Annotated in this window: 59 protein-coding genes and 8 pseudogenes (1 of these 67 running past the window's edge); 26 read left to right on the plus strand and 41 right to left on the minus strand. The window is 61.0% G+C overall.

All coding sequences use genetic code 11. The features are described 5' to 3' along the window. Positions 1-243: 243 nt before the first annotated feature. On the minus strand, positions 244-1,122 hold the full coding sequence (locus tag EN859_RS23140; RefSeq protein WP_127855059.1) for an MBL fold metallo-hydrolase: 879 nt from the start codon (positions 1,120-1,122) through the stop codon (positions 244-246). Continuing rightward, a complete protein-coding gene (locus EN859_RS23145) occupies positions 1,109-2,614 on the minus strand; it encodes an aminotransferase class V-fold PLP-dependent enzyme (protein ID WP_127855058.1) in 1,506 nt (501 codons plus the stop codon). Before EN859_RS23145 ends, EN859_RS23140 begins: the two co-directional genes overlap by 14 nt. A gap of 93 nt (positions 2,615-2,707) precedes the next feature. On the opposite strand from EN859_RS23145, the gene EN859_RS23150 reads away from it, so the two are divergent. Further along, complete coding sequence (locus EN859_RS23150; RefSeq protein WP_127855057.1) at positions 2,708-3,190, plus strand: Lrp/AsnC family transcriptional regulator; 483 nt, start codon at positions 2,708-2,710, stop codon at positions 3,188-3,190. A gap of 183 nt (positions 3,191-3,373) precedes the next feature. Then, positions 3,374-3,955, plus strand: a complete 582-nt coding sequence (locus tag EN859_RS23155) for a dienelactone hydrolase family protein (protein WP_127855056.1) — start codon at positions 3,374-3,376, stop codon at positions 3,953-3,955. Between the two features lie 144 nt (positions 3,956-4,099). On the opposite strand, the gene EN859_RS23160 is transcribed toward EN859_RS23155, so the two are convergent. The 11 genes and pseudogenes from EN859_RS23160 to EN859_RS23210 all read right to left on the minus strand — a co-directional run bounded on the left by EN859_RS23160 (position 4,100) and on the right by EN859_RS23210 (position 13,694). Then, positions 4,100-4,792, minus strand: a complete 693-nt coding sequence (locus EN859_RS23160; RefSeq protein ID WP_127855055.1) for an amino acid ABC transporter permease — start codon at positions 4,790-4,792, stop codon at positions 4,100-4,102. 22 nt (positions 4,793-4,814) lie between these two features. Continuing rightward, positions 4,815-5,525: an amino acid ABC transporter permease gene (locus EN859_RS23165; protein ID WP_127855054.1), complete on the minus strand. Its 711-nt coding sequence runs from the start codon at positions 5,523-5,525 to the stop codon at positions 4,815-4,817. Positions 5,526-5,597: 72 nt separating this feature from the next. Continuing rightward, positions 5,598-6,431, minus strand: a complete 834-nt coding sequence (locus EN859_RS23170; RefSeq protein ID WP_127855053.1) for an amino acid ABC transporter substrate-binding protein — start codon at positions 6,429-6,431, stop codon at positions 5,598-5,600. Between the two features lie 16 nt (positions 6,432-6,447). Then, complete coding sequence (locus tag EN859_RS23175; RefSeq protein WP_127855052.1) at positions 6,448-7,188, minus strand: amino acid ABC transporter ATP-binding protein; 741 nt, start codon at positions 7,186-7,188, stop codon at positions 6,448-6,450. A gap of 54 nt (positions 7,189-7,242) precedes the next feature. Beyond that, on the minus strand, positions 7,243-7,806 hold the full coding sequence (locus tag EN859_RS23180) for a peroxidase-related enzyme (protein WP_127855051.1): 564 nt from the start codon (positions 7,804-7,806) through the stop codon (positions 7,243-7,245). Further along, positions 7,803-8,285: a hypothetical protein gene (locus EN859_RS23185; RefSeq protein WP_127855050.1), complete on the minus strand. Its 483-nt coding sequence runs from the start codon at positions 8,283-8,285 to the stop codon at positions 7,803-7,805. Before EN859_RS23185 ends, EN859_RS23180 begins: the two co-directional genes overlap by 4 nt. Then, positions 8,282-9,751: an NAD(P)/FAD-dependent oxidoreductase gene (locus tag EN859_RS23190; RefSeq protein ID WP_127855049.1), complete on the minus strand. Its 1,470-nt coding sequence runs from the start codon at positions 9,749-9,751 to the stop codon at positions 8,282-8,284. Before EN859_RS23190 ends, EN859_RS23185 begins: the two co-directional genes overlap by 4 nt. Beyond that, on the minus strand, positions 9,748-10,719 hold the full coding sequence (locus EN859_RS23195; protein WP_127855048.1) for a LysR family transcriptional regulator: 972 nt from the start codon (positions 10,717-10,719) through the stop codon (positions 9,748-9,750). Before EN859_RS23195 ends, EN859_RS23190 begins: the two co-directional genes overlap by 4 nt. Positions 10,720-10,916: 197 nt before the next feature. Beyond that, positions 10,917-11,138: pseudogene (locus EN859_RS23200) on the minus strand (zincin-like metallopeptidase domain-containing protein); the annotation flags it as partial. A gap of 325 nt (positions 11,139-11,463) precedes the next feature. Continuing rightward, complete coding sequence (locus tag EN859_RS23205) at positions 11,464-11,901, minus strand: VOC family protein (protein ID WP_127855047.1); 438 nt, start codon at positions 11,899-11,901, stop codon at positions 11,464-11,466. An 824-nt stretch (positions 11,902-12,725) separates the two neighbouring features. After that, positions 12,726-13,694, minus strand: coding sequence for an MBL fold metallo-hydrolase (locus EN859_RS23210; protein ID WP_127855046.1), 969 nt, complete (start codon positions 13,692-13,694; stop codon positions 12,726-12,728). 139 nt (positions 13,695-13,833) lie between these two features. On the opposite strand from EN859_RS23210, the gene EN859_RS23215 reads away from it, so the two are divergent. Further along, positions 13,834-14,811 carry a LysR family transcriptional regulator gene (locus EN859_RS23215; RefSeq protein WP_245525667.1) on the plus strand — a complete coding sequence of 326 codons (978 nt, stop codon included), beginning with the start codon at positions 13,834-13,836 and terminating at the stop codon, positions 14,809-14,811. Positions 14,812-14,902: 91 nt separating this feature from the next. Here EN859_RS23215 and EN859_RS39530 read toward each other — a convergent pair. Both EN859_RS39530 and EN859_RS23225 read right to left on the minus strand, forming a co-directional pair. Further along, positions 14,903-15,323 (minus strand): annotated as a pseudogene (locus tag EN859_RS39530) (plasmid maintenance toxin (PemK-like)); the annotation flags it as partial. Beyond that, complete coding sequence (locus EN859_RS23225) at positions 15,310-15,618, minus strand: type II toxin-antitoxin system Phd/YefM family antitoxin (RefSeq protein WP_127855045.1); 309 nt, start codon at positions 15,616-15,618, stop codon at positions 15,310-15,312. The pseudogene EN859_RS39530 and the gene EN859_RS23225, both read right to left, overlap by 14 nt. 90 nt (positions 15,619-15,708) lie before the next feature. On the opposite strand from EN859_RS23225, the pseudogene EN859_RS39535 reads away from it, so the two are divergent. Beyond that, a pseudogene (locus EN859_RS39535) lies at positions 15,709-15,878 on the plus strand (integrase); the annotation flags it as partial. 183 nt (positions 15,879-16,061) lie between these two features. Here EN859_RS39535 and EN859_RS23235 read toward each other — a convergent pair. Next, positions 16,062-16,580 (minus strand): RES family NAD+ phosphorylase, encoded by a 519-nt coding sequence (locus tag EN859_RS23235; protein WP_127855044.1) that lies wholly within the window; start codon positions 16,578-16,580, stop codon positions 16,062-16,064. After that, the gene (locus EN859_RS23240; protein WP_127855043.1) at positions 16,577-16,966 is read right to left on the minus strand and encodes an MbcA/ParS/Xre antitoxin family protein; all 390 of its coding nucleotides are present in this window, start codon (positions 16,964-16,966) and stop codon (positions 16,577-16,579) included. Before EN859_RS23240 ends, EN859_RS23235 begins: the two co-directional genes overlap by 4 nt. Before the next feature lie 761 nt (positions 16,967-17,727). Between EN859_RS23240 and EN859_RS23245 the strand changes: the two are divergent. Together EN859_RS23245 and EN859_RS23250 are read left to right on the plus strand one after the other, a co-directional pair. Then, positions 17,728-17,988, plus strand: a pseudogene (locus EN859_RS23245) (IS21 family transposase); the annotation flags it as partial. 80 nt (positions 17,989-18,068) lie between these two features. After that, positions 18,069-18,272, plus strand: a complete 204-nt coding sequence (locus EN859_RS23250) for a hypothetical protein (RefSeq protein WP_127855042.1) — start codon at positions 18,069-18,071, stop codon at positions 18,270-18,272. Here the strand turns inward: EN859_RS23250 and EN859_RS23255 are convergent. Beyond that, complete coding sequence (locus tag EN859_RS23255) at positions 18,251-18,703, minus strand: cupredoxin domain-containing protein (RefSeq protein WP_127855041.1); 453 nt, start codon at positions 18,701-18,703, stop codon at positions 18,251-18,253. The genes EN859_RS23250 and EN859_RS23255 overlap by 22 nt on opposite strands. Positions 18,704-18,994: 291 nt before the next feature. Here EN859_RS23255 and EN859_RS39540 point away from each other — a divergent pair. The 3 genes and pseudogenes from EN859_RS39540 to EN859_RS38275 form a co-directional block, all read left to right on the plus strand. Beyond that, a pseudogene (locus EN859_RS39540) lies at positions 18,995-19,167 on the plus strand (transcriptional regulator); the annotation flags it as partial. 527 nt (positions 19,168-19,694) lie between these two features. Further along, positions 19,695-19,904 carry a cold-shock protein gene (locus tag EN859_RS23270; protein ID WP_127855112.1) on the plus strand — a complete coding sequence of 70 codons (210 nt, stop codon included), beginning with the start codon at positions 19,695-19,697 and terminating at the stop codon, positions 19,902-19,904. 209 nt (positions 19,905-20,113) lie between these two features. Next, positions 20,114-20,350, plus strand: coding sequence for a hypothetical protein (locus EN859_RS38275; RefSeq protein WP_189502181.1), 237 nt, complete (start codon positions 20,114-20,116; stop codon positions 20,348-20,350). A gap of 207 nt (positions 20,351-20,557) precedes the next feature. On the opposite strand, the gene EN859_RS23280 is transcribed toward EN859_RS38275, so the two are convergent. The 8 genes from EN859_RS23280 to EN859_RS23315 form a co-directional block, all read right to left on the minus strand. Next, a complete protein-coding gene (locus tag EN859_RS23280) occupies positions 20,558-21,172 on the minus strand; it encodes an isoprenylcysteine carboxylmethyltransferase family protein (RefSeq protein WP_127855040.1) in 615 nt (204 codons plus the stop codon). A gap of 128 nt (positions 21,173-21,300) precedes the next feature. Next, on the minus strand, positions 21,301-23,328 hold the full coding sequence (locus EN859_RS23285) for a bifunctional DedA family/phosphatase PAP2 family protein (RefSeq protein WP_127855039.1): 2,028 nt from the start codon (positions 23,326-23,328) through the stop codon (positions 21,301-21,303). Between the two features lie 10 nt (positions 23,329-23,338). Further along, positions 23,339-23,890, minus strand: a complete 552-nt coding sequence (locus EN859_RS23290; RefSeq protein WP_127855038.1) for a phosphatase PAP2 family protein — start codon at positions 23,888-23,890, stop codon at positions 23,339-23,341. Positions 23,891-23,970: 80 nt separating this feature from the next. Further along, positions 23,971-25,185, minus strand: a complete 1,215-nt coding sequence (locus EN859_RS23295) for an MFS transporter (protein WP_127855037.1) — start codon at positions 25,183-25,185, stop codon at positions 23,971-23,973. A 28-nt stretch (positions 25,186-25,213) separates the two neighbouring features. Continuing rightward, positions 25,214-25,756, minus strand: a complete 543-nt coding sequence (locus EN859_RS23300) for a Chromate resistance protein ChrB (protein WP_127855036.1) — start codon at positions 25,754-25,756, stop codon at positions 25,214-25,216. Between the two features lie 242 nt (positions 25,757-25,998). Further along, a complete protein-coding gene (locus EN859_RS23305; protein ID WP_127855035.1) occupies positions 25,999-26,412 on the minus strand; it encodes a curlin in 414 nt (137 codons plus the stop codon). Between the two features lie 171 nt (positions 26,413-26,583). Continuing rightward, positions 26,584-26,985 carry a curli-like amyloid fiber formation chaperone CsgH gene (csgH, locus tag EN859_RS23310; protein ID WP_127855034.1) on the minus strand — a complete coding sequence of 134 codons (402 nt, stop codon included), beginning with the start codon at positions 26,983-26,985 and terminating at the stop codon, positions 26,584-26,586. 71 nt (positions 26,986-27,056) lie between these two features. Continuing rightward, a complete protein-coding gene (locus tag EN859_RS23315; protein ID WP_127855033.1) occupies positions 27,057-27,494 on the minus strand; it encodes a curlin in 438 nt (145 codons plus the stop codon). A 704-nt stretch (positions 27,495-28,198) separates the two neighbouring features. Between EN859_RS23315 and EN859_RS23320 the strand changes: the two genes are divergently transcribed. Then, positions 28,199-28,498: an SHOCT domain-containing protein gene (locus EN859_RS23320; protein WP_127855032.1), complete on the plus strand. Its 300-nt coding sequence runs from the start codon at positions 28,199-28,201 to the stop codon at positions 28,496-28,498. 345 nt (positions 28,499-28,843) lie between these two features. Here the strand turns inward: EN859_RS23320 and EN859_RS23330 are convergent, their stop codons facing one another. Then, entirely contained in the window at positions 28,844-29,275 is a 432-nt protein-coding gene (locus EN859_RS23330; RefSeq protein ID WP_127855031.1) for a helix-turn-helix domain-containing protein, read from the minus strand. Between the two features lie 115 nt (positions 29,276-29,390). On the opposite strand from EN859_RS23330, the gene EN859_RS23335 reads away from it, so the two are divergent. From EN859_RS23335 to EN859_RS23370, 8 genes are all read left to right on the plus strand, one after another. Next, positions 29,391-29,783 carry a mercuric transporter MerT family protein gene (locus EN859_RS23335; protein ID WP_127855111.1) on the plus strand — a complete coding sequence of 131 codons (393 nt, stop codon included), beginning with the start codon at positions 29,391-29,393 and terminating at the stop codon, positions 29,781-29,783. Positions 29,784-29,803: 20 nt separating this feature from the next. After that, positions 29,804-30,097 (plus strand): cation transporter, encoded by a 294-nt coding sequence (locus tag EN859_RS23340; RefSeq protein WP_127855030.1) that lies wholly within the window; start codon positions 29,804-29,806, stop codon positions 30,095-30,097. Between the two features lies 1 nt (position 30,098). Next, positions 30,099-30,347 (plus strand): mercury resistance system transport protein MerF, encoded by a 249-nt coding sequence (merF, locus tag EN859_RS23345; protein WP_127855029.1) that lies wholly within the window; start codon positions 30,099-30,101, stop codon positions 30,345-30,347. Further along, positions 30,344-32,641: a bifunctional organomercurial lyase/mercury(II) reductase MerBA gene (merBA, locus tag EN859_RS23350; RefSeq protein WP_127855028.1), complete on the plus strand. Its 2,298-nt coding sequence runs from the start codon at positions 30,344-30,346 to the stop codon at positions 32,639-32,641. The genes merF and merBA overlap by 4 nt, the downstream gene beginning before the upstream one ends. Positions 32,642-32,919: 278 nt before the next feature. Further along, positions 32,920-33,126: a hypothetical protein gene (locus tag EN859_RS23355; protein WP_127855027.1), complete on the plus strand. Its 207-nt coding sequence runs from the start codon at positions 32,920-32,922 to the stop codon at positions 33,124-33,126. Continuing rightward, the gene (locus EN859_RS23360; protein ID WP_127855026.1) at positions 33,123-33,842 is read left to right on the plus strand and encodes a cytochrome c biogenesis protein CcdA; all 720 of its coding nucleotides are present in this window, start codon (positions 33,123-33,125) and stop codon (positions 33,840-33,842) included. The genes EN859_RS23355 and EN859_RS23360 overlap by 4 nt, the downstream gene beginning before the upstream one ends. Before the next feature lie 128 nt (positions 33,843-33,970). Further along, entirely contained in the window at positions 33,971-34,480 is a 510-nt protein-coding gene (locus tag EN859_RS23365) for an RNA polymerase sigma factor (protein ID WP_127855025.1), read from the plus strand. A gap of 192 nt (positions 34,481-34,672) precedes the next feature. After that, positions 34,673-35,671 carry a DUF3179 domain-containing protein gene (locus tag EN859_RS23370; RefSeq protein WP_127855024.1) on the plus strand — a complete coding sequence of 333 codons (999 nt, stop codon included), beginning with the start codon at positions 34,673-34,675 and terminating at the stop codon, positions 35,669-35,671. A 327-nt stretch (positions 35,672-35,998) separates the two neighbouring features. Here the strand turns inward: EN859_RS23370 and EN859_RS23375 are convergent, their stop codons facing one another. From EN859_RS23375 to EN859_RS23390, 4 genes and pseudogenes are all read right to left on the minus strand, one after another. Then, entirely contained in the window at positions 35,999-36,448 is a 450-nt protein-coding gene (locus EN859_RS23375) for an adenylate/guanylate cyclase domain-containing protein (RefSeq protein ID WP_127855023.1), read from the minus strand. A gap of 80 nt (positions 36,449-36,528) precedes the next feature. Next, positions 36,529-36,897 (minus strand): annotated as a pseudogene (locus tag EN859_RS23380) (HEPN domain-containing protein); the annotation flags it as partial. 56 nt (positions 36,898-36,953) lie between these two features. Continuing rightward, complete coding sequence (locus EN859_RS23385) at positions 36,954-37,850, minus strand: SDR family oxidoreductase (RefSeq protein WP_127855021.1); 897 nt, start codon at positions 37,848-37,850, stop codon at positions 36,954-36,956. A 22-nt stretch (positions 37,851-37,872) separates the two neighbouring features. Continuing rightward, complete coding sequence (locus EN859_RS23390; protein WP_127855020.1) at positions 37,873-38,598, minus strand: SDR family oxidoreductase; 726 nt, start codon at positions 38,596-38,598, stop codon at positions 37,873-37,875. A gap of 145 nt (positions 38,599-38,743) precedes the next feature. Here EN859_RS23390 and EN859_RS23395 point away from each other — a divergent pair, with 145 nt between their 5' ends. After that, a complete protein-coding gene (locus EN859_RS23395) occupies positions 38,744-39,643 on the plus strand; it encodes an AraC family transcriptional regulator (RefSeq protein ID WP_127855019.1) in 900 nt (299 codons plus the stop codon). 37 nt (positions 39,644-39,680) lie between these two features. Here EN859_RS23395 and EN859_RS23400 read toward each other — a convergent pair whose 3' ends face one another. From EN859_RS23400 to EN859_RS23425, 5 genes are all read right to left on the minus strand, one after another. Next, the gene (locus tag EN859_RS23400; protein WP_127855018.1) at positions 39,681-40,847 is read right to left on the minus strand and encodes an epoxide hydrolase family protein; all 1,167 of its coding nucleotides are present in this window, start codon (positions 40,845-40,847) and stop codon (positions 39,681-39,683) included. A 97-nt stretch (positions 40,848-40,944) separates the two neighbouring features. Beyond that, on the minus strand, positions 40,945-41,154 hold the full coding sequence (locus EN859_RS38740) for a hypothetical protein (RefSeq protein WP_210237714.1): 210 nt from the start codon (positions 41,152-41,154) through the stop codon (positions 40,945-40,947). Positions 41,155-41,442: 288 nt separating this feature from the next. Next, positions 41,443-41,907, minus strand: coding sequence for an NUDIX domain-containing protein (locus EN859_RS23410; protein WP_127855017.1), 465 nt, complete (start codon positions 41,905-41,907; stop codon positions 41,443-41,445). A gap of 455 nt (positions 41,908-42,362) precedes the next feature. Next, positions 42,363-42,773, minus strand: a complete 411-nt coding sequence (locus EN859_RS39545) for a hypothetical protein (protein WP_245525668.1) — start codon at positions 42,771-42,773, stop codon at positions 42,363-42,365. A 281-nt stretch (positions 42,774-43,054) separates the two neighbouring features. Beyond that, positions 43,055-43,453 (minus strand): hypothetical protein, encoded by a 399-nt coding sequence (locus tag EN859_RS23425; protein WP_127855016.1) that lies wholly within the window; start codon positions 43,451-43,453, stop codon positions 43,055-43,057. Between the two features lie 183 nt (positions 43,454-43,636). Between EN859_RS23425 and EN859_RS23430 the strand changes: the two are divergent. After that, positions 43,637-44,590: pseudogene (locus tag EN859_RS23430) on the plus strand (hypothetical protein); the annotation flags it as partial. Between the two features lie 23 nt (positions 44,591-44,613). Here EN859_RS23430 and EN859_RS38280 read toward each other — a convergent pair. Further along, positions 44,614-44,901 carry a hypothetical protein gene (locus EN859_RS38280; protein ID WP_189502187.1) on the minus strand — a complete coding sequence of 96 codons (288 nt, stop codon included), beginning with the start codon at positions 44,899-44,901 and terminating at the stop codon, positions 44,614-44,616. A gap of 211 nt (positions 44,902-45,112) precedes the next feature. Between EN859_RS38280 and EN859_RS23440 the strand changes: the two genes are divergently transcribed. The 3 genes from EN859_RS23440 to EN859_RS23450 all read left to right on the plus strand — a co-directional run bounded on the left by EN859_RS23440 (position 45,113) and on the right by EN859_RS23450 (position 47,065). Then, complete coding sequence (locus EN859_RS23440) at positions 45,113-45,757, plus strand: hypothetical protein (RefSeq protein WP_127855014.1); 645 nt, start codon at positions 45,113-45,115, stop codon at positions 45,755-45,757. Between the two features lie 241 nt (positions 45,758-45,998). After that, a complete protein-coding gene (locus EN859_RS23445; RefSeq protein WP_127855013.1) occupies positions 45,999-46,637 on the plus strand; it encodes a DUF433 domain-containing protein in 639 nt (212 codons plus the stop codon). Next, entirely contained in the window at positions 46,634-47,065 is a 432-nt protein-coding gene (locus EN859_RS23450) for a type II toxin-antitoxin system VapC family toxin (protein ID WP_127855012.1), read from the plus strand. The genes EN859_RS23445 and EN859_RS23450 overlap by 4 nt, the downstream gene beginning before the upstream one ends. 520 nt (positions 47,066-47,585) lie before the next feature. Here EN859_RS23450 and EN859_RS23460 read toward each other — a convergent pair. Beyond that, the gene (locus EN859_RS23460; protein WP_127855010.1) at positions 47,586-47,981 is read right to left on the minus strand and encodes an MAPEG family protein; all 396 of its coding nucleotides are present in this window, start codon (positions 47,979-47,981) and stop codon (positions 47,586-47,588) included. Positions 47,982-48,605: 624 nt separating this feature from the next. Between EN859_RS23460 and EN859_RS38285 the strand changes: the two genes are divergently transcribed. Together EN859_RS38285 and EN859_RS23470 are read left to right on the plus strand one after the other, a co-directional pair. Continuing rightward, positions 48,606-48,998, plus strand: coding sequence for a hypothetical protein (locus EN859_RS38285; RefSeq protein ID WP_189502189.1), 393 nt, complete (start codon positions 48,606-48,608; stop codon positions 48,996-48,998). Continuing rightward, on the plus strand, positions 48,998-49,444 hold the full coding sequence (locus EN859_RS23470; protein WP_127855009.1) for a GFA family protein: 447 nt from the start codon (positions 48,998-49,000) through the stop codon (positions 49,442-49,444). Before EN859_RS38285 ends, EN859_RS23470 begins: the two co-directional genes overlap by 1 nt. A 117-nt stretch (positions 49,445-49,561) precedes the next feature. On the opposite strand, the gene ligD is transcribed toward EN859_RS23470, so the two are convergent. The 3 genes and pseudogenes from ligD to EN859_RS23485 form a co-directional block, all read right to left on the minus strand. Beyond that, positions 49,562-52,207, minus strand: a complete 2,646-nt coding sequence (ligD, locus tag EN859_RS23475) for a DNA ligase D (RefSeq protein ID WP_127855008.1) — start codon at positions 52,205-52,207, stop codon at positions 49,562-49,564. Between the two features lie 96 nt (positions 52,208-52,303). Next, positions 52,304-53,458, minus strand: a pseudogene (locus EN859_RS23480) (zinc-dependent alcohol dehydrogenase). A 170-nt stretch (positions 53,459-53,628) separates the two neighbouring features. After that, positions 53,629-53,817, minus strand: a complete 189-nt coding sequence (locus tag EN859_RS23485; RefSeq protein ID WP_127855007.1) for a hypothetical protein — start codon at positions 53,815-53,817, stop codon at positions 53,629-53,631. A gap of 169 nt (positions 53,818-53,986) precedes the next feature. Here EN859_RS23485 and EN859_RS23490 point away from each other — a divergent pair, with 169 nt between their 5' ends. After that, positions 53,987-54,290 carry the beginning of a DUF4142 domain-containing protein gene (locus EN859_RS23490; RefSeq protein ID WP_127855109.1) on the plus strand. The gene runs 440 nt beyond the window's last position, so only the first 304 of its 744 coding nucleotides appear in the window; its start codon is at positions 53,987-53,989; its stop codon lies beyond the right edge, outside the window.

The following is a 54,290-nucleotide window of genomic DNA, read 5'->3' on the forward strand; positions in this document are numbered from 1 at the left end:
GGCCCAACCTTGCGTCCGCCGATTCGGGCCGACGGCCGGGAACGCTGAAACCGGTCTGCAGCTGCGGACAGATCGAGTCGAGACGCCCGTCCGCTTGGCCCCGCATCAAGGCGGGACGGATGACGGTCCTGGCTGAGTCATTGTAGCGGATGGGGCGATGCGAGCGCTTCGGCCCCTAATGTCCAGACAGTGATCCTGAACCGATCGCGAGCAGGAACTGCTGGGAGAGAACCATCCACTTCGTTACGAACCCCAGACCGATCCTGGCAGCGCGTCGAGCGGGATCTTCAGATAACGGCGGCCATTTTCCTCGACCTGAGGCAGTTCCCCTCCGCGGATATTGACTTGCAGGGCATGCAAAATGAGCTTTGGCATCGGCAATGTCCTGTCGCGGGCCTCTCGAAGTCTGATGAAGTCGCTCTGTGATTGGCCGGCGACATGCGGGTTATTTTCTTTCTGCTCCGCCACCGAACTTTCCCACAGAGCCTGGCGCCCTCCCGGCATATAGTCATGCCCGGTGAAGAGGCGGGTCTGGTCGGGCAGGCTCAAAATGTCCTGAATCGACTGCCACAGGTTGGCTGCACTTCCGCCTGGAAAATCTGCGCGGGCGGAGCCGCTGTCGGGCATGAAAAGTGTGTCGTGAATGAACGCTGCATCGCCGATGACATAGCTGATCGACGCCAATGTGTGTCCTGGCGAGTGCATGACGCGGGCTTCTAACTCGCCAATGTTGAACGTCTCGCCGTCGCAAAACAGCCGATCCCATTGTGAGCCGTTGCACGCGAGATCCGGGCAGTTATAGATCTGTTGCCAGATCTGCTGCACTTCCTTCACATGCTCGCCGATCGCTGTCGGCACGCCGGTGTGTGACTTGAGGTAACGTGCGGCCGAAAAGTGATCTGCATGCGGATGGGTATCCAGAATCCACTCGAGCTTCAGATCGTGGCTGTTGACATAGTGGAGGATGACGTCCGCATTTGTCGTTGTTGTCGAGCCAGACTTCTCGTCAAAATCGAGCACCGGGTCGATGATGGCGCATTTACGCGTATTTGGGCATGCAACGACATACTGGATGCTGCCCGTGCGAGCATCGTAGAACCCAGCGACTTCAGGCTTTTGCATAGGCTGTGGCATCTTTGGCTGCGGCTCGCGGAAAGAATATCGCCCGGCTCGGATCGACGTCGTAGTCGGGTTCGAAGGTCGTTGCATCGGCCGCAATCTGCGCCACTGAATCGAGAATGAACTGTACCTTCTCGTCGGGTAGCAGGACGCTGAAATTCAGCCGGATGAACCCGGGTTTTTTGATTTCGTCTCCGGAGAGAATGGCTTGCCTGATCTCCTCGGACTGCTGGTCATCGATCGACAGCAGTCGGTGGACGTATGGCCCGGCACAGGCGCAGCCACCGCGAGCCTGGATACCGAATCGGTCGCTCAGCATGCGCGTGATCAACTGCTGGTGGACGTAGCCGCCCTTTCCGTTTTTCACCCGGAAGGAAAAAAACGGCAGCCGGTCAGGGTCGGATAGACCGAGGAGCTCCAGGTGCGGCACGTCTTTCCAAGCGCGGAATGCACGCTGCGCAAGCTCGCGATTGCGCGTTACCATCGCATCAAGCCCGATCGCATCCTTGACCATGAACGCCAGCGCGGCTCGTATGTCGCCGACCACGTTCGGCGTGCCGGCTTCCTCGCGGGCCTCAAGACTATCGCTGTAATCGTGTGTCTGCGGCGACACGAACTTCACCGTCCCGCCACCTGGCCATGACGGTTTTTTTGTCGAAAGTCCGTCGCGACGAAGGATCAAGATCCCGGAGGCACCGGGACCGCCGATGAACTTGTGAGGCGAAACAACGATGGCGTCGATCTCTGCATCGGGGGCGGGCGACATGGAAATCGGCACATAGGGGCCCGCGCCCGCATAGTCCCAGATCATCTTTGCACCGGCAGCCTTCACAATCGTGGTGATCGTCGCGACATCGCTGGTGATACCCGTGATGTTCGATGCAGCAGACAGCGTGCATATCGTCAGATCTGGCGATCCGTCGCGGAGCGCATCTTTGAGAAGGGACAGGTCAGGCCCGCCGGACGGATGCTCGGCGATTTCAACAATCTCTGCTCCGCTTTCCCGCCAGGGCAAAATGTTGGAGTGATGCTCGTAGGGGCCGATAATGATCCGAGCGCCCTTGCCCGCGGCGGCGGCTTCAGCGACGCCGAAGAGCTTAACGAGCCGGTTTATCCCCGACGTCGCGCCGGAGCCGGTGAAGATCACGGCATGCCGTTCGGTGGCCCCGCAGAACCCACCGATCAGTTCGCGTGCCTCCCGCCGCATCCGGGTCATGAATCCTCCGCAGTAGGAGGCTTCCGTGTGACTGTTGGCGTAGTAGGGGAGCACCTCCTCCAGAACGAAGCGCTCGATCTGGTGGAGTGCGCGGCCGGATGCGACATAGTCGGCGTAAACCAGGTCTTTTTTCCCGTACGGCCCAACTATTTTCGCGGTCGACCCGACGAGCCCAGCTCGAAGGTCTCCAGTCACGCCGGCCTTTTTCAGACTCTGGCGGAACTGGGAAAGCGGGGTTTCGGTCTGTCTTACCGCTAGGCGAGCAGCGTCCACGGTCATTCTCCTTGGCTCGGATATTGACACAGATCGTAACCTGCTCCACGGTCAAAAAATTCACCTATTTTCTGCGAATTTCTGCAAAAGACGTGTCAAATGAACGGTGAACTAAAGAAAATTGACGCATTTGATATGAAGATTCTGACGGCCATGCAGATCGACGCGAACCTCTCGCAGCGTGATCTGGCGGAGAAGGTCGGTCTCTCTCAAAATGCTTGCTGGCGGCGGCTCCAGCGCCTCCACTTTCTCGGTCTGATACGCGGATCGCACAGCGATATCGATCTCCAAGCGCTGGGGCTCGACCTGACCGTCTTCGTGATGATCCGCACTCGCCACCATTCCAAGGAATGGAGTGAAGGCTTCCGTGCTCATGTCGAACGGCTGCCGGAGGTGATCGATTTCTATCGGATCGGCGGGGAGTGGGACTATCTGATCAAGGTCGTGACGAAAGGCATGTCCGGCTACGATGCGTTCTATCAGAAGCTGATCACGAACTTCGACCTTGCGACGGTGACGGGCTTCTTTTCGATGGAAGCGATCATCAACAATCGTCCGGTGGATCTGAGCAAACTGCGATGAGCCAGCTTATGCAGTCGAATCTTCGTAAGCGCTGTTCTGTCCCACCTTCCGGTTCACGGTCTGATCGTCGATGTTCGGGGTCGCCGACGTTACTTCTGTAACGTGTCCGCACACTTCCCGGCAAGGCGATGACGCGGTAGGGTGCCCGAACGTGCGCCCGACCATCCCACCCGGAGGCTCCGTATGGCCGAGGTCTTGTTGTTCCACCACGCACAGGGGCTGACCCCGGGTGTGCGCGCGTTCGCCGACGACTTGCGAGCCACCGATCACATCGTGCACACGCCTGACCTGTTCGACGGACGCACGTTCCAGAGCATCGATGAGGGTCTCGCCTACATCGGTGAGATCGGATTCGACGACATGCGGGAGCGCGGCGTCCGCGTCGCCGACGAACTGCCTCCCGAGCTCGTCTATGCCGGGTTCTCGTTCGGTGTGCTGCCGGCGCAGAAGCTGGCACAGACACGGCCCGGAGCCCGCGGAGCCCTGCTCTTCTACTCTTGCCTGCCGATCAGTGGCGAGTGGGCCTTCGGACCCTGGCCAGACGGCGTCGCGGTCCAGATTCACGGCATGGAAAACGACCCGATCTTTGTCGGCGAGGGCGACATCGACGCCGCCCGCGAGATCGTGGAGAAGGTCGAGGACGCGGAGCTTTTCCTGTACTCCGGCGATCAGCACTACTTCGCCGACAGTTCGCTCCCGTCGTATGACGCGGATGCGACCGCGCTACTCACCATCCGAGTGCTTGAGTTCCTGGATCGCGTCTGATCCGCAAATCCTGACTGTAAGCCCGTGCCATCCTCATCTTCCGCCGCTCCGCGACAAAGACTCGCACGCCTCAGCCCAGCCGCGAATCCCACTCCGAATCTGAGACGCCTGAACGTGTTCTAGACAGTTGCTACGAGGCTACCCTTAGGTCCGTACCCTAAGGGCTCGCTCCGTCCTGTCGGCGATATGTGTGACGATATAGGCAATCACCATGTAGATCACCACGGCAATCACAAAGGCTTCGAGGTAGTAGAAGTTCAGCGCAGCGGTCAACTGGGCCTGCGCAAAGATATCGACAACCTCAATTGCAAACCCAAGAGAAAGCGCCTTCATGATAACCATGAACGAGTTGGCGAGGTCCGGAATCGCCGCGACGATCACCTGAGGAAGCAGGATCCGCCGGAACAGCTGGCTGCTTTTGTAACCTAACGAGTGGGCCGCATCTGCTTGGCCGGTGTCAAAGGAGTTCAGGGCTCCCTTTACAATCTCCGCTTGGAACGCAGCCACACAAGCGGTCAACGCAACGATGAGGATGACCCAGTTAGGGGTTGCGTGGGCGTTGAACTTTACCCCAACCAGTGACGCCAGGAACTGGAGTGCCGGGGGGAGACCGTAATATGCGAGGAAGATCACGACCACCATTGGGACGCCTTTGAAGGCGACCTTGTACGCCACTACGAGTTCTCGCAGTACGGGTACCCGTCTATGTTCAATGAGCGCAAACAGGCTGCCGATGATCGTCGCGAAGACGAAGATCGTGAGCGCCATAGCGAGCGTCACGGGCACCGCGCCCAGGATGCTCCACAGGTCCGGGAGCAAAACATCGATATCAAACATAGGATGATGACCCTCTCTTCGATCAGACGCTCGCCATGATCGTGATCTTAGCTGGCGCCGCCGCTTTCGGTGCGAACTTCGAGGAGCGAAGCTCGAAGAAGCGCACGATGAGCCACGCAATCAGACACAGCAACGAATAGATCACCGCCAGCACGACATAGGTTTCGAACTGGTACTGGTTATAGTCTCGCTCCATGACCAAATGCGCCGTTGCCATCACGTCCGCGGCCCCGATGTACATGACCAGCGCAACATTGTGGATCAGGTAGATGATAGAGTTTCCGTAGCCCGGCAATGCGATGTACACGGCCTGTGGGCCCACGATGCGCGTGACCTTCTGTCGAAAGGTATATCCCAGACTGTCCGCCGCATCATGCTGGCCACGATCGACGGCCAGGTATGCCGGCCGCATGACCTCTGACAGATATCCTCCGTGATAGAGGCTCAATCCCACCATCGCAGCTATCGTAGCCGAGAGGAAATCTTCGACGCCGAACAGGCTTACCAGCAAGGGAAGCCCGTAGAACGCGACGAACAACTGGAGCACGACGGGAACACTGCGGGCATAGGATACGTAGAGATCGGCCAATTGACTGATCACTGGTACCCTGCGAACCCGGAATGTCGTCGCGATCAAAGCCAGGCAGAAGCCGACGATGAGGGCCACAAACATAATCGCGAGCGTCAGCGGCAAGGCCGAGAGTAGCTCGGGAATCATTGTATTAAGATCCACTTCGAAACACTCCTTCTTGCACTTTCAGCCTTGACGTTGACCATACAACGACTCGTTTAGGGTCAGCTTTCGCTACTTCATGTAGGTCGTGACGTCCTCGCCGAACCACTTCTGCGAGAGCTTGCTCAACGTACCGTCGTCCCTCAGCTCTTTGAGCACCCTGTTCACGTCGTCAACCAGGGCCTTGTTTTCATCCGACTTGTGAATCAACAGGTAGGTGTTGTTGATGGAGACCGGCTCGCTCGCCTTGATGTCGAGTTTCTGATTGTCGATGACGGTCTGCTCACCCAGATTCGACGGCAGAACCAGCGCGTCGTACTTGCCGTTCTGGACTTCCTTCAGGCGATCCGGGTACGGGACACCGGCGCTCGATGCGGTGATGTCGATCTTGTAGCCTGGGTTCTCTTGCTGCCACTTGGTGACAAACTTGTAGACACCGCCGCCGGCCGTGACGGGCACGATCTGCTTGCCGACCAGATCTTTCATTCCGTTGATGTTGCTATCCTTGCGGCTATAGATCTTCATCAGACTGGCACCCAAGGGGTTGTCCGGAATGAGGAACTGCTTTTCGCGTGCGGGCGCCCTGTAGTAGCCACCGGACGCCATGTCGTATTTCCCGGTGGCGAGGCCGGTCTCCTGCGCAATATCCGCGGCGCCTTCCATTTCGAACTTGTACTGGGGCAGCTTTGCGTTGATCGCTCTCAGGACGTCGGGCTCATATCCTTGCGGTTCAGTGCCGATCGCGCCCCACGACAGCGGCTTGGATTCTGCCGCTGTCGCAATCTTGATGGTCCGGACGGTCGTGTCCTGACCATAGGATCCGACTGCGGTTGCAAGGGCAATTGCGATGCCGCCAACGACGGCGATGCCGAACCGACGGCGCAAAGTTGATCTGATTGAAGACATTTCTCAGGTATCCTTTCTACTGGAGTGTGCGTTCAGAATTGAGGAATTGGGCAAGGCGCGGGCTGGAAGGCGAATCGAAGATTTCAGTCGGGCTGCCGTCGGCAGCGACGACGCCCCGATCCATGAAGACGACTCGGTTTGAGATGTTCTTTGCAAATTGCATCTCGTGGGTCACAAGGAGCGAAGTAATTCCTGACGAGGTGACATCTTTGATCACCTTCAAAACTTCACCAACGAGTTCAGGATCCAGCGATGAGGTGGGTTCGTCGAAGAGCATCATATCCGGTCGAACCGCCAACGCACGTGCGATGCCGGTGCGCTGGAGCTGGCCGCCTGAGAGCTGCGACGGGTAGCTGTCTCGCTTCGCGGAGAGGCCGACTCGTTCAAGCTCTTGCAGAGCGATTTCACGCGCCTCGTCCTTGGACTTGCGCTGCACCACCACAAGTGGATCCATCACGTTCTGAATGACCGTCATGTTCTTGAAGACGTTGAATTGCTGAAAGACCATGGCGGTCCGGAGCCGGATCGCCTGGACCGCGGTCTTGTCTGCACGCCGGTAATCCATCCGAATCTGATCAAACGTGATAGTTCCAGATGCCGGCTTAGCCAGGTAGTTGATGCACCTCAGCAGCGTGGTCTTGCCAGTGCCACTCGGGCCGATGATCGAGACCACGTCACCGCGTTTCACCGAGAGATTGACGCCGTTCAGGATCTGTGCGCTTCCGTAGGACAGCTTTAAATCTTTGAGTTCAAGCATCTGGTTGGTGTCCTTTCGGGTGTGAGACGGGTGCCTTGACGGTATGCAACGTCATCACCCGCTCTCGGCATGGCCGAGAACGTGCATCAGCCGGTTTGCCCAGCCGAAGATCGAGATGGCGTGGATCAGGTCGATGATCTCGATGTCATCCATGCCGACGGATCGTAGCGAGGCGATATCGTCCGCCGTCGCCTGCGATGGCGCCGCTGATAGGCGACGGGCAAGGCTGTAGATTGCCGCATCGCGTGGCCCGAGCGCTTCGGGTTTGTCGAGATAAAGTGCGGTGACCAAATCATCGCTGTTGGTCAGCTCTGCATGCCGGCGGGCGTGAACAACGGCACAGAATTTGCAGCCATTGACGATCGAGGCGCCCAATGCGCCAAGCTCGCGATCGGGACGGGCAAGCCCGCCTTCGACATACATGATCGCATTGAACAACACGGTGCGGGCAACATAGCTCTCGGGATCATGTACAAGCGTGCGCACATATTCCGAAACCTTCTTGGCAGATGGCGTGACCTTCATCGCATCGAGCTGTTCGGTCGTGGCCTCGGAAAGCTCGACCGGTGCGATGTGCGGATGCCAGGTCAGCGGCTTCAGGCGAACCGAGGAAATCATGCCGACCTCATCAATCGCAAGCCGGTCGCCACCCGCGTCTGGAAGTTGACGAAGGCAATCAATTCGGAGAGTGCGACGATCTGCGGATTGTTCAGTCCGGCCTGCGCAAGCCGGGTGATATCGCTCGCCTCTGCCTTGTTCGGCGTCAGCGTGATCAGATCGACATGACGGGCGATGGTCGCCAACGGTTCGTCCAGATCCGTTGCTCCCTGGGCCAGGGCCAGAAGCTGCTCCGTCGGATCAAGGTCAGCCAGCTGTGCATTGTATTCGACCATCAGGGCCTGGTCGGCATTCAGGGCGGCCATGCGACGGGCCAGAGCAACCCGCAAACTTGCCGCGAGCCCGTGATCGTTTGCCGGCAGCAATACAGAGAGGAGACATTCCTCCGCCCCCTGCACGAATTCCGGCCGAAACCGCCGTGCGCTGAAAAGAGCATCGTCCGGTGAAAGACCGGCAGCCTTGTCCATGGCGTCGATCACAACGCGGTCTCCTTCTGTAGCAAGGGTGTTGAATCGACCCATTCGTCGCCCTGGAGTTCGGGGGTGTCGTAAGCCACCAGATTGGCGAAGTGGGTTTCGACGTCTTCGGCAAACAGCGATGCAGCAATGCCGCGGACCAGACGGTCAGCACCGGCACTGACTGCCGGGATATCGCCGGAGACCTTGCCGTGGGTCAGCATGGCGGCGTCGTTGAAGCAGTGGATATGCGCCAGCATCGGGCAGGAACCGGGGACACGTTCCTGGAACTCGAAGGCAGGACCGAGATCGGGTGCCTCCGACATGCCCTTACGAGCCGGCCCCATTTCTGGCGTATACCGACCATCAGACCAACTGCGGATATGTGGAGCGAGCGCTGCAAACTCCGGGCGGCCTTCGAAGTCGTTTGAAAAGCCGGTTGCCGCGATCAGGAAGTCGTAGCGCATCGGCCCTTGCGTGGTTTCAATCAGCAGGCCTGCCGCATCTTCCTTTACCGCGACTATGCCGCAGTCGAGAAAGAACCGGGCATTTGCGTGGCGAGACACCCGAAGCGTCGATGAACGCGGCGGCGGCGTCTGGGTCGAGGCAGTGTAGTCGAAGAATTTCCACTTCCAGGCATCGGGCAAGTGATGCATGCCGAGTACAACACCCTGGCTGCCGATGCCGGTCAGCTTGTTGATGCGAGGCATTTCCTTGCGCCGGATCAACATGTCGACAGCGCCAGCGCCCGCCTCAAGTGCCGTTGCGGCATTGTCCATGGACGAGGCGCCTGCGCCGATCACCGCAACGCGCTTGCCTTTCAGCGCGTCGAAATCGATGTCGTCGGCAGAATGAGCCCAATAGGTGCCATCGATACCCTTGAGGAACTCGGGCACGGCAAAACCGCCGAGACCGGACCGACCTGTGGCCAGAACCAGACGACGGGTTAGAACCCGGCCCGTTTCGGCGCCCTCGATATCGATCGCAATCAGATCACCGGCGGGCGCAATGCCGGTCATGCGCACGCTGTTGCGCACCGGCAGAGCGAGAATTTTGCGGTACCAGACCAGGTAATCCATCCACTGGCCCCTGGGAATCTTGTCCAGCGACTGCCAGGCCTCAACGCCCCACTGCGCGGTAAACCAGGCGCGGAACGTCAGCTGCGGCAGGCCGAGCGACGGACCGTGCAGGGTCTTCGGTGACCGAAGCGTTTGCATGCGGGCAAACGTTACCCATGGTCCTTCGAGCCCGGCCGGAGCCGCATCGTAGGCGACGACGTTGGTGATCCCGGTCAGCACGAGCTTTGCCGTGGCCGCAACTCCGCACATGCCGGCACCGATGACGACGACGTCACGAACCGGCACGCCATCGTACGAACGCTCGGGGACCCAAGGCTTGGCGGGCAGCTCAAGAAAGTCGAGATCCTGCGCAAGCTGTGCTTCGAGCGCAGCAAGGCCCGTCGACACTGGCGGGGTGGGGGTATGCTTCATATCCCAGTTCCGTGATTTGTGCCCGATGCAGGACCGGTCACCAATTGGCCGGCCAAGCCCGGATCGAGTCTCCTGAAACCGGCGATCGACCGCTCCGCCACCGCTTCGACTGCATCCATCAACGCCTGCGCGACCGGGCGAAGTGGCTGTTTTTCGGCAGCCAGAACGCCCCAATAGAACGGGACGGTCACATCGATCGGGCGAATGACGACGCCAGGCAGGCTCAGGCCATAGGCCGTGACGGGGTCGATGATTGCCGCGACACCTGTCTGACGCACGATCTGCAACGCGCCGTAGGAAATATTGGTCCGGATCACCGGGCCGGTCTCGATGCCGCGGGCCGCCAGTGCCCGGGCGATGTGCAACTGAAAACGCAGCGGATTGAGCATCGTGACGAGGCGACGACCGGCAAAGGTCGAAAGCGGCACGACATCGCGTTCAGCCAGCGCATCGTCCTCGCGGACGGCAACAACATCCGGCGCCGAATAGAGCCGCAAGACATCCAGACCGGGCGTATCGAGCGGCAGGCTTGAAAACCCGATCTCGGCCCGCCCGCAGCGCACTTCCTGGGCGACGATCGAGGGGAGAAACTGCCCGAGATGCGTCTCGTGCGGAAGTTCGGCACCCTGGAGCTCGGCCATGGCCGTCGGGATCAAGCCAGTCCCGATCGCAGAGGTTGTGACGATCTGCAGGATCCGCCCCTTGCCGGCGGCGATCGTCTTGGCCCGCGCTGCAAGTTCGGTGAAAGACATCAGCAAGCGCCGCGCTTCCTCCTCGAAGGCGACGCCCTCTTCAGACAACTGCACCCGTCGACCGACCCGGTGCAGCAATTCGAAGCCGAGCTCGGCCTCGAGATCCTGAATGGTGCGTGTCACCGCAGGCTGGGAACGCCCGAGCATATCGGCGGCCTTGGTAATGCTACCGCTGGCAGCAACCGCAAGAAAGGTCTGGAGATCTCGAGTTTCCATGACCACCTAAATGCATATTTTGTATGATTATGACCATCTCATTCATTTTTGATATATGTCAAGCGGAAACGATGATTCCCTCTGCATTGTATTTTTTTGCCTATTTTATAGGCGGAATCCGTATCGGAAATTGGCCACATCGCGACTCCATGTCTGCGAAGCTAAGCCCACCTAGGCCCTCGTCGTGGCCGCTCTGGTTAACCTGCTTGCCTCTGCAAGACTTGGGGCTTCCTGTCGGCGGCCGGAGGGGCGGTGAGATACTCAGCAGCGGCCTGCGGTTTCGCACCGGCCGTGATGATGGCCCTCTTGTCATTTTTAAGGACAGCGAGCCAGCTCGCCAGATAGGCGGCTGTGTTGTCGCGCGGATCATGCGCCACGCCTAGGTCGGCACATAGAAACGATGCAGTGAGCTCGGCCACATATCCTGACAGTCCAGCCCTTATCTGAAATATTTGCGCAGTGAAGGCGGTGCGAAAGGAAGCGAACCAGACAAGGACGTCATAGCCATAGGCACGAAGCGAATGGCGGGAGCGAACGCCGTTGAGTGGGAGGTCACGGAAGAAACGATCCAGATCAGGATCGTAAAGTGCCCGTCCCGGAGGATCATCGGAACATGGGTGTCGAGGCCGTCCGCTGATCGGCGCTCCTGAATGGTGATGCTCGAAACCGGCGTTACATTGTCCACCCTTTGTGAGACGCGCTCGCTGACAATGGACGCTCTTCCTCATTGTCTTCGTATTGCGCTCAGCTGAGTTCTTGGGCGAGTCCGATGAGAAGCCCTTCAGGCCCGCGGATGTAGCAGAGCCGATACGCGTCTTTAAACTGCACTACTTCGCCTACGAGCTGCGCGCCGCGCTTGCGGAGCCTTTCAAGCGTCTCGTCGATGTCGTCCACGGCGAACATGACGCGGAGGTAGCCTAGAGCGTTCACCGGGGCATTGCGGTGATCCGCGACGGCAGGCGGCGTGAGGAAGCGGGAGAGCTCGAGCCGGCCGTGGCCGTCCGGCGTGCGCATCATGGCAATCTCGACGCGCTGATCGCCCAGTCCAGTGACACGTCCAGCCCATTCTCCTTCGATCGTGGCCCGCCCTTCGAGCTCGAGGCCGAGCTCGCGAAAGAAATCAATCGTCTCTCCGAGGTCATCGACGACGATTCCTACGTTGTCCATCCGTTTGAGCGCCATGTGTCCAATCTACCCAATCTACAAGTGTCATCTAGTCTAACAACGGACAAGTTGTTCAACCTTCCCCCGGCCCCCCATCCGGGGAGCCCGCATCAACGAAGGAGTTCAACTTGCCCAGCGCTGTCCAGGCCGGCCTCCGCCAGCTATGTGGGAGCGCTGCGGCCGGCCTGGATAACGCCTCCGTCAGTCCTGTTGCATCGACGTCAGCAGGACACTGGGAGTCGGTGCAGACTGTCAAGATAAGGCAACGGGCTCCTCGACGGCATAGCCTTCACTGCCGATCACCGCCCGAAGGCGAAGCCGAGGGTCGGCGCCGATCCGCGTCGATCCTGCACGGAGCGCGGCCCTGGCCGTGCTGAGGAAGGACGGGGAAACCGATTTTCTGCTTGCAGGGGAGCAGAGGCGCCCTCTCCCCCCCTTTCATGAATGACCCTGGCCCGTCTGCGGGCCGCGCCGTGTGGAAGCAGGCGCGGCGCCGTCGGTGACGACGGCTGATTGTCATTGCCAGGCTTGCCGTCGAACTCGACCCATCCGACCAGGTTGCGCAAACCTGACCAGCTGCGCATGGCCGGGTGCTCCCACCTATCTGAACGCGGGTGAAGGAGTGTTCGGCGCAGACGTTGATTATGCGCAATTTATCAAGATTTGCGGAGAGCCGGACGCCAAGACCTCAGAGCGCCGCTACAGCCCTGCTGAATGCACCGGCATTAAGAAGAGCTGTATGAAGTCTCGCCCGATCTGGCTATCTCTGCTCATCGCATGTCGAACGCCCGAACTTTATGATGCGGATGCCGACGCGTCACGTCACGCACTGAGTTCTACCACTACAGTTCATAGACCCATTCGGCCGGCACGAAGCGATAGGCTTGGCCATCGCGCGCGACATGTCCGAAACCGGGGAATGGCAAATGCATCCCGGCGATCAGCATCCGGTCGGCAGCGACCCGGTCGAGCGTCCGCTTGCGCGTTTCGGCGGCCAGTTCGGAATCGACATCGAATGCAATGCTCCAGTCCGGGCGGGCGAACTGATAGGTCGCCATATGCACGACATCGCCCCAGATGAACAGCGCCTCGCCGTCCGATTCGACGATGAAGCCGGCATGGCCCGGCGTGTGGCCGGGCAACGGCACTGTGCGGATCGAGCCGACCGCCTCGCGCTCGCCGTCCACTTGCCGCAGGCGGTCCGCATAAGCGGCGGCAGCCCGGCGTGCCCCGATAAAGAACGGCTTTGCCTCGTCCGGCGCCTGGTTCATGTTCGCGTCGTCGTGCCAGAAGGCGTAGTCGGTGGCGGTGACGACGAGCTCGGCATTGGGAAACAGCGCCTCGCCGGCGGAGGTCAGCACGCCGTTGATATGGTCGGGATGCATGTGGGTGATCAGCAAGGTGTCGACCTGGTCGGGAGCAACGCCGGCAGCCTGCAAAGCCGCGGGAAGACGGCCGAGCGCCGGACCGCTGCCATCCGACATACCGGCGTCGATGAGCACCAGCCGGTCGCCGAGATTGACGAGATAGGCATTGACGGGCGTGCGCCGCGGTCCGGGCTTGTCAAAGCTGGCCTCCGCCAGACGCCCCGCCTCGGCGTCGACGAGCCCGATGAAAAGCTCCGATTTAATGTCGATATAGCCGTCCAGCAGCGCCGTGACCTCGATCGAACCCACCTTGCGGCGCAGCGCGCCAAGGGTAGGGGCGTGGGCCAGCGGCGCGCGGGCCAGTGCCGGAACGGAGGCGCCAGCTAGAAGGGCACCGCCGGCCAGGCCGGCACTGGCGAGAAAATGACGGCGGGAAAACGTCATGGCATCATCTCCGGTTGGGATCATAGAGCTCCGGGGCAGAGCGAGACGGGTCTACTTCATAGGTTCAGCTTTTTGAACTTGCCGGTTTCTTATATCGGCTATTACTCTTGCTTATTAATCACGACAGGGAGTTGCCATCATGGACCGCCTGACGGAGCTGACCAGCTTCATACGTGCCTCCGAAACCGGCAGCTTCTCGGCAGCGGCACGAGAGCTGGGCTTGAGCCAGCCGGCCATCAGCCAGCAGATCCGCGCATTGGAAAAGCGCCTCGGCGTCCGGCTCTTTGACCGTACGACCCGGTATGTTTCTCCGACGGAAGCCGGTCGACGCTATCTGGAGCGTGCCCGTGACATCGTCGAGCGCCTCGATGAGGCGGACCGCAGCGTCGGTTGTCTCGAATCAAAGATGTGCGGACGTCTTGCGGTCGGCGCGCCGGCCAGCTTCGGGGCCGGTGTGCTCGGCAACTACCTCATCGAGTTCAAGCGCGCCTATCCGGAACTGATACTAGACGTGGCGCTGACCGACAGTTTCGTCGACGTAATCGCAGAGAGGCTCGACGTAGTGATCCGAATGGGGACCATTGATGATGACCGGCTGATCGTGCGCAAGCTCGGTGTGATGGAGCGACGCCTGGCGGCAACGCCGGACTATCTCGACCGGAGGGGCCGGCCGCGGCGGCCAGAGGATCTTTCCGACCATGACTACCTACATTACGCCCACATCACGACGCGGGACATTGTGCCGCTCACCGGCCCAGGCGGCGAAAAGGCCGAGGTGCGGATCCGGCCGACCATGCGCTCCAACACTTCGCTGCTAAATCACCAGGCACTGCTGTCTGGCCTCGGTATCGGCCTCGGGCACAAGGTGATACTCGACCCGCTCGTCGCCCAAGAGCGGCTCGAGTATGTGCTACCAGATTGGCACTACGCACCGCATCACGTGCATGCGGTCTATCCGTCGAACCGCTTCATTCCCTTGAAGGTCAGGCGGTTCGTTGACGGCCTCACCGAGCACCTCGCCGCGATGGGTGCGCTCATCAGTGACGCTGGCCCCGGCTTAGTGGCGACGCAAGCGAGAGACTTTAGCCTCACCGATCTACCCCTAAGTGCCGCTTGAGCTTAACGCGCAGCTTCGCGTCACTACGAATGACGGCACCCCGCCGTAAAGACGCCTTGATGGAGACTGCCCCTGCCCTGACGCCACACGCCGTGCGCGACGTGCTCGTGTGCGCCTGGCCTGTCGCGATGGCGACAAACCGGCGCTTGACCGCGGCAAACGACGCCGGCGGCAGCGGCCCGTAATAGCCGCTCTGCGTCTCCACCGGCCGGATATCGGGCCCGGCCAGGCGAACCGGTTGCTTTCCGTCAAAACGATCCACGACCGCTCACCGTCAAGCCGCAAGCGCAGCTTGACCGCAGCCGGGATCTCTATGGCATCATCGGGATCGGACGGCGGCGTATGGGTGATCGGCAGGACCCGGACGACCGGCGAGCCGTCCTCCTGCACGGCGACCAGCGCCAACACCAGGCAGGGCCGGTCCTTGTCGCCTTCCTCGCGGCCCTCGCGGTGCCAAGCTAGAGATAGGAATAACGGAAGACGTGGCCGACCTTGATTTCAGCCGGCAGCATTTTTTGCCGTCAGGCTTTTTGCGCCGGAGGGTTTTGACCGAGAGAGCTCGTCGTTGAGATGGTCGAGACCCGGCTCCATTTCGGAGGCTTCGACCGCAGCGATTTCGTCCGCGCCGAGCTCTGCTGTCAGCCCGACCCGCCGGTCGCGCTTCGACAGCCGGACAAAATCCTCGTAAGCCAGCAGCACGGTGCGCGGGCGGCCGTTCTTGGTGATGATGACCGGGTCGCGGACCGCGGCATCCTGATAGGCGCCGAAGTTTTTCGAGACGGCGGCGGCGGTGACGGTGGTGGTCATCGGCGAGACTCCTTTGTTCCGGAATATACGGCTTTCCGTAAGTGTCGGGCGCCAGCCAGTGTCGGGCGCCAGCCAGATGGAAACGAGCCAGTGACAGGGCAGCTTGCCAAGCCCCAGAATGCTGAAATCGTCGCGCGACGGGCCGAAGCCCTCGACGCACTCGATTCCGTGCTGCCCTTCGACGCCGCGATTTTCTCGCCGGGGTCTTGACCGACGACGACGTCGCAACGCTGCGCCATCTCGCCAGGGAAGGCATTGGCGCCGGTCGATGCCGCGGAAGACGGCGCCCTCGGTGATCCCGGCGCGTTCGAGCCCACGATAGCCATGCAGCAGTCGCAGCATCGCTCCGTGCAGCAAGCGTCGGGCTGACGCGGAACGGACGCTCGGGCGGGCGACGCGGATAATCGTCTCAGTCGCAGATCGATCCGAGCCTTGCGGCCACGTCAGCTCCAGGACAATTGGTTCCGCGGCAGCCGCCGTCCGGGATCGATCACCTTGACCTGGTGCGGGAGCACCTCGCCCCAGCTCCACAGCACGAGGTTCTGGTCGGATGTGTCGGCACCTGGCGCGAAGCTGGGCACGAGAATGCCGAACTTGCCTTCAGTAACGAGGCGGTCATGGATGCTCCATGATGGCGGCCGTTTGCCATCGGCGAGAAAATCCATCCAGGCACAAGCCATATCTTCGAACCGGATCCCGGTGTCGGCCTGGCCTTGCGTCGTCCTCAGATCGACAATGTCATCGCAATCGATCTCGTATGAGCAGAGCACGCAGGGGTCAATGCGATGTGCAAAACCCTGATTGGCCTCCTTCACGGCCGTCATGATGTCGAGCGCCAGATAAAGCGTAGGCACACCTTTCGGGTTGAATCTGGCACCCCGAATAGCCGCTCCTTCGCCTGAGATCGGCTGGAAGGACCAACGCGGATCATGGGCGCGGTAGCAAATTCCGGCAAACCTCAAGCAAAGCCACCAACGGCGACATGATCCAGGTAGTCGCGAACCGCGCTTGCCTTGCCTTCCTTAACCAGAGCTTCCGCCGTCCGCCCGCCGAATGCCGGTATCGGCTGAGCCCGGTACCAGGCCATCGCCTGCTCCTTGCCTCCAGCCCAGTCGGTCACCCTGCTGATGATCTCAAGCATTTCACGAAGGCGACCTTGTGTCTTTGCAGCACGGCTACGCTCAACCCTATAGAGGGTTTCCCGCGCAAGACCCGCCGTTTCGGCAAGCTGACCTTTGGACATGCCGAATCCATCCGCCACCTGGGCGATAGCGATCTTCCCCGCCCGATCCATATAGGACAGCACCAACGGTTCTTTCTGAACTGGGACTTTCAACGCTTGGGTCATCCCTGGCTCCTTTGCCATATTCAGGAACACATTTCTTGTACACGATATATGGCATTGCGCGACAGACTACAAGCCTCGGTTGGCTGATGGGACGTCGTTGAGGCGTCACCAGACGTATTCACACGTTCGTTTTTCTGACGGTGACGAGCTGAGCTGGGCCCAGGTCGTTGCGCCGGTCGCTTCAAGGAAGCGGCGGTTAAAGGTCCGCCCTTGAAGGAGCGGCCGGCGATGGAATGGTCAACCCGGGATCAAAGCGCGCTCAAGCACGTGAAGGGCAAGGAAAACCTGCGCCCACGCCTCGCTGCAAGACTTCTGGGACGAGAACTGCGATGAAGCGGGCCCAAGCGCCTACAAGAGTGGGCGGGCATACCGTTGCTCCCGCATTGATCGCCGCCCGCAGCCGGGTCTCCAAGGTGTCGATCTCCTCTGCGGCGGCGATGCCTCCATCGCGGGCTCCAGGGAACGTGTTACCCCTGCGAGCATTGCTGGCCCGGGTGGCTGTGCGGACCGGAATAAAGGAGAAGCCGGCGCCGCCAGGGTGCGCGGCGACAAACAAGGTGAGATTCAGCGTCAATCAGGATGAGACTCTGCGGCGGGGGTGTGACGCAGGGAGGGCGTAGCCCGACCGGAGTTACACCCCCGCCGCGGCGTCAATTTCAGCGTCTGTGATCGCGGTCGGCCCGGTAGCTTGGTGGTTTTCTGAATGGAGAATCACCTTTGTGCCGGGTCGCCATGTAACCGACCATCAGACGAGGCTTTTTATGAAGTACCGACAGAACAATTCCATCGAGGTCGCCGCCGCCAAGGCGTCGATCAGCAGGGCGACGGCCTATTGCATCAAGAAGAATCCGGACCTGCCATCGCAGAAGCAAAAGGCTCGCGGCCGGCGCCGGCCTGACCCTCTCGAGCACATCTTCGATGCTGAGGTCGTTCCGCTTTTGAAGGCGGCGCCTGGCATTCGTGCCGTTGCGATTTACCAGGAGATGCTGCGGCGGCATCCGGACCTGTCCGAGGGTATTCGCTGAACCCTGGAGCGGCGCATCCGGTCGTGGCGCGCCATCTATGAAGCCCTGATCGGCACGGCCTATGTGGGAGACGTCGCATGAAGGACGCCCACATCATCGACGAAGCCCGTCTCGGCATCGTGCTCAACGAACTCAGATTGCCGACGATCAAGACCCTGTGGCCGCAATTTGCCGGCTGGAAGACGGTGGGCGGAAATCGACTTCGCTTGGGAGCTTCTAAGAGCAAGTCCTACGGCTACTCGCGCCTCCCGGCGAGATCCTATTTTGTGACGGTCATGTGATTGACCATGCCAAGCTTGAAATGGCCCGCCCTGTTACAAAGCAGAATGTAGGAGCCCGGCTCCAGTTTCACCGTTAGCGTGCCGGACTTCCCGGGCTCGAGGTCTTCGATTTCGTTTACGACCTCGAGTGCACTCTCCTCGACCTCCTTTTCATGCTCATTGTAAGGCAGCATCTCGATGGGCTTGTCAGCTCTGACGACGACGAACTCGTGAACCAAGGTCTGGGATGTATTGGACACGTTGAAGGTCACATTGCCGGCCTTGACCTGTTCGGTGCTCAGGTCCATGCGCATGTATTGCATGCCCTTGTCGGTCAAGGTGACGCCAACCGTTTCGTCGGCTCTTGCTGGCACAGCGGCGATGATGAGCGCAGCCGCCGCGGGCAACATACCAACCCGCGCCGGCCATGCGATGAGCGTGGTAGCTTGCATTTGTGCGTTTCTCCCGGTTCCCGCGGCGTCCAACCCTGCAGAGATCAAGCAAGGCCGCCACGGTTCGAACAGTCAACGGGTGACCGTCGCAGTTTATTCCCACGGCCCTGATCCATTCGTGCTCGAGGCGCTGGAGGAGGTCGCGCGGGGCACGAACCGCGCCATCAGGCAGTCGGGTGGCGTACATATCGACGAGGCTTTGCCGGCGCTGGTCCGGGGATTCGGCGACGGCCGAATCCCACCGGTGCGAGCGGTACCCGGTTTGCCGAGGCCAGTTCAACCAACGGCTGAGAGCTAGCCCTAAACGCAAACGTATCTCCCGATACCATCGCGCGGTTAGAAAGAGGCGAGCAGTTAAGGACTTCAACCATCGCCGCAATTTGTAAGGTCTTCGAAGCGGCCGGATCGAATTCATTCCAGAGAACGGTGGCGGCGCCGGTGTTCGGCTGACGCGTCGATCTTGATCGACATTCGCGCAACGAACGCCGGACCAAACAGCACGAACCACGGCCACCGGCGAATGCAAGATTCAGACTGCAAGCGATCTGGATTTCGGCACGAAGGGCGTCATAGACGGCCGCGATACCGAAAGCTAGAAATCTCGTTAAGCATTGCACTGCTTCATTTCGGTGTGATCCTCGCCTCGGATTACGTCGGACAGGTTTTCCTCCCATGTCCAGAAAAGCCCTGCCGCCTCTGAAACCGGCGGGGCCCTTTCTTGGTAACGGTGATTGAGCAGGCTTCGACATTGGATCGACGATGCCGCCAACTCCGGCCCTCGACATCGCGTTTTTCGCGCGACGGGGCATTTGCCCGTCGATGCGGCCTGAAATCCGCAGGACGCCGGGACCTGCGCAAGTGCGGTAAGACGTCCGGTGCGCTTTCCATGTTAGCAATGGATGACCGTCATGGATATGCTTGGCCTGCTGATCTTGCCGCTGAAATGACCCGCGATCAGCACGCGGTCATCCTGTCAGAAAAAGGGCTCTCCATGGCTACCGGAACGGTAAAATGGTTCAATTCGCAAAAGGGTTTTGGTTTTATTCAGCCGGATCAGGGCGGCCCGGATGTGTTCGTGCATATTTCCGCCGTCGAGCGCTCCGGCTTGCGGGGCCTCAATGATGGTCAGAAGGTCAGCTACGAACTGGTGCAGGACAAACGTTCCGGAAAGACGTCAGCCGGTGAGCTTCGAGTGATCTGATGGGAGGCTGACCGGCCACGGGGCGGTCGGTCCTATCCCTTCCACATCGTCGAGCGGAGAAGAGCTTGCAGTGCTCTGCCAAGTCGAGCTCGCCGCGCGCCCTCGATCTCTAAAAGATATCGGGCCTTGGTCAGGCGATCGGCTTCCCTGACCGCAGGATAGGCGCAGATGGCCAGCAGCGCCCTTTCCTCAGCTCGGCTGGCGCTGTCGTGGTCGCGGCGGCCGCCCATTTCGTGGATGGCCCGAACGCCGCGTATGCTGCCTTGTGCGCCTTAATCAGCGCCCGCAGTTCGTTGGACGGTTCTCGGTCTCGGCGCGGCGGCTCTGTGGCGAAAGCCGTTGCCGCAACCGTCGAGGCGATGAAGGCGCTGCCGGAGTGGAAAAGCAAGGTGCGGCGGTTGATCCTGGACGTTGTGAACTCTCCTCTTCACTTCATGGCAGGCTAGATCGGTGTCGTAAACACCCCCGGGCACCGTAGCACGACGGTTGGCGCACTCATGTCAGGATGGATGGCACCGTGGCAGCCCACATGGCCTTGTCGGACAGGCCCGGCGGCCAGTCAGGTCCCCCCAACAGGCTGTCGAGTCGCTGCTAGGTCCGGCTAGGACCGGTGCACCGAGTCACGCCAAGCCGACGTCCCTAGCGCCCGCTGTTCAATAGATATGCACAAACGTGGGTAGAAAGCCGGAGTTATGGAGTCCTTCGAGGAATTCCACCAGCCCCCCGGCGATGATGAACCAGGTGCCGTCCGCAAGACTCTTGCGGACCGGTGCCGCCGAGACAAGGTAACTGTCTGGCTCGATGAAGAGGCGAATTTGCGGCCAGAAACGCGGCACGCGGGAGCAATACTCTCGGAACGCTGCGCCATGAAGCTTCAAAAGCGTCTCTTCCTCACTGGCGATCACCTTGGAGTAGTACACGGCGAACAGGATGCAGAACACCAGCGGCAGCAGTAGGGTCTCGGTAACGAGCATGACGCCGAGTCCGCCGACGAAGCTAAAGAAATAGAGCGGATTTCGGCAGACAGAGTAAGGGCCGATGACTGCGAGCTCGGTGTTTTTGCGTCCGCCGATATGAAGGCCACACCAAAGCCGACCTGCAACAGCGACTGCGATGCACACCCAGCCAATCAGCGACAAACTGTGCTCGAACATCGGCCGGGTCATCTCCCAGCCTTCCCTGGTCAAAGCAAGGGTACCCAGCAGCAACGCTGCCAAGGAACGCGATAAAGCGATGCGGATGCGGGGTGCAAAAAGGGCTGCGTTCACGAAATAAGGTCCATAACTTGTATCAATAGAGCGTTGCTTCTGTCTTTTCGTATTGTGTCCACCGGGTTCTGCAAGTCAGAACGCAGTCCAGTAGGCGGCCCGGGCATATCACCCACCGTCTAGACGCGCTATCGGTTGTTTTCGCGGGCGAGTAGAATGCGTCCATCCCAATTGGCGGTCGCGGTGTCGGCGCGAACGGCAAGGCGTCCGGCGTGAAGTTCGCTGGCAACCACGTCGCGCGACGTGTTCATGTCTGGCTGCGTCCACGCCAGGGTGAAAAGCGAAAGCGGTCGGTCGAGGCGCTCCTCGACGATCGACCCAACCCAAACTGGCAAGGAAGCGCCATCGGCAAGCTCCAGGTCGACGGCCCACAGTCGGAGCACTAACCGCGACACCCTCGGTACCGCGCCGTTTGGTAAAACGAGAGTCAGGCTCGGAAGGCGCCCGCTGGCGGGGCGGGGAACGACAGGAAGCGCGGCGGGATCGGCATTTGCGCTCAGCCAGGTCAGGGCGTTGAGCGGGCTCCAAGAGGCCGGGGCGCGCCACCCCTTGCGCAGCAGCATCGCCTGGAAAGAGGTCAGATCCCCCGCCCACTGAATGGTCAGGGGCTCCTCGAACTCGCCGGTCAGATCGACGCGCCGGGCCGGGAGTTGCTGCCAGCCGGTTGTCCACCATACGTCGGCCGGCATCGTCGGCGTTACAAACTTTACAGCATAACGTTCGGCGTCGAAGGCGTGATGCCGATAGATGTTAAGGCCTCCGGCGACGGCAAGTGCGGCGCACCCGACGACCATCAACCCCGTCGCACTGAGCGGTTCGGACAGCTTGCGCAGATAAAAGAAGCCGAGCGCGGTGAGCCAAACCGTTCCAAACGCCAGCCCGCCAACCACATCAGAAAACCAGTGGGCGCCGAGATAAAGGCGCGAAAACGCGATCAGAAGCACGAGGGAAGCGGCGCCGAAGGCGATCGGGAAACGCAACGCGACGCGCAACTCACGTGCAATCAGGAAGGCAAGGAAGCCGTAGAGAACGACGTTGACCGTGCTATGGCCGCTGGGGAAGGAAAACGCACTGGAGCCGGTGTAGAACAGTTCGCCGGGACGGGCGCGATGGAGTGCGACCTTGATGGCGGTATTGAGCGCGGATGCGCCAGCGATCGCGCCGAGCCAGTAAGCCGCTGTGCGCCAGGCGCGCTTCCATGCAAGCCAAAGGAACACGATGATCGTCACCGCGACCACGACGATGGTGTCGCCGAGTTCCGTGATGGCGATCATCAGCCCATCGCCGGGCGCCGTGCGCAGGTTCTGGAGAGCGCGGTAGATCGCTGCATCGACGCGCACCAGTGGATCGCCGCTGACGACGTCTTCGAGAACACCGAAGAACAACCAGGCGGCGCCGACCAACAGGAGAGCCAGCAGTGCCAGTCCCCTTGCGTCGGGTCGCGACGGATCGAGCAGATTGACGATGGTACGCGCCCACGCGGAATCATGGGTGCCAAGCTGGATGCGGATTCGCTCGGCAGCGACCGCGAGAGCTGGCACCCCGCGGTACAGCGCGAAGCGGACGATATGGATCATCGCCCAGATCAGGACGACGAGCAGAACGAGCAGGACGGCCAGCGGCTTTGTGGCCGATCCGAACAGGCTGAGCGAGGCACCAACAAGCACACCTGGCAGGATGTGCGAGGGCGCCCAGACCAGTGCGGACAAGACATTCGCGGCGTAAAAACGTCGGGCGGGCATCCCCAGCACACCGGCCAGCAGTGGAATGAAGGCACGCACGCCGGGGGTGAAACGGGCAAGAAAGACGCTCTTGTCGCCGTGGCGGGCGAAGAAGGCTTCGCTGCGGGCGACCAGCGCCGGGTAGCGGTTCAGCGGCCAGATGTTAAGGATCTCGCGGTGATAGCGGTAACCGATCCAGAACGAGAGGCCGTCGCCGATGATGGCGCCGGCCGTTGCTGCGGCAAGCAGCGGCCAGAGCGTGACCACGCCTGTCGGGACGAGCGCGCTGAGCGCGACGATGACAGCCGTGCCGGGCACAATGACGCCGACGACCGGGATGGATTCCGACAGGGCGAGAAGGAGCACCGCAGCATAGGCAAGATGCGGGTGCGCTGCGATGAACGCGGTGACGGCGGAGAGAAAGGACGTCACCATCCCAAGGTGCCTACAGAATGCTTGTGACCAATCGGTCCGCTCGCGTTCCCTCCCGATAGAGTGCGCGGACCAGCAGGGCCGCGACGATACCGGTCAGGGCACCGCCAAGAACATCGCTGACGTAATGAGTGCCGATGTAAACGCGCGATACAGTCACCAGCAGGGCCGCCACCAGGAACCAGAAGCCGAGACGGCGCATCCCATGCAACAGAAAGGCTGCCGCGATTGCGATGGTCGCCGTCGCATGGTCGGAGGGGAACGAGGGATCGGCGCTGTGGGCAATCAGGAGGTGGGTGACGCCGGCGTCATACGGGCGCATCCGATGGACGAGCAGCAGGATAAGCTGGTTGAGAGCGAGGCCGAGCAGGAAGGAAAATCCTGCGGCAAGGAGCACGTGGCGCGTAAGTTGCCGATCGGTTCGCCGCCACCGCTGTCCGGCAACCGCCAGGACGAGAAGCGGCACGCCGACCGCGGAAACCCAGATCATCAGGAAATCCAGCGCCGCGTTCGTTCCGGCAATGCTGTTGATGGCGTGTGTGCCCGCGACGTCAAGTTCGTACATCAATAGACCTTACTCCTGGCTTCAAATTGCGTTCCCCCAACGAGAGCGTTGCCGCAGCGTTCGACAATCAGGCCGCAGCATCAGGCATAATCCGGTCTTCTCAGTCGGCGGCGAATGAAAAGCAGGCCTGCCACGGTCATCGCGGCAAAGGCTGCGCCGGTGAGAAAGGTCGCCTGTGGCCCCGCCGCTTCCCAGAGAGCGCCGGCGATGATGCTGGCCAGCAGCAGGGCCAGCCCGGTGATCAGGTTGAACACGCCGAAGGCGGTGCCGCGCAGTTCCGCAGGTGCGGTGTCGGCAATCAGGGTTGCGAGCAGCCCCTGTGTGAAGCCCATATGCAGGCCCCAGAGCACGACACCCAGGCCGAGGCCGAGGGCGTCGCTTGCGAAGGCCAGCACGAGATCGGCGAGGACCAGCAGAGCCAGACCGAGAATCAGGATCGTCACCCGGTCCATCCGATCGGCCAGGATGCCGACCGGATAGGCGGAGAGCGCATAGGCGATGTTCATGATGACCAGCACGACCGGAACCAGCGTTAGCGCCAGGCCGATCGACTGAGCCCGCAGAATGAGAAAGGCTTCGCTGAAGCGGGCGAGTGTGAAGAGTGTTGCGACCACCACCACCCACCAATAGGTCGCGCCGAGACGGAGCAACTCGTCGCGATGGAGCGGCATGCGGACCGGACGCAGTTCCTTCGACCGCGGAGGCTCCTTGACGGCGACGAGGATAAGCGCGACCGATAGGAAGGCTGGAATGACGGCAATCCAGAACACCGCCTGGAAGTGGTTTGCCGTCAGCCACATCAAGCCGATGGCGACAAGCGGGCCGAGGAAGGCGCCGACCGTATCGAGCGATTGGCGCAGGCCGAAGCTCGCGCCGCGCAGATGCGGCGGGGCGATGTCGGCAACGAGGGCATCCCGCGGCGCGCCCCTGATGCCCTTGCCGACACGGTCGATGAAGCGGGCGGCGACGAGCCAGCCGATCGACGCAGCCAGCGGAAAGATCGGCTTGGTGAAGGCGGCGAGCCCGTAGCCGAAGGCGGCCAGGACCTTGCGCTTGCCGAGCCAGTCGCTGAGCGCCCCGGAAAACACCTTGGTGATCGAGGCGCTCGCCTCGGCGATCCCCTCGATGAGACCGACGGCAAGCGTCGAGGCGCCGAGCACGGTAACCATGTAGACGGGCAGCAGCGCGTGGATCATCTCCGACGAGATGTCCATCAGCATCGACACAAAACCGAGCGCCCAGACGCCAGCCGGGATGCCTGAGCGGATGGCGGAGGGCATTGTTCCAGTCGTCATGGCGTCCGCTCCGGCATGATCGGCCGCCTCATCGGTTCTCGTCATGGGCGTCGAAGACGCGTTGCGCATAGCTGTCGAGCAGAGCTTCGCAGGCGCGCAGGCGTTCTGTGGCTTCCTCGGCCAGCGCCGCGCCATAGAAGTCGAGCTTCTTGATCTTCTCGAGCCAGCCCTGGAGCTTCTTCAGATCAGTGTCCTCCTCCTCAAGCTCCGCATAGGTGAATTTGTTGATCGCAATCTCTTTGGCGATCTCCTTCTCGAAATCGGCGCAGCGACCGAGAAACTCACGATACTGCTCGTTACGGTCCGCCTTGAAGCGGGCGACGACCTTCTCTTCCTGGACCCGATCGAGGGCGATCGTCTCCAGGATGACGGATTCGCCGCGCATCTCAGAGACATCGTTCTCCAACATCTTCAGCCGGCGGACATGGTCGTCGGTCTTCGGCAACAGGCAAACGCCGTTCTGCAGATAGACGGCGCCCATACCCTTGAGCCGTCGCCACAGCGCAATGCGCTTGGCTGCCGGTTCAGGCGGCACTTTGTAGGTCAAAAGAAGCCACAAGGGAGCTACCATGGCTTCCTTGTAATGCAACGGTCGTAACATTTCAATTGAAATGCTCAAGCGCCATCAAGATCGACTGTTTAGGAGCAGTGAGGCAATCGCGATGACGACGGGTGCGCCGCATCGGACGCAAAAGAGAGGACTTGGGCAAAGCTCGCAAACTTTGCCCACGTATATTTGGCCAATTCCGTATTCGCGCCGCCCTGGAGGTTTCTTAACACCACCTGGCGGAAATTCATCCTCGTCGTCGGCCGTCACCAACCGTAGCTCAGGGTAGCGCCGCTACCACCATTGCCGTTCTGCACGACATTGGCGCTGGTGTTACCTCCGAACTGGAAAATGCCGTAAGCGTTGTCGTTGCCGTTCTGCTGCAAGGTGGCGGAATGACCGTTGCCTCTCTGCTGGACGATGCCCACATTGCCGCGCCCGTTCTGGGCGATGCCAGCCGCGTTGCCGTGTCCGGACTGACGGATGCTGGCACCGTGCAGGCCGCGATACAGCGAATAAAAGCGCAGGCCGGTCGCTAGAGCGCTGCCGTCGCGCGCGTTGGCCGGGGCATAGGTCACCGAGACCCAACCTCCTGCGAAGGCCGGTGCAGACAGCGGCGCCTGGCCGATGCTACCGGCAACGAGAGCGGCGGTAAGGGTCTTGAACATATTGCGGGTCATCCTGGTTCTCCATTTTTCGGTTGCCTCAGCCTATGGCCAACCTTCCCAAAACGCGGCTGAACCCCGCCGGAATCCGTCGTTCAGCTGTCGTTCAGCCGCTTGTCCATGGCTGGCCTGCATAAAAATGGGTGCCGATGCCGACGCCCTTTTCGCAAAACCCGGCCGGTGCGATCAGGTCGCGCCGCCGATCTGGTCGGCACAGCCGATGCTCTTGCCGTCGACCGTGACCTCTAGCCTGGCGTCATAGACGGCGCCCTTCGCGTCGAGCGTTACGGCACCGAGGCTGGCAGGCCTGCCGGGCGCAGCGCTGAAGGCGCCGCCCTGCTCGATATTGGTGCTGCCGGTCTGGCCGGCGCTTTCGACATGGAAGGAATAGGTGCCGCTCACCTTTCTATCGGCATAGGCGAGCGCCTCCAGCGAAACCATGTCGCCTTCCGGCGTGACGCGGATCTCGCAGCGCGCTGGCCCGACGGACTGGTCAGCGGTGGCTATGGTTGCCAGAGCGCCAGCCGGGATCAGAACCAGGGCGAGTGCGGCCATGACGCGGTGGGGATGCTTGACGATGCTGGGCATGGTTCTTCTCCTTGGCCTTGGCTAGCTGCGGCCGCGGACCCTTTCCACGACCGCCTGGCCGGTGCTGCCGCTTATGGGCAAGCCTGGACGAAGGCGGCGACGTTGCCGCTGCCGCCCTGGCTGACATTGGCATCGCAGTCATGGCCCACCTGCACGCCGGCGGCGATGTTGCCATTGCCGTCCTGGGTCAGGATGGTGGTGTGGTTGGAGCCGAACTGGCCAACGCCGGCCACGTTGCGGTCGCCGTTCTGGTAGGTGGCGCCGTAGTTGCCGACGCCTTGCTGGCCAATGGCCGAAAGGTTGTGGCGGCCGCGCTGCTGGCCTATCACCTTGTTGAAGCGGCCGTTCTGGTAGACGCGGATACGGTTTCTAAAGCCATTCTGGGCGCCGCCAGCCGAGTTCCGCCAGCCATATTGCTCGATGCTCACATCGTTGGCCTGGGCCGGGGCTGCGGCAGTAATACCGACCAGGGCGGTGAGCGCGGTTGCGACGAAATAAGTACGGATCATGAGAGCGTCTCCTTTGGCGGACGGGACCGCGAGTTGAACAGCTTCTTTCTAGGAGATGCCGCTCGAACCGATGCTGAAGGCAGCGTTCAGCCGGGGTTCAGGAGGCTTGTGCGGGTCGTGGCGGCTGGCCGGTCGAGCACGAAATCGACGTCCGCCAATTGTCGGAAAATCAATGAAGAGTCGTGGAGAGAAAAGAGCGGTTTCGCATCATGCTCTTCGAAATCGCGGCGCGAGTGTGATCGTCGGGTGCGAACTGAGAATAGGCATCTGCGGACATTACCAGCAATGCTAAGAGACATCACGGGGCGTCCATCCCGCCCGCATCGCAGCGACTATCAGGCTTTGAAAGGATGGCTCCAAGGTTATTCGGCATGCAGACCGGAAAAGAGGGTCGTCGGCTTCCAAATGCGGAGGGTTGATCTTCGCTCTTACCATATACATCGCCTCGGGCTCGCCCTAAGCCAAACACCACGGAACGGCTGAGCCAGACTCTCGGGGACCTTGTCTCGGCGCAGGGCTGGTCGTGTTCGTCAACGAAAGTAGACCAGCGACCTTTCGGAACTCATGGCTTGACATAGATCAATGGCAGTGAAGCCATCGAGGCCTAACGCTTAACATATGCTTTGCCGCGGTGAATTCGACCCGCAAGCAGTATTCGGCTCATGACAAGGGCGGCGCTTCAGCGGCCGTAAGGGAACTAGTCGATGGATCACGCTGACGAATCTGCCGCAGACCATCACACGCATTGTGGGTGCGGTGCTCACCGCGCACAGCACGGCGCCGGTGCGCAGCCCAGGTCTCACGATGACGCCCACCGCGCCCCGGCCGCCCTCGATATTCTCGACGAGCGCTTCGCTCGCGGCGAGATCGACAAAGCCGAATACCTGGAAAAGAAGCAGCTGATCTCGGAGCGTTCGTCACCCCCGAAGGCCGACCAAAGGGAGCCGGCGCCGGTCGAGGCGAAACCGGACCCGGCAAGGACGAAGCAACACATGCAGCCGTGATGAAAATCTTGCAATGATCCCACGGCGGTACGGGCGCGTTTATAACGCACTGAGGCGCGCGCAGGTTCTGCTCAAAAGTGCATCCGCGCAGATGGTGATATTGCGGCTGGCGCACGCCGCCAGCACGTCCATCGATCCTTAGGTCGCAGCTGCCATGCGGCCATACTTGGATGAGGCTTACGGCAATCCGTCGAGCGGACACTGACCGAGCATACGGGCGAAGGCTTCGCTGGAGAACGCCCGCGGCCAAGTTGCGGCGCTATTCGGCGGCCAACCCGATGAGATCGTGTTCACGAGCGGCGGCAGAAAGGCCAACAACCTTTTCTTGCGCTTCGGTTGGAGAGCTCAGAGGGCGGCCGTGTGCTCCCGGAATAGCGCCTCGATCAGCGGACATTCCGGCCGCGTGCCGTCGGCGCATTGCGCAACCACCTCCTTGAGCACCCGCTCCATGCGCTTCAGGTCGGCGATCTTCGCCCGCACATCATCGAGATGCGCCGCGGCGACGGCGCTTGCCTCGGCACACGGCTGGTCGTGCTCGTCGACTAGACGCAAAAGCTCACGGATTTCATCGAGCGAGAAGCCGAGCTCTCTTGCCCGCAAGACGAAGGTAAGGCGCCGCTCGTGCGTCGTGTCGTAGCTGCGGTAGCCGCTCTCGGTGCGCGGCGGCTCAGGTAGAAGCCCGACTTTCTCATAATAGCGAACGGTCTCCAGATTGCTGCCTGTCCGCCGGGCAAGCTCAGCCCGATGCAGGCCCTTCACGCCGGCGTGATCGCGCATCGCAAAAAACCTCTTGACCCTGTAGTTGCTACAGACTGCACATTAGCGCACGGATAGGATTTCGACAAGCAAGGCGAGCCCGAACATGGATATTTCGCGACCCAGCATTGCGGGCATGACGCCCAAGGGCGACGTGTTCCCGTCGGACCGAGGAGAAGTCAGACGCCAGCGCGTGGTGGCCGTCGGCGGCATTCTCGGCGCGCTTGCCGCCTCGTCCTGCTGCATTATTCCGCTCGTCCTGTTCACCCTCGGTATCGGCGGCGCCTGGATCGGCAATCTGACGGCGCTTGCACCGTACAAGCCATTCTTCGTCGCCGGGACGACGGCTGTTCTCGGCTACGGCTTCTATCTCGTCTATTGGAAGCCGAGACTAGGCTGCGCTGATGCCGCTGCCTGCGCACGCCCCATTCCCAGCCGCTTCGTGCAAATCGCGCTCTGGATCGCAACGGTCCTCGTCGCGGCCGCCTTCGCCTTCGACTACGTCGCCCCGCTGCTGCTTCGCGCGTGAGCAAAGAGGAGATCCATTTCATGAAGATTTATTTGAGCGCTTTCGCCCTGATTGCCTCCGTGATGGTAGCACCGGCTGCCTTTGCCGCCGAACGCACCGTCACCTTCGCCGTCGACAACATGACCTGCGCCTCCTGCCCCTACATCGTGAAGATCTCGATGGCGGCGGTCCCAGGGGTCTCGACGGTGTCCGTCTCATTCGAAGCCAAGACGGCGACCGTGACCTTCGACGACGCGAAGACGAACGCGGATGCCATCGCGGCCGCCAGCATGAATGCCGGCTATCCGGCGCACCCGAGACAGCAAGGCAGCTGACATGAATGACCCCGCCCTGATCCGCACCGGCGCCGCCGGCGCCATTGTTGCCGCGATTTGCTGCGCAACACCGATCGTTGCCGTACTCCTGCCGGTGCTTGGCTTGAGCGCGTGGCTGGCACGGGCGGATCTGGTGCTGTTTGCCCTGGTCGCGGGAAGCCTAGGTCTAGTCGCTTGGGGCTTCTATTTCCGTCGCGCCAAAGCCGCTTGCTGCGAGGCGGAGATTCACGAAGAAAGCCTGAAGCCATGAACGATTGCTGCGCAGCCTCCTCGTTCCGCGACAAGGCTTCCGCAGCCTCGACACTGCCGAGCTTTGCCGTGCGGCCGGGCGTGACGTTTCCGGACCGGTCGGCGGTTTCGTCGCACGCCGTCAAGGACGCCCTGCTGGCCATGGTCGGGTCCGACCATGTGCTCAACCGCTGGAGCGGCCATGAGGTGGCCACCGATCGCGTGCGCGTTGCGTTGCTTCAGGTCTACGCCGAACGCGGGCGAGCCCCGGCGATCGACGCGCTTGCGGGGCGTGCAGGGATCAGCAAGACGGCCACCCAGTCGGCTCTCGAAGAACTCCGTCGTCGCGACCTTGTCGTGCTCGACGGCGACAAGATCGTCGGTGCCTATCCCTTCACCGACCGGGATACCGGTCACCGAGTCACACTGGATGGGCGCTCTGTGAATGCCATGTGCGCGGTCGACGCGCTCGGCATCGGCGCCATGATCGATCGCGATATCGCGATCGCATCGCGTTGCCGCCATTGCGGCAACGCTATCCGGATCACGACGCGAGATCGCGGACGGACCGTGGCCGAGGTAGAGCCGGCGACGGCCGTCATGTGGCAAAGCGTCCGCTACGACGATGGGGGCGCTGCAGACCCGCTGTGCGCGGCCACGGCCTTCTTCTGCTCGGACGATCACCTTTCCGCGTGGCGCAGCGAGCGTTCCATGGACACACCAGCATTCCGGCTGTCGATAGAGGAAGCCTTGGAAGCTGGTCGGGCGATCTTCGGACCAAGCCTTGCCGGGGTGCGCGCCCCCGAAAATCCGGGCGACGTTACGTCGGAGGCCCGCCGCACCTTCGCTGCTTCCATCGAGACCCCATCGGGGAAGGCACCGGCCGCCGGGCGCCGGCTTGCCATGAACGGGCGCAGTGGGGATGCCCCCGATCTTGTTGTCATCGGCGCCGGCTCGGCCGGCTTCTCGGCCGCGATCACGGCCGCCGATCAGGGTGCACAAGTCGCCCTCATCGGGAGCGGCACCATCGGCGGCACCTGCGTCAATATCGGCTGTGTCCCGTCGAAAACCCTGATCCGGGCTGCCGAGACGCTCCACAATGCTCGGGCCGCGGCTCGTTTCGCCGGCATCACGGCCGAGGCCGAACTGACCGACTGGCGCGGAACCGTTCGCCAGAAGGACGCGCTCGTTTCTGGGTTACGCCAGGCCAAATACGTGGACCTACTGCCGGCCTATAACGGTATCGCGTATCGCGAGGGCGCGGCACGACTCGTAAACGGCGGTGTCGAGGTGAATGGCGCGCGCGTTCCCGCTGGCAAGATCATCATCGCGACCGGCGCGCGGCCGTCCGTTCCCGCCATTCCTGGCATCGAGACCGTGCCATATCTCACCAGTACGACCGCGCTCGACCTCGAGGAGCCGCCGCGATCGTTGCTTGTCATCGGCGGCGGCTATATCGGGGCGGAGCTCGCCCAGATGTTCGCCCGCGCCGGCGTCAAGGTGACGTTGGTGTGCCGGTCTCGCCTGCTTCCCGAGGCCGAGCCCGAGGTCGGCGAGGCATTGACTGGGTACTTCGAGGACGAAGGAATCATGGTGGTCGCCGGCATCGCCTACCGCGCGATTCGGAAGACTGAGAGCGGTATTGCACTCACGGTCGCGCGTAACGGCCAAGACACGACGATCGACGCCGATCAGGTCCTGATCGCCACCGGGCGCACGCCCAACATCGAAGGCCTCGGGCTCGCCGCGCACGGCATCGCCGTCTCGCCGAAGGGCAGCATCATTGTCGATGACCGCATGCGCACGGCCGGGGCCGGAATCTATGCCGCCGGCGACGTCACCGGACGCGACCAGTTCGTCTACATGGCCGCCTATGGTGCCAAGCTCGCCGCGAAGAACGCTCTCAACGGCGACAGCCTGCGTTACGACAACAGCGCTATGCCGGCCATCGTGTTCACCGACCCGCAGGTGGCGAGCGTAGGCTTGACCGAGGCCGCGGCACAGGCGGCCGGGCGTGCCGTTCGCGCCTCGACGATTGGTCTCGACCAGGTGCCCCGCGCACTTGCCGCCCGCGACACCCGTGGGCTCATCAAGCTCGTGGCCGACGCCAACAATGGTCGACTGCTCGGCGCGCACATTCTCGCGCCGGAAGGCGCCGACAGTATCCAGACCGCAGTGCTCGCGATCCGGCAGGGCCTCACCGTTGAAGACCTTGCCGAGACAATCTTTCCGTATCTCACCACAGTCGAGGGCCTGAAGCTCGCGGCGTTGTCGTTCGAGAAAGACGTGGCGAAACTCTCATGCTGCGCCGGCTAGATCAGCGCTCCAGCCGCCCGAACGGCAACGGTTGTGTTTGGCCGCTTAACACGCTCGACGGCCCGGGATTTGCCGTTCGTGAGACCGCCTGTTGCGCGTCCGCCAAGAATCCGACTGAGCCGAACCGGTGGGCAGGGCTTTGCCTTACGCTCGAAGGAAGCTACCAAGTGGAGTTGGGACGCACGCGGCTCACTTGCGGTCCGGCGTCGCTGATTGTCCTTCCGCCCCGCCAAGCGTACGGCGGGCGCGTCTCGTGCGAGGGTAGCCACTGCCTAACAATGGCCATCGACCCTGAGATGTTGAGCGCCAGCGACACTTCATCGATTTCCACGATTGAACGCAGCGCGTCGTGCGATCCGGTGTGGACGATGGTCGCGATGGCGGTGAGTGTCATGACGATCTTCTTCAATTCGCTGTGGGGTCGCCCATCGCTGTTCTTCCAGGCGATCCTGAGCGTTGGCAAGCCGGCGGAGCAAAACCTGTGATCGACCTCGAGCAGTTGATGCAGGAGATTACGGTTCTCACGCCTTTCTCAGTGGGCGTGGTTGCTCTTGCAGGCCTCGTCGTCGGGATTGCGCCGAGCTCGTTTCCATTGATTTCGGTCGCGGCGGGCCTGGCGGCGGGCAAGAGCTCGGCAGCAGACGGTGGGAGGCGCCTTGAAGGGCTTTGGCGTTCAGCGGGCTTCGCGCTCGGTATCGTCACGGTCGACGCGGTGCTCGGCGCCCTCTTTGGCATTGCGGGATTCGCGGTGCTGCGCGTTCTGGTCCATTACCTGGCACTCGCCTACGCCCTGCTCGCAGTCGCCCTCTTTGCGGCTGCCCTTGCCTTGCTGCGTGTCATCCACATCGTCATTCCCGTCCTAACCCCATCGCCAAAGCTTACTCGAACCTTTTTTGACAGCTATCTGCTAGGACTTCCGTTCGGTTTGTCGACCTGCCCGGCCTGCACGCCGCTCCTGCTTCCGGTCGTGGCTGTGGCAGCCGGGACGACCAGCCCACTGTTGGGAGCCGTCTTCATGGCCACCTTTGGGCTTGCTCGCAGCATACCAATCGTGGTGGCCGGCGCGGTAACCGGGAGTCTGGTGAATCTGCGCCACACGCGTCAACTCACCCGATGGGTTGAGCGCGGTGGTGGTGTGCTCATGCTCGGTGCCGCGGCATATTTTGCCTACCAGGCCGCTTTCTATGCGGGATGGCTCTGACCTATGAGGCTACTCTCGATCAGTGGTCGTCGCCATCCGACCACGGCGATATCAAGATACTGAGCTTTCTCGGCACCGCGAATGCAAAGGCGAGCACCGGCCCGGTGCCAAAGCAATGGAGGCGGTCCATGGAGAATCGCTATGTTCTGACCAATGCTGCCCGGCAAGGCGATCGCCACGCGCTGGAGCGCCTCCTCGCCATCAGTCAACCTGACATTCGACGCTACGCGCAGTCGCAATGTACCGGGGCGGGCGATGCCGACGATGCCGTCCAGGAAACGCTCTGGCTGGTCTATCAGCGCATCGGCGCCTTGCGCACCGTCACATCGTTTTCAGCTTGGGTGTTCGCGATCGTCCGGCGCGAGTGCCATCGCATGTGGCGACGGATGAATGGCCAAACGGAGCTGCCGCCGGACGACCCGCCAAGCTTCGTTTACCGGCCAGACCCGGAATTGCGCCAGGACCTCATCGCGGCGATCCACTCCCTGCCGGACAAGTACCGCGATGTGATCGTGCTGCGGGATATCCAGGAATTCTCGATCGGAGAGATCTCCGTGGAGCTGCGGCTGACGCGCGAGGCCGTCAAAAGCCGCATCCACCGGGCCAGGCTGATGATCCGAGAATATCTGGAGGACTAGAAAGATCGCGAAATGGAGAACGCCCCGTAGCGGCAGGTCTCCGTCAGCGACGGGATGGACCACCGAGATGCGGTTCAGGGAATCGTCCGTCTTCGCCTGAAAGACGCGGTCGGCACCGTAACCATTGCGATCATCTGAGCGAATCTTTTGTCAGGCGAGCGCAACTAATCGAGCGTCCGCCCGGAGGAGAAAATGGTGATCGGTCTTTTTCGGCTGGCCGCTTTTGCGGCTGCGGTGCTCATGATGGCGCCCGACCTGCATGCGCAAACCTCGCTCGCGCAGCAATGGCGGCATGAATGGCCACAAACGGATTTCTCGCACGCCCTTGTCGATCTTTCGGAGATCAGTTCCGGTGGACCGCCGAAAGACGGCATCCCGTCGATCGACCAACCGAAATTCGTTTCGGTCAACGAAATGAACAGTCTCGCGCCAAAGGAACCTGTTCTTTCCCTCATTATCGACAACGACGCTCGTGCCTATCCGCTGCGCGTGATGATCTGGCATGAAATCGTCAATGACGTGGTCGTCGGCATGCCGGTGCTTATAACCTATTGCCCGCTGTGCAATACGGGGATCGTCTTCATCCGGCGCCTGGAGGACGACCGTGTCCTTGATTTCGGCACGACCGGCAAGCTGCGCAACTCTGATCTCGTCATGTATGATCGCCAGACGGAAAGCTGGTGGCAGCAGTTCGGCGGCGAAGCGATCGTCGGCGACCTTGTTGGCCACAAGCTGAAAATGCTGCCCTCGCGTCTGGAATCCTGGGCAAGCTTTCGCGAGCGGGCGCCAAAGGGCCGTGTCCTTGTGCCGAACGACCCTGCGCTTCGCTCCTACGGAACCAATCCCTATGTCGGCTATGACCAGACGACACGGCCGTTCCTGTTCTCCGGCAGGCTGCCACACAAAGTGCCCGCGATGATGCGCGTCGTGGCCGTGGGAAAGGAGGCTTGGACGTTGCCGCTACTGCGTGCCAAGGGCATGATCGTGTCGGGCGACCTCACCATACGCTGGCGCGCCGGGCAGGTCTCCGCGCTCGATGCCGCCGACATCACCCAAGGCGCCGACGTCGGCAATGTCATCGTCCAGCGACTGGGCAAGGACGTGCCGCACACCATCCCCTTTGCTTTTGCCTTCTTCGCCTTCGAGCCAGATGGCGTCCTTTACACAGAGAACGGACCGGTCCGACAATAGAATGATCTCGGGAAGGCCGAAGCCTGGCTTTCGGCTGGATCACCGCATCGGAACCGGCGCAGACTGACGCCCGATCAACCGAGCCGATCGGCTGATCCATCGGCATAGCAAACGGGCTGCCGGGCATGCCGCGTAAACGCGATGAGGTCGATGGGATCAGCCACGCCCTCGATGGCGGCGGGGCAATTGCTCGACGGCGCCCAGTGGCGTGAAACTTTATGCGATCGCGAGATCGTAAGTCTGTCGTGCTACGAGCGCCGGCACACCGTCCTGCTTGGTGGCTTTCTCAAGCTTTGCCACAAGATTCACCACCTCGCCGATAACGGTCTATTCAAGCCGCGTCTCGTGGCCGATCACGCCGAACACGACCTCTCCGGCGGCTCCGGCCATGCCGATTGCAAGCGCCGGAAGCCCGCTTTCCCGCCGCTCGGCCCGCCGGGCTTGCGTAACGGCAATGAGCGCCTCGATCGCGCAGCAAAGGTCAGCGGCATAATTTGTGGTCGGCGCGACGGCACCGAAGCTCGCGAGGATCCCATCGCCGAGATATTTGTCGATGCTCCCGTGATGGCGTTCGATCACCGGCACGAGCCGCGAATGATATTCGCCAAGGAGCCCCATGAGTTCGCCCGGCGGCAAATCGTGCGAGAGCAGCGTGAAGCCGCGCAAATCGATAGCCAGGATAGCCGCATCGCGCCGCACGCCCTGACCTTTGACGGGCTCGAACTGAGCGTGGCGGAGCTGGTCGGCGGCGCTTTCCAGTGTTTCTGCAACAGACATCGTCTCGGATCGCCTTCATTCAGAGCTATTTTTCTCCTCCTTCCCGGGAATCAAATCGGCTCTCCGTTCAAGGTCCACTCTCATGCAGCAGGAACCTGTCGGGTAAGCATTTCCAGATGCTCCCTGCAGATCGTCTCGACGAGGCCATGCAGGACTGAGGTCCGCTCACCAAGCCATTCCAACGCCTCGACGCTGATCTGATAGTGCTCGGAATATCTTGCCTTCACGTAGGCCTCGTTCAGCGTGTTGAACCAGGCGCGAAAGCGCTGCTGGTCGCGCGGCCAGGCTTCGGTCAGCCGCCGGTCATGCTCCTCCGCCAGAGTGCGAAGAAAGTTCAGGTTGTGCGATGGAGGGCTATAGCTTGTAAGGGTCAGCAGGAAAGTCGAATAAGACTGCTCGATCGCTTGATGGAGAAGGAATGCAGCCTCCTTAAGCATACCTTCTGCTAGTCTAAGTCTAGATTGTCGTCAGGGATTGTTCGACCGCTTTGCCGCCGCAGATTTGCTCAGCTTCTAAAATAGACTTCCCGGTCGATGTCCGCGAGCAAACCGGACCGGGTGGGTTGCCAACCAAGCGCTCCCTCCGTCCGCTCGCCGGACGCCTGGCAGTCCAGCATCGCAAAATGAGCGAACCAGCCGAAATGAGCCTTGGCCTCATTGGGCGCGAGAGCGACAAGAGGGACGTTCAGGCGCCGGGCGACAACCTCGGCGATGCGGCGGAATGGAACCCCGCTTTCCGCGACGGCGTGATACCGCACGCCCGAGGCGCCCTTTTCGAGCGCCAGCCGGAACGCCCGCGCCGCATCAAGCCTATGCACCGCGGGCCAACGGTTCTCCCGGTCGCTCGGATAGGCGGAGAGACCCGTCTCACGCGCGATCCGGATCAGGATGGGCACGAAGCCGTGGTCGCCGTCCCCGTGCACCGACGGCGGCAGGCGGACCACAGCGACTTTCCCGCCGCGCGCTGCCACCGCGGCCGCGGTCCGCTCGGTGGCGACGCGCGGGTTGGGCGTCTCCGCCGGCGGCAGGTCGTCCTCGCTCACCACGCGGTCGCGGCCGGCGAGCAACCCGATGGCCGACGTCACGACCAGCAGCCGGTCCGTGCCGGCGAGCGCCGCGCCGAGCGTCTCGATTGCGCGCCGGTCCAGCTCGCAGTTCTCGGCAAAGCGCGAGAAGTCGTGGTTGAAGGCGGTGTGGATCACCGCATCTGCCCCCGCCGCGCCGCTGCGCAGGCTTTCCGGATCGCCGAGATCGCCGTGGTGGACCTCGGCCCCGATCGCGGGCAGCGAAGCCGGCGCCGCGTCCGAGCGGGCAAGGCCGATGACCTCGTGCCCCGCACCGAGCAGTTCCTCGACGACGGCGGAGCCTATGAACCCGCTCGCGCCGGTGACAAAAACCCTCATTCTCCTGTCCAATCCTCTCACATCACATGCTGACGGTCGGGTTGACGACGACCTCGCTGACGTCGACATCCGCCGGCTGCCCGATCGCGAACCGGATCGCGCGGGCGACGGCATCGGCGCCGACCATCCCGGCCGCCCGGAAGGCCGCGACCCGTTCCTGCGTCATCGGATCCGTGATCGTGTCGGCGAGCTCGGATTCGGTTGCACCGGGCGAAATAATGGTCGCGCGAATATTGCGGTGCTCTTGCCTGATGCCGTCAGTGATCGCCCAGACCGCGTATTTTGTCGCGCAATAGACCGCGGCCGCCGGCACGACGCGGTGCGCCGCGATCGAGGCGACGTTGACGATTTGGCCCGATCCGCGCGCCTGGAAGTGCGGCAGCACGGCCGCGATCCCGTTGAGCACCCCGCGGATGTTGACGTCGATCATCCAATCCCACTGCTCCACGAGCAGCGCGGCAAGCGGCGAGAGCGGCATCACGCCGGCGTTGTTGACGAGCACGTCGATGCGCCCGAACCGTTCCTCGGCCGCTGCCGCGAAAGCCGCGAAGCCTTCCCGCTCGGTCACATCGAGCCGCGCCCACCCGACGTTGTCGCCCAATTCCCGTGCCAGCGCCTCCAGCCGCTCGACGCGCCTTGCGCCGATCATCACTTTCGCGCCCGCAGCCGCCAGTTCGCGCGCGGTCGCCTCGCCGATCCCGCTCGATGCCCCACTGATCAGCACCACCTTGTCTGAAATGTCGTCCATTGCTGCGCTCCTTTTCGGTTCTCCGCCATTGTGGTGCGCGTCGGCGCCGAACCGCTAGACTGATGCGCCGCGATTATTGCCCAATCCTCCAGGAGGCGCGGATTTCGCCTTGTCGCCCTCCCGCGCGCGTGCGACGGTCCAACCCATGGAAACACTCGCCGAAATCGCTGCGGCGATCGGCCGTCACGTGTCGAAGGACGGCTTCAACGCCACTCTCATCGATCGCGTGTCGCTTGTTCGATCCTCCACGCCGACGATGCCGATGCCGAATGTCTACCGGCCGCAGCTGTGCCTCGTCGCACAAGGGCACAAGGAGGTCACGCTGGGCGACAGCGTGTTCAGATATGCACCGGGGCGCTATGGGATCGTGACCTACGATCTGCCGGCGACAGGCCAGGTAGTCGAGGCGACGCCTGACAAGCCCTATCTCTGTCTGTACCTCGATTTCGATCCGGTCATGCTGGGGGAGTTGGCGTTGCGCGTGCCGCCGCTGCCGGGAGCGCCCGCCCCGCCGATAGGCAAGACGGTGTCCGACGCCAGCGCCGATCTGCTCAACGCGGCGCTGCATTTGCTGCGCCTGCTCGACGATCCGGCAGCGCTGCCCGTGCTCGGGCCACTTGCCGAGCAGGAAATTCTCTACCGCCTGCTCACCGGCCCGGACGGCGCCAGGATGCGCCACATCACCACCGGTCAGGGCCGGGTGGCCCAGGTCGGCCGCGCCATCGCCTGGATCCGGCAGAACTTCCGGGAACGGTTCAGCATCGAGCGGCTTGCCGCGGAAGTGGGCATGAGTCCGTCGAGCCTGCACGAGCATTTTCGCGTCGTGACGGCGATGACGCCGCTGCAATTCCAGAAGCAGCTCAGGTTACAGGACGCGCGCGGCCTGATGCTGGTCCAGGACATCGACGCCACAACTGCCGCCTTCCGGGTGGGTTACGAAAGCCCGTCGCAGTTTAGTCGCGAATACCGCCGTCACTTCGGAGAACCGCCGGCGCGCGACATCGCCCGCTTGCGCGCTTCGCCGGGCTTGGCAGTGGTAGCTTGAGTTCAGCCTACCGGCGTCGGCGCACTAACGTTTGGTCCTAAATATCGCCCCTTGAACGAAGCGGCCTGAAGAACGCTCGGATTTCCTCGGCCAGCGCCTCCGGTTGCTCGAGTGCCGCGAAATGACCGCCCGCGGGCATGCAGGTCCAGCGAACAACATTGAGTGCGCGTTCGACCCAGGAACGCGGGGGCATGGGCAGCTCGCGCGGGAAGACGCTTACTCCGAACGGCACGCTAACCCGCTCGCCTGCATCGAAGGTCAGCGGTTGAAGGCGCATTTCCTTGTACAGTCGCAACGACGCAGCGATGTTGCCGGAGAACCAGTAGATCGAAATGTCGGTGAGCAGCGTGCCGATAGGTATCGCGCGCTCGAGTTCGCCGCCGCAATCGCTCCAGGCGCGAAATTTCTCGGCAATCCAGGCAGCAAGGCCGATGGGACTGTCGGAGAGCGCGAAAGCCAGGGTCAGCGGCTTGGTGGACTGGAGCGCCGCGTAGGCGCCCTCAGCTGCCGCGAAGGCCGCCGCCTTGCCGAGGAAGGCCATCTCTTCGCCGGGTAACCGCGCCGTGCTTTCGTCCAGACCCGGACGGAAGCTGCCGGGGATATAGTTCAGATGAACGCCGACGAGGCTCTCGGGAAAACAGCGCGCCAGCCAGCACGAGACGCCCGCTCCGATGTCGCCGCCTTGGGCTGCGAAACGATCGTAACCAAGTCCGGCCATGAGCTCTCGCCACATGGCAGCGACCTCCCGAGCACTGATGCCCGGAACGGCAGGCGCTTGGGAGAAGCCGTAGCCGGGCAGCGATGGCACGACGACGTGGAACGCATCTTGGGGATCGCCGCCGTAGGCCCCCGGATCGGTCAAAAGCGGGATGATGCGCTCCATCTCCACGAATGAACCCGGCCAGCCGTGCGTCAGGATGAGTGGCATGGGCGCCGGGCCTACTCCCGGCTGGTGCACGAAGTGGATGTCGAGGCCCCGGATCGTCGAAACATACTGCGGCAGCCGGTTGAGGCGACACTCCTGCATCCTCCAGTCGAACTGGTGCAGCCATTGGTCTCGCAGACGCTTGAGGAACGAAAGGCTGGTACCGTCCTCCCAACTGTCTGCATCGATCGAATCGGGCAAACGACCATTCCGCAGGCGGCGGTGCAGGTCTTCTATGGCTTCGTCGGTTACGTGGATCGTGAAGGGACGGCTTTCCATGCGGGCCTGCCAAACGGTTGCGGAAGTTGCCAACTGAGGACAGCGTACCAATCTCGCGGCACTGCGACGAGAGTCACGACCGGGTCCAAGCCCCTGCCTACAATGCGTCGATCCATGCGGTCACCGCGGCGTTCACGTCATCGTTGCGGTCGAGCATGATCCAGTGCCCGGCTCGAGTCCACACTTCCACCTTCGACTTGGGGTTCGAGAACCACGGCCGCATCTGGCGGGCCTGGCCCGGATCCCGGCACAGGTGGTAGAATGGGATCGTCAGCCGCCGGCAGAATCGGGCGCTCGCCTCCGCCAACTTGATCCGGTCCCGTGAAAAGTGGACCAAAGGACTCCCGCACTACACGCTTGGGCATGCCCTGGACTCGTCGTGCGTGCCAGCGCTTGAAGGCCGGATCGGTGGTGCGGTCGTAGGCGCCGGCAAACAGCGCGGGAACCACCGTGCCGGGATCGCCGGCGGCAAGGTCCCGGGCGGTCTTGCTGAAGAGTCGCGCTGCCGCGGTATCGAAGCCGAACGCACCGTCGATCGATACGACGGCGCGGACTAGGTCCGGTCTCTTCAGTTGGCTATTGCGCCTGCCGTGAACTATCGAAAATACGGTCCCGTACCGCTGAGTGCGTCCAGTGCGATCTGGCGATGCTGTTCGCTGTAGAGAGGCGGCATTGCATCTTTGTCGAAAAATTGAAGTTCAAATGTCTCCTCGTTATCAACGGTCAAAGCCCCCCCAACAATTCGCATTCTGAACATGAAAGCAACACATTGGCACTGATCGCCGTTCTCCAGTGTTTGGAAATACTTGGTATAGATACCGATCAACGAAATCGGGTCCACCTCAAGGCCCGTTTCCTCCCGCAACTCCCTTACTGCCGTCTCGTGCGCGGCTTCTCCAAGCTCCATCACTCCACCGGGGAAACCCCATACTTCGCAATCTCGTGTGCGCCGCTGCAAAAGGACTCGACCGTGATCATCTTCGATCCAACCGCCAGCGGAGTTCACGAAGATAAGCTCGGAGCCGATTTGCGACCGTAATCTTCTGATCCACTCAGACACGATTGGTCCCCTACAGCTTCTCAATTGGTTGGGCGCCGAAGAACGTATCCTGTTTCAGGGGTAGACGCACCGCATTACCATTTCGCAGGCATTCTCCAGCAAATTGCCGCTTTCCACCCCTTGGCCGTGCAGCGCAATGACCAGTTCGGGTCACGACCGTGAGTTCCGGCGGACGTCTCCTTATAGATTTGCCGCGCCACAGAGCGGCGGCCAGAGTTCTCTTCTGGCAGCGTATAGCTGCCATTGTGTCTGCAAATCGACCTTACGCTGACACGAAATTGTGTTCGGAAACTACGGTTTGTAGACACCGTCCCCTCCCTGTTGCGCTTCTCGACCATCTGGCCGTCAAGGCAAACCGGGCATTGACGCACACCGTGCCTTCGATGGTCTCGAACCGCACCTGATCACCGGCGATCTCACAAAGCTCCCGGAGATAGCGGGACGGCTGGCGGCTGTTAGTGATGAGATATACGCCCCGACTGGCGCGCGTCAGCGCGACGTAGAACAGGCGCCTTTTCCTCGGCGTAGGCGAAGGTTTCAGGACGCGGAATGACCAGGTTGAGCAATTCATCGTCCTCTATGCGGCTCGGCATCTCCTCGAACTTGCAGGCGTCGATCCGGCCAGAATCGCCGACCCCTTGCTGCGTCTCGAACTCGGCTATTATTGCCGGCTGTTCGACATCGCAGCCGGTGAGACGGGCGACGATTTTTTCGGCGCACGTTTTGGACAGGGGTTGATGACGCAGCAGAACTTCGACGCGGTTAGCAAGCTGGTGGTCGGTGCCCCGACTGTTCGCGATGCTCTGGTGGCGCTTGCGGAGAATTACCGCTGGATCCAGGAAAACTCGAGCCTGCAATTCAAGCACGTACAGATAGGGATCATGAACAAATAAGCCCCCGCTCGACTTGGGGTTTTCAATGTCTCGCCATCGCCTTAGCGTCACCCGAACGGTGCGGCCGCTTCCATGACAGGCGCCATTTCGCTTTCCCGAGCCTGACCTCCGTTGCGATCAGAAGCGCCGAGATATAGGTCAGCTTCCGGATCAACTCCTGAAAATCCAGCGGATCCAAAGCCGAATGCCAAAGAGTCATAATCTCTGTGCAGAGGTGCTAGTCCTCGGTCCGATTATGCTGATCGGGTCGGCGATCACTTGACGCCAAGGGCACCCTTGAGTTCCGCCAATTTTTTCATGCACCCTTGCTCGTCTCCAGCTTGGGACATCTTGCGGGCTTCAGCCATCAATTGGCTTGGATGTTCGGCACTTTGGTCGCTACGGCTGCCAGTCACCTGCTCTTGGTGAGGTGTGGTCGGCTTCACTTCTCCCGTCGTTGCTCCGGTCGTTTCAGGGTTGCCGCCCTGTTGCTTACCGGGCAGGACTTCTTCTTGGTGCTTCGTCGCCGGTATGCCTGACTTGCTAGGGCTTGCGCCCGTTTCGGCGGTGATAACGTTCGGCTCGAGCACCTTCAACTCCTGGCCGCAGTCGGCAAAGGCCGGCGAAGCGAACGCAAGGACTAGCGTCGACGCGGTGGCTATCCGTATGGACATATGAACCTCCAATAGGGGTTGGTTTAATCATGAGGAGGAAACGGCTATATGCCCCGGGAGTTCCTGCATCGATCGACGAACCGCCGTGCGAGATCCTCATTTGAACGAGCGTCTTCGGCCTGAATGTCGAGCCACTCGCGCAATTCCCGTGCTCCGCGGCCCGCGAAATTCTTGTACCCTTAGATAGCGAAGGCGATTTCACAGATTGATTCCAACCGGATTGGGGTCGATCTGCGAAGTGTGCAGCTTTGGTTTCAAGAGAACGAGATAGCACTGCCAATATTCGTTGGCTGGCGAGGGTTTTTGGGTGCGATGATCCGGTGGCAACCAGCGAATGGCAGATGGAGCTTAGTGCGGCGCAATCGCGGTTATCGGCCAAGAGACGAGAATCGAAGAGAGCCGGAAGCAGCGTTGCACAGGAGATTCCAGATACAGCACCGGCTGCGCCCTTCGATGACGACACAGCGTCTCCGGCAGAGCTAAAACGGGATCCTGACGCCAAGGGGCCGAGGCGGCGTTTTAGTTTGGCGAGGAAATCGGAGGCGTTTTTTAGTCACGGATCTCCCCTGAACTTACCGGCGTCGGTGTTTGCGGGTGTCACCGCTCTTGGGTTTTTGTCGTATATTACTGGGATTCACAGCGTGACATATGGCCGGGCGGATGGGGTCGTCAAGCAGGTTGGGTTTCTTTGGACAGCGAATTGGACATTCGTCTTCATGGTATTTTTGCCACTGTTTTTTGCCTTCGTGACCGAGCTAGTGACCTTTTGGAAAGATGAAGGCCGCCCAAAGCTTGTAGCGCAGGGCGACAAGATGGAAAGCGACGATGCCTGGGCGCGCAGCGTAGAAGCTTCTTCGTATTCATATTGGGCGGTTTTTTTTGATTTGTGTGCTGTTCGCCGGTCTTTTTCAGTGGATCGGCGTGTCATTGATCCCGTTGATGAAAGGTGGTGGCAACTATGCGACGGATTGGGGCTCGTTAGCGATTGTGCGCCCTGAGGTTATATCGGTGCCGGAGGCGGTCGTATTCACGGGGCTCGCTTACCTATACATGTGCCTCTGTTTTTATCTGTTCTTCGTAGGTCTCATTTTGCTTTATACGGTGATTCATGATCTTTGGAGAATTGGAGAAGCAGCGAGTAATGGGCCGGAGATGGATTATCAATACGAGCTCAATGAAGCCAGCCTCGTGCGAGGATGGATTGCGGCGAGGCCGTGCTTTTGAAGCTGATCGGTCAACAATACCTCGGAGAGCTGTTGCCAATACACGGCATCCTGAGGCGAGCAAAGCTTCTGCGGCGCATCTCGGTCGCCGAGCCCGCCGTCGATAAAAGTCCGGCATGCGGTTACCAGCGCCGACCGAAGCGCTGCGCCGTGCTCGCTCTGGTTTGGGTATCGCCTGCCGATCGCGGCGGGAAGATCAAGGTCACGGATTTCACCGTTCGACATTTCGGCCTCGACAGCAGGAGAGACCAGGCGGCAATCGACCGCGCCAGGATGGCCTCGGGAGCATGAAAATAAGCCGTGTAGTATTCAGTCAGGTGCTTGCCATCAATGCATTTGTGCGAGTGCGTATAGTGTAGCCATGTTGAGCCGAGCGGAATAGTGCCCGACTCGGTGCCGTATGCGTCAAATTCGGACGGCCAGAGATGGAGGCCATATGACGATGCCGATTCCTGAGAACCTCAAGCTTCTTCACACCGGTGAGGAAGTCGTATGGCAGAAATCGATCGCGGCGATCGAGGCCGACCCTGACCTCAGCCTTCATCTGGCGATGATCGAATGCGTGATGGACCTGCTGCAGTTCTACCGCATGGCCTATGATGAAAAGGACGAGGACCAGCTCATCGTCAAGCTGCTCGGGGCCAGGATTTTCAACGATCTCGGCGCCTCGATCAGGCTGATTCTGGGCGGGTACTACCAGGCAGCAGGCCTGCCGACCCGAGACATTCTGGAGACTGGGTTCCTGCTCGACTATTTCTCAACGGACCCGGCGCTGATCCAGAAGTGGAAAACCGTTCCAGAGGAGAAGCGTAACAAGGAGTTCAGCCAGGCGAAGATCCGGGAAGTGCTCGACAAGCGGGACGGCTATGAAGGCAAGAAGCGATACGAGCACTATAAGCTTCTGTCGGCCATTGCGGCACATCCGACACTTGCCGGCTTCACCATGCTGCGGCCAGAGCCCGGCGCTGACGCCCACATGGGCCCCTTTTTTGTTCCTAACCTTCTCACAGCTACGATTCAGGAGCTGGTGAAGGTGACAATGACGGGTTGGGAAAACTTCAAATGGTTCTTCAAACCCTAAACCCTGCCCCAATTTCGAGCGACGCTACGCTATCTCGAGATGAGTTCGGAATGGGTTGAATGCATCTACGGAAAGAAGCTCGATCGAGGTGATATCGAGGCGGTCAAACGGATCCTCGCACAGATTGACGGTCAGCCGAGCGACCGCGTCCCACCCGCTGCGTGAGGCCATCCGACATAGGGTGGTTGCATCTTCTCTAATTCATCCCTAGATTGGGGAGGAATTAGAGAAGGAGGGACCGATGGCTTCCCCACAGACATTGACATTGAGCGAGGCGGGCTATGTCCTCGACCGGTCAACTACGACGCTGAACAAGGCAGTCGATACCGGTGTCATCCGTGCGAAACAGCGCAGAGTCGGCAAGGCCGTGCAGCGCCTCGTCGGTCCAGCGGAACTTCGCTTTCTGCGACTGGCCGATGAGCTCGACAAGGACCTCACTCCTTCTGGCCGGCGGCGCCTCTACGAGGCGTTGCGGAAGTTATCTGCCAGCACCCACATGGTGCGATGGGGCAAGCTCGACCTCGACCTCGCGCGGATCGACAGCGATCTGGAAGTCCGCCTCGCACGGCTTGAGCACATTCGAAACTGGGTGGATCGCAGTGAGGACCAGTCCGAGGCTCTGATCCGGGACACTGAGATTCCCGCTCACCTGGTTGCTGCGCTCGCCAAGGAGCAGACCGTCGAGGAGATTCTGAGCGATTTTCCATCACTGTCGAAGACGCAAATCGAGGCAGCTATAGAATATGCGAAGGCCTACCCCAAGCGCGGTCGGCCCTATGCGCCCCGGAGCTTGAAGCGGACGCTATCGGAGATGGCTGATCTCGGCGTCTTCGACGGGGACGACAGGCTGGAGGGATCGGCGCCTCGGGCAATTCCGTGACGCTGTATCTGCTCGATGAGAATATTCTGCGAGAGACGGGAGCCCGTGGCAACGAGAATGTCCGCCGCTGGCTCGCAACCATCGACGACACCGACCTGCGCTTGAGTGCCGCGACGCTGTTCGAAAAGCGCCGCGGCGCGCAGGCCCTCAAGAGCCGCGATGCGGAGCGCTCCGCAGTCCTTCTTGCCGCGATCGACGCGCTGGAGAAGTCGTTCTCGGATCGCATCATTCCTATTGATGCGCCCGTGGTGGCGGAGTGGACCCGTCTGCTTGCGGGCAAAAACAAGGACCGGTGGGATCTGGCCCTTGCGGCTACGGCGAGGGTTCATGGGCTTGTTCTCGTCACGCGGAATGTGCGGGACTTTGCCGGACGTGGCGTACGTATCCTTAATCCGTTCAAGGATCCCCCTGAAGAGCTCGAGGCCTGACCACGTGGGCGAGAAACCCTTCGCCCGTCCCACCATCGTGGCCAACGTGTTGCTGGCCCGGGCCGCGCGGACTCACACCGAGATAACCAAATTGGTTGTCGCCATGACTCTCATCAAGAGTGGTGGGGGTTGCGCTTGATTTTTGCGAGACGAGCACTGCAACGGCGGCTATCGGCGGGGTGGATCTGCGCGTTAAGTCGATGGACCATCGAACCAGGCGAGGAACCAGGACCGTGCTGCGGCTGCCTCCTCGCAACCAGCTGGAGGCGTTTGTCCGGAACGAGATAGTGCCACAGTTGCGCGACCAGATACGTGCCGACGAATGGCCATTGCGCATCGCGATTGACAGTGATGACGCAGGCTTAGACATCACGATAGATCCTGCGAAATCACCCTATAGCCAAGGCGGATTCGCCGCCTATGACGTCCCGAGGATCAAGGACCGCAATCCGCTCTTCAACGCACTCAGGGCTAGTGCACGCACAGCATAGGGCAACTAGCGATGGTCAGCGCCACAGTGTCATTGCATCATCAGATAGACAATTCTGCCAAGCGCCTCGAATAGAAGTGCGAAGGCCGCAATCGATTGGATGAAGAAGCCGGGATAACGGTTGAGTGGCGCCGAGGGATACCCAACGAAATAGGCGATCCGGCCAACGAGCCAAAGCAGGCCCAATGCCGCTGCCCATATAGGACTCCAGTAGATAGCGAACAGCCACATCGACGGCAGAAAGATGGGTAACCATTCCACGCTGTTGGAGTGCGCTCGGATCGCTCGTTCGAGCAACGGGTCTCCCGTCATGGTGGGAGCGAGGATGCCCGTCTTTTTATGCGTGCGAGCGACAGTAAGCGCCATGCCGAATATCATGAGACTGCAAAGCAGCGTGACAACAGCTACTGGATAATAGTTCTTCACCTCTCCAATTCCCTATCTTTGGTCGCCGTTCTGCCAAGCAATCAGACGTTGCCATCAGTGGCAAGACGCACAGCCGTCATCCCTGACACTCCGGCGCGATGAAAGGCACCGCCTAGCGCGGAACTTTCTGCGTGAATAGAGGTTGTGTGCCTCGAACAATCAGCGACGGGGCTAGCAGTTGAAGGGTTGAAGGGCAAATTCTACACAGATCTGAAGATGAATGCGTTGGCGCACGTCTCGCTCAAAAGAGGCGCCGGTGACGATTGCGACCTTGATGGCATCTCGATAAGCGACGCGTTGGAGCTTTTGCAGGTGCTTGGCATTGATTGGTCTTCATCCGCTCGCCATTCGCCACTGCTGAGCAAAATCCGATCTTCGCCGACACCTCGAAATAGGCCTGTTGCCGCCGACTGCGGAGCGCCGGAAGTGGGCCAGCCTCACTGGCGAGGAAGCGGGCCCGGTCAAGGTTTGCCGGCCCTTGACCAGCAGCGAGGGATGCTGCCGTTACTGAAACCAGCCCCCGCATATCAGGTTCCGCTTATGCAACGAAAAGCCTGCATCTCTCGAAGGCGATCATATGGAACATTCCTGACAGCCCGTCGTTGGCCAGCAAAGGAGATGCGAATGGCTAAGGTCCAAACCCTCAACAAGGCAATCGTAAAGGAGCCGGAGGTTGCGGGCACCAGAGTCGAGCGCAAAAACCCAAGCGTCATCGAAGACGGTCAAGTGTCGGTTGCACCAAAACCGAAGGATCGCCGTCTAAAGAGACAAAGTATCTTGGAGATCCCTTCCCGGCCAGACAATCCGCGGCGCGCCCAGTTGCTAGCAAAACACCACGCCCGACCGCCGAACGGGAGAGTAATCATGCCTCCCAAGCCAGAGCCGACCGAAGAACCGCCATTGGATGCGCCGATTTGGACGCCAGACGTGCGCGAGCCAGACCCCGACCTTCAGCCAGATGAGCTTCCTGACCCCAATCCCGACGAGAACCGTGATCCTCCCATGAAAGCACTCTGATGAGCGAAGATGACGTTCGCAATGGTGGCTGTCTTTGCGGAGCAGTCCGCTTCTCGGTCAAGGGCGCTCCGCTGCGCATTGGTCTCTGCCACTGTCATGATTGTCGGCGCACGAATGGGAGCGCTTTCAATTTCTTCGGCGTGTGGCCGAGATTTGCGTACCAAGGAACGGGCCAACTCAAGACTTTTGCAGGTCGGAGTTTCTGCCCGGAATGCGGATCTCGAGTCGCTTCATTGCGGGACGATGAGGCGGAAATCATGCTCGGAACACTCGACCTTGCTCCGAGTGATATTATTCCGAATTATGAACTCTGGACCGGCCGGCGCGAACCTTGGCTGATGGACCTGCAATGGGCTGAGCAATTCGAGCACGACCGTGAACTCCGCGCCATCGACGCGCCGCCAATCCAGCCTAGCATCTCGGCACCGCCTCTGCAGCCGGAGTAACTCGGCCTTGCTTAGGCAGCGAGCCTTGAACCGACCTTAGCCGCTAACATCGCGACAGCCCATCCGCAGCCAGACACTTTCACCCACGGGTATCCAACACAAGGAACAAAGGCGCTTTCATGCGGCAAGCTTTGCTGAACCGATACGTTTGATGGCTGTGACGATCGACCTTTCGCCTTCATCATACTCCGCCCACGCCACGGTCTTCTTCAGCAGGCTCGGCGCCGTGCGGACAGTGTATTTTTTCGGGTCGAGATCTGCCCTGACCTGAACCCATGTCAACGGCATCGAGACCGTCGCACCTTCGCGCGCACGCGATGATAGCGGGGCCACTGCTGTGGCCATGCGATCGTTGCGGAGATAGTCGAGAAAGATCCGGGACGTCCTCAGCCTCTTGGCCATATTGACGAGATAGAGGTCCGGGCTATCGGCGGCCATTTGCATGCAGACCGTCTTAGCAAAGGCCTTCGCTTGTGGCCACGTCGTCTTGCTTCGCTGACCAGTTAACGGCGTGACAACGTGTAGCCCCTTGCCGCCCGTGGTCTTGCAAAAGCCGACCAGGCCCAGGTCTTCGAGACGGTCGCGCATTTCCTTGGCGGCGGCGACGACTTGCGCAAAGGCAACTTCAGGGCCCGGGTCCAGGTCGAAGACGAGACGGCCGGGAACTTCGGGATGGGCGGGCTGGCAATTCCAGGGATGCAACTCCAATCCGCCGATCTGAGCGATCGCCGCCAAGCCTTCGACGCGGTCGATCTGCAGATATGGCTTGTGGTCGCCGAACACTTTCACCAGCTCAAGTAGATTGGATGTGCCCGGCATGGCATGGCGCTGGAAGAATTGCTCGCCGGTGTAGCCATCTGGCGCTCGCACCAGCGAACAGGGGCGGCCTTTGAGATGTTTTATCATCCAGGAGCCCACCGCCTCGAAGTATTCCGCAAGGTCGAGCTTGGTAACCGGCTGGCCATCGTCGCCGGCATTCGGCCACAGTGGCTTGTCAGGCTTCGAGATAATGACGCCCATCACAATTGGGGTTTTCGCGGTTCGGCCAGTCACCTTGGCAGGCTGTGCAATCTGCGTCTCTTGGGGATCTGCGGGGCGCTCCGTCTCCACGTCTTTGGCCGGCTTGTCTTCACGCAATCCTTTGAAGGCGGCCTGTCTGACATTGCCGCCGCCTGTCCAGCCGGCGAACTCGATCTCGGCAACCAGTTCCGGTTTCGCCCAAAAGACGGTCGCATCTTTCTTCGGTGCACCGTCGCCGGTGAACGGCGACCTACTCGCCTTCATTTCCTTCAGCTTCGGCAGTAGTTGCTTGAGCTTTGCCTCGCTATATCCGGTCCCGACACGGCCGATATAGGCGAAATGCTCGCCGCGATTGACGCCGACCAGCAAGGATCGGAACTTGCCGTTGGTGGTCGACCAGCCGCCGATGACGACCTCATGGCCAGCCCGGCATTTTGATTTGGCCCAGGTGTCAGTTCGTCCCGAGACATAAGCTGCATCAGCCTTTTTAGAGATGATGCCCTCGAGCGAAAGCCGGCAGGCGGAACGCAGCACTGCATCGCCGCCATTGGTGAAGTGCTCGACATAGCGGATGAGATTTTCCTCGCCACGATCGACCTCACCGAGCATGTCGCTCAGCCGTGCCTTGCGTTTCGAGAGAGGCAACTTTCGCAGATCCACACCGTTTGCTAAGAGCAGATCAAAGGCAAAGAAGATCAGATCCTTCGTCCTACGCTCTGACAGCGCGGCTTGCAGAGCGGCAAAATCGGGAGCGCCATTTTCGCCGAGAGCAACGATCTCTCCATCGACGATCGCATCGGGAAAGCTGGACGCTTCCTTGGCGATGGCGCCAAACTTTTCCGTCCAGTCCAGGCCTTTTCGGGTCTTCAGCGTGGCGGCGCCATTTTCGACATGCAACTGAACGCGGTATCCATCAAACTTGATTTCGTGAACCCAGTTGGCTCCTGCCGGCGGGCGGGAAAGCGTGGCGCAGAGCTGCGGTGCGATAAAGTCAGGCATCTTCGCGGACGACGCACGGGCGGCTCGTTTCGGACGCGGAGATGACTTTGCCGATTTAGCCGTGCGCTCATCGGCGGCATGGCCGTGATTGCTATCCCACACGGCATCGCCATCCCCCGCCGATGATCCTTGCATCATAAATGGCTTCGGCCCGGCACCCTTTCCCACAATTTTGTCCATGCTTCGTCCGGAGGCGACAGACCTGTACTTGGCCAGCACCGCGTCGCCATTGCCTTCCGTCGCATATTTGTCGCGGTGTTTGATCATCAGCCAGTTCGTCCGCTTCCCGCCGTCACGATTGTGCTTCATGCGCACCAGCACGAAGCTTCCATGCAGGCGCTTGCCTTCGAGCGTGAATTTCAGATCGCCTTTCTCCAGCGCTTGTTGCGGAGACAGCGAACCTTCCGGCTCCCAGTACCCGCGATCCCACAGCAAAACCGTGCCGCCGCCATACTGACCCTTAGGGATCGTGCCTTCGAAGTCGCCATAGTCCAACGGATGGTCTTCAACCTCGACGGCGAGCCGTTTGTCCTGGGGATCAAGCGATGGGCCTTTGGTGACGGCCCATGATTTGAAGACGCCATCGAGCTCGAGGCGCAGGTCGTAGTGGAGCCGCGTCGCCGCGTGTTTCTGGATGACAAATCGAAGCCTGTTCGATTTCGCGATCGACCGCTCGCCGCTGGGCTCTTTCGTCTTGGTGAAATCGCGCTTGGCGCGATAGGTGGAAAGCTTGCCCTTTGTCATGGAAATGCCCCGGCTGATGACGCAATGCGCAACTCAACGCCGTGAGCGAGATTTGGTTCGGTCAACGCCATTCCCGCTGTTTGCAAACATCGTGGGCTACGGCTTGATGACGACTTTGATGCAGCCATCCTTCTTGTCGCGAAGGTCTTGTAGGCCTCCGGTCCTTCTTCAAGCCCGATGCGATGGGTAATAAGAAACGACGGGTCGATTTTGCCGCTTTCGATGAGCTTCATAAGGGGTTCAAGATAGCGTTGAACGTGGCTCTGCCCGGTTTTCATCGTCAGCCCTTTGCCGACGAACATTCCCATGGGCACGCTAACGCTGCCGATAAACACGCCAGGAAGCGAGACCGTGCCGCCAGGTCGACACGCCATCAGCGCCTGCTGCAGTGCATAAGGTCTCTCCATCGCGGTAAGGCCCGTTTGCAAGGTCTCCATAACCCCGCCTGGCCCATAGCTTTCCAAGCCGACCGCCTCGATCATTGAATCCGGCCCTTTGCGGTCCGTCATATCCAGGATGCGCTTCTGCAGATCTTCGTCGTCATACCTCAGAGTCTCCGCCCCCGACGCTTGCGCAAGCGCCAGGCGCTCTGAGACTGTGTCGAGAGCGATAACCCGCCCTGCGCCAAGGAGAAAAGCCGATTTGATCACGAACTGGCCAACTGGGCCGCAACCGAAAACCAGCACCGTATCGCCGGATTGAATGTTGCAGTTTTCCGCAGCCTGGTAACCGGTCGGAAAAATGTCGGACAGGAAAAGCACCTGTTCGTCCGTCAGACTGTCTGGCACTTTGATCGGGCCAACATCGGCTTAGGGAACACGCAAGAATTCGGCCTGGCCGCCAGAGAAGCCGCCGTACATGTGCGAATAGCCGAATAGGCCGGCAGTTGGATAACCCATCTGCTCTGCCTGCTTTGCGCCGGCTGGATTTGACCTCTCGCAGAGCGAAAACAGCTCCAATTTGCACATTCGGCATTCGCCACAAGAGATGGTGAACGGCACAACGACGCGCTCGCCGATCCTGAATTTGGAATGTGCCTTCCCCACCTCGACCACCTCACCCAATCGTCTCGTGGCCAAGGACGTCGTGTGCGTGCATATCGGGGACGAACCCACCCATGAGATGAATATCCGATCCACATATCGCGCAGGCCGTAAGCTCGATGATAATATCGCGGTCTGCCTCAATTGTCGGGTCGTCGACCCGTTCGCAGCGTATATCGCTCTTCCCGTGCCAGGTCAGCGCCTTCATGATCCTTCTCCCGTGGATACGACGGGCCGAACCAGCCGCTTGAAAAAATGTTCCTGAGACAGTGCGATTGATTGCCGTTATTGCAATGACTACACGACGAAGTCGATTTTCTCGGGGCCGCGGGTACAAAACGCCAACACCGAGCATGATCCCTCGGTGAATGTGCGCTGTTACTTTTTCCGCTTTAGTGGAAACGTAGCGTCTCCATCATCCTTGCCGGAGAAAACGCGCGGGTTAGCACTTGATATCCCGTCGTTCTTCCCGCCTTCGTGGCGTTTTTCGGACTGGCCTCTGGCGTCCGCTTCAGGTTTTGCTGCGGCGCGCTTGCCGACCTTTTCAGCATTTGGTCTGTCAGCCATGACATTCTCCTTCTGAAGCGTGGCAACTCACCCGCAGCCCCAAAGTTCCCCGCAAGGCTGCGTCGCAGACGGAGGGGTGGAGTTCCCTGCAGAACCTTTGCAGCAGCCCGGAACAAACCCCGCGCACGGAGATTGGGATTCATCAACTCTCAAACCAAGGGATTCCACCATGAAACACAACCTTCGCTTGGCAACGCTATCGCTTGCCACAGCAATGGCTTTGGCCCTGCCTGCACTCGCCGCGGAAACGGACCAGGATTTTGTGACCAAGGCGGCGATCGGCGGAATGTTCGAAGTGCAGTCGAGCAAGATCGCCCAGGACAAGCTGCAGGACCAGAGCCTCAAAGACTTCGCTCAAAAGATGATTTCCGATCATGGCGCTGCCAATGCGAAGCTTGAGAGCATAGCCGGCGAACAGCAGCTGCAGGTCCCTTCTGACCTCGATACTTCCCACAAAAGCGATGTCGAAAAGC

Source organism: Mesorhizobium sp. M00.F.Ca.ET.216.01.1.1 (assembly GCF_004010325.2).
Lineage (GTDB): Bacteria > Pseudomonadota > Alphaproteobacteria > Rhizobiales > Rhizobiaceae > Mesorhizobium.

What these genes read in the sequence shown, in the direction of transcription:
- EN859_RS23140 (WP_127855059.1), bottom strand. Translation starts at nt 1,122, where the DNA reads ATGCAAAAGCCTGAAGTCGCTGGGTTCTACGATGCTCGCACGGGCAGC.
- EN859_RS23145 (WP_127855058.1), bottom strand. Translation starts at nt 2,614, where the DNA reads ATGACCGTGGACGCTGCTCGCCTAGCGGTAAGACAGACCGAAACCCCG.
- EN859_RS23150 (WP_127855057.1), top strand. Translation starts at nt 2,708, where the DNA reads ATGAACGGTGAACTAAAGAAAATTGACGCATTTGATATGAAGATTCTG.
- EN859_RS23155 (WP_127855056.1), top strand. Translation starts at nt 3,374, where the DNA reads ATGGCCGAGGTCTTGTTGTTCCACCACGCACAGGGGCTGACCCCGGGT.
- EN859_RS23160 (WP_127855055.1), bottom strand. Translation starts at nt 4,792, where the DNA reads ATGTTTGATATCGATGTTTTGCTCCCGGACCTGTGGAGCATCCTGGGC.
- EN859_RS23170 (WP_127855053.1), bottom strand. Translation starts at nt 6,431, where the DNA reads ATGTCTTCAATCAGATCAACTTTGCGCCGTCGGTTCGGCATCGCCGTC.
- EN859_RS23175 (WP_127855052.1), bottom strand. Translation starts at nt 7,188, where the DNA reads ATGCTTGAACTCAAAGATTTAAAGCTGTCCTACGGAAGCGCACAGATC.
- EN859_RS23180 (WP_127855051.1), bottom strand. Translation starts at nt 7,806, where the DNA reads ATGATTTCCTCGGTTCGCCTGAAGCCGCTGACCTGGCATCCGCACATC.
- EN859_RS23190 (WP_127855049.1), bottom strand. Translation starts at nt 9,751, where the DNA reads ATGAAGCATACCCCCACCCCGCCAGTGTCGACGGGCCTTGCTGCGCTC.
- EN859_RS23195 (WP_127855048.1), bottom strand. Translation starts at nt 10,719, where the DNA reads ATGGAAACTCGAGATCTCCAGACCTTTCTTGCGGTTGCTGCCAGCGGT.
- EN859_RS23205 (WP_127855047.1), bottom strand. Translation starts at nt 11,901, where the DNA reads ATGGCGCTCAAACGGATGGACAACGTAGGAATCGTCGTCGATGACCTC.
- EN859_RS23210 (WP_127855046.1), bottom strand. Translation starts at nt 13,694, where the DNA reads ATGACGTTTTCCCGCCGTCATTTTCTCGCCAGTGCCGGCCTGGCCGGC.
- EN859_RS23215 (WP_245525667.1), top strand. Translation starts at nt 13,834, where the DNA reads ATGGACCGCCTGACGGAGCTGACCAGCTTCATACGTGCCTCCGAAACC.
- EN859_RS23225 (WP_127855045.1), bottom strand. Translation starts at nt 15,618, where the DNA reads ATGACCACCACCGTCACCGCCGCCGCCGTCTCGAAAAACTTCGGCGCC.
- EN859_RS23240 (WP_127855043.1), bottom strand. Translation starts at nt 16,966, where the DNA reads ATGACCCAAGCGTTGAAAGTCCCAGTTCAGAAAGAACCGTTGGTGCTG.
- EN859_RS23250 (WP_127855042.1), top strand. Translation starts at nt 18,069, where the DNA reads ATGAAGGACGCCCACATCATCGACGAAGCCCGTCTCGGCATCGTGCTC.
- EN859_RS23255 (WP_127855041.1), bottom strand. Translation starts at nt 18,703, where the DNA reads ATGCAAGCTACCACGCTCATCGCATGGCCGGCGCGGGTTGGTATGTTG.
- EN859_RS23270 (WP_127855112.1), top strand. Translation starts at nt 19,695, where the DNA reads ATGGCTACCGGAACGGTAAAATGGTTCAATTCGCAAAAGGGTTTTGGT.
- EN859_RS23285 (WP_127855039.1), bottom strand. Translation starts at nt 23,328, where the DNA reads ATGGTGACGTCCTTTCTCTCCGCCGTCACCGCGTTCATCGCAGCGCAC.
- EN859_RS23290 (WP_127855038.1), bottom strand. Translation starts at nt 23,890, where the DNA reads ATGTACGAACTTGACGTCGCGGGCACACACGCCATCAACAGCATTGCC.
- EN859_RS23295 (WP_127855037.1), bottom strand. Translation starts at nt 25,185, where the DNA reads ATGACGACTGGAACAATGCCCTCCGCCATCCGCTCAGGCATCCCGGCT.
- EN859_RS23300 (WP_127855036.1), bottom strand. Translation starts at nt 25,756, where the DNA reads ATGGTAGCTCCCTTGTGGCTTCTTTTGACCTACAAAGTGCCGCCTGAA.
- EN859_RS23305 (WP_127855035.1), bottom strand. Translation starts at nt 26,412, where the DNA reads ATGACCCGCAATATGTTCAAGACCCTTACCGCCGCTCTCGTTGCCGGT.
- csgH (WP_127855034.1), bottom strand. Translation starts at nt 26,985, where the DNA reads ATGCCCAGCATCGTCAAGCATCCCCACCGCGTCATGGCCGCACTCGCC.
- EN859_RS23315 (WP_127855033.1), bottom strand. Translation starts at nt 27,494, where the DNA reads ATGATCCGTACTTATTTCGTCGCAACCGCGCTCACCGCCCTGGTCGGT.
- EN859_RS23320 (WP_127855032.1), top strand. Translation starts at nt 28,199, where the DNA reads ATGGATCACGCTGACGAATCTGCCGCAGACCATCACACGCATTGTGGG.
- EN859_RS23330 (WP_127855031.1), bottom strand. Translation starts at nt 29,275, where the DNA reads ATGCGCGATCACGCCGGCGTGAAGGGCCTGCATCGGGCTGAGCTTGCC.
- EN859_RS23335 (WP_127855111.1), top strand. Translation starts at nt 29,391, where the DNA reads ATGACGCCCAAGGGCGACGTGTTCCCGTCGGACCGAGGAGAAGTCAGA.
- EN859_RS23340 (WP_127855030.1), top strand. Translation starts at nt 29,804, where the DNA reads ATGAAGATTTATTTGAGCGCTTTCGCCCTGATTGCCTCCGTGATGGTA.
- merF (WP_127855029.1), top strand. Translation starts at nt 30,099, where the DNA reads ATGAATGACCCCGCCCTGATCCGCACCGGCGCCGCCGGCGCCATTGTT.
- merBA (WP_127855028.1), top strand. Translation starts at nt 30,344, where the DNA reads ATGAACGATTGCTGCGCAGCCTCCTCGTTCCGCGACAAGGCTTCCGCA.
- EN859_RS23355 (WP_127855027.1), top strand. Translation starts at nt 32,920, where the DNA reads ATGGCCATCGACCCTGAGATGTTGAGCGCCAGCGACACTTCATCGATT.
- EN859_RS23365 (WP_127855025.1), top strand. Translation starts at nt 33,971, where the DNA reads ATGGAGAATCGCTATGTTCTGACCAATGCTGCCCGGCAAGGCGATCGC.
- EN859_RS23370 (WP_127855024.1), top strand. Translation starts at nt 34,673, where the DNA reads ATGGTGATCGGTCTTTTTCGGCTGGCCGCTTTTGCGGCTGCGGTGCTC.
- EN859_RS23375 (WP_127855023.1), bottom strand. Translation starts at nt 36,448, where the DNA reads ATGTCTGTTGCAGAAACACTGGAAAGCGCCGCCGACCAGCTCCGCCAC.
- EN859_RS23385 (WP_127855021.1), bottom strand. Translation starts at nt 37,850, where the DNA reads ATGAGGGTTTTTGTCACCGGCGCGAGCGGGTTCATAGGCTCCGCCGTC.
- EN859_RS23390 (WP_127855020.1), bottom strand. Translation starts at nt 38,598, where the DNA reads ATGGACGACATTTCAGACAAGGTGGTGCTGATCAGTGGGGCATCGAGC.
- EN859_RS23395 (WP_127855019.1), top strand. Translation starts at nt 38,744, where the DNA reads ATGGAAACACTCGCCGAAATCGCTGCGGCGATCGGCCGTCACGTGTCG.
- EN859_RS23400 (WP_127855018.1), bottom strand. Translation starts at nt 40,847, where the DNA reads ATGGAAAGCCGTCCCTTCACGATCCACGTAACCGACGAAGCCATAGAA.
- EN859_RS23425 (WP_127855016.1), bottom strand. Translation starts at nt 43,453, where the DNA reads ATGTCCATACGGATAGCCACCGCGTCGACGCTAGTCCTTGCGTTCGCT.
- EN859_RS38280 (WP_189502187.1), bottom strand. Translation starts at nt 44,901, where the DNA reads ATGTCGAACGGTGAAATCCGTGACCTTGATCTTCCCGCCGCGATCGGC.
- EN859_RS23440 (WP_127855014.1), top strand. Translation starts at nt 45,113, where the DNA reads ATGACGATGCCGATTCCTGAGAACCTCAAGCTTCTTCACACCGGTGAG.
- EN859_RS23445 (WP_127855013.1), top strand. Translation starts at nt 45,999, where the DNA reads ATGGCTTCCCCACAGACATTGACATTGAGCGAGGCGGGCTATGTCCTC.
- EN859_RS38285 (WP_189502189.1), top strand. Translation starts at nt 48,606, where the DNA reads ATGGCTAAGGTCCAAACCCTCAACAAGGCAATCGTAAAGGAGCCGGAG.
- EN859_RS23470 (WP_127855009.1), top strand. Translation starts at nt 48,998, where the DNA reads ATGAGCGAAGATGACGTTCGCAATGGTGGCTGTCTTTGCGGAGCAGTC.
- ligD (WP_127855008.1), bottom strand. Translation starts at nt 52,207, where the DNA reads ATGACAAAGGGCAAGCTTTCCACCTATCGCGCCAAGCGCGATTTCACC.
- EN859_RS23485 (WP_127855007.1), bottom strand. Translation starts at nt 53,817, where the DNA reads ATGGCTGACAGACCAAATGCTGAAAAGGTCGGCAAGCGCGCCGCAGCA.